The 57671-nt window shown below is 56.3% G+C and carries 48 protein-coding genes, 2 other RNA genes and 3 pseudogenes (2 of these 53 cut by a window edge); 11 read left to right on the top strand and 42 right to left on the bottom strand.

Annotated features, from left to right (window positions below):
* From rnpB to BQ5462_RS07325, 10 genes are all read right to left on the bottom strand, one after another.
* Nucleotides 1-259: RNase P RNA component class A (gene rnpB / locus BQ5462_RS07370), an RNA gene on the bottom strand (it extends 82 nt beyond the left edge of the window).
* Nucleotides 260-294: 35 nt separating this feature from the next.
* Complete coding sequence (locus tag BQ5462_RS07365) at nucleotides 295-1218, bottom strand: 3'-5' exoribonuclease YhaM family protein (protein WP_071142713.1); 924 nt, start codon at nucleotides 1216-1218, stop codon at nucleotides 295-297.
* 15 nt (nucleotides 1219-1233) lie between these two features.
* Nucleotides 1234-2055 carry a Nif3-like dinuclear metal center hexameric protein gene (locus tag BQ5462_RS07360; protein ID WP_071142712.1) on the bottom strand — a complete coding sequence of 274 codons (822 nt, stop codon included), beginning with the start codon at nucleotides 2053-2055 and terminating at the stop codon, nucleotides 1234-1236.
* Nucleotides 2042-2740 (bottom strand): tRNA (adenine(22)-N(1))-methyltransferase, encoded by a 699-nt coding sequence (locus BQ5462_RS07355; protein ID WP_071142711.1) that lies wholly within the window; start codon nucleotides 2738-2740, stop codon nucleotides 2042-2044. Before BQ5462_RS07355 ends, BQ5462_RS07360 begins: the two co-directional genes overlap by 14 nt.
* 4 nt (nucleotides 2741-2744) lie before the next feature.
* The gene (locus BQ5462_RS07350) at nucleotides 2745-3467 is read right to left on the bottom strand and encodes a BUD32 family EKC/KEOPS complex subunit (RefSeq protein ID WP_071142710.1); all 723 of its coding nucleotides are present in this window, start codon (nucleotides 3465-3467) and stop codon (nucleotides 2745-2747) included.
* A 16-nt stretch (nucleotides 3468-3483) separates the two neighbouring features.
* The gene (gene ptsP / locus BQ5462_RS07345) at nucleotides 3484-5118 is read right to left on the bottom strand and encodes a phosphoenolpyruvate--protein phosphotransferase (RefSeq protein ID WP_071142709.1); all 1635 of its coding nucleotides are present in this window, start codon (nucleotides 5116-5118) and stop codon (nucleotides 3484-3486) included.
* A 16-nt stretch (nucleotides 5119-5134) separates the two neighbouring features.
* Nucleotides 5135-5392, bottom strand: coding sequence for an HPr family phosphocarrier protein (locus BQ5462_RS07340; RefSeq protein ID WP_071142708.1), 258 nt, complete (start codon nucleotides 5390-5392; stop codon nucleotides 5135-5137).
* Nucleotides 5393-5537: 145 nt separating this feature from the next.
* Entirely contained in the window at nucleotides 5538-7451 is a 1914-nt protein-coding gene (locus tag BQ5462_RS07335) for a PTS fructose transporter subunit IIABC (RefSeq protein ID WP_071142707.1), read from the bottom strand.
* 1 nt (nucleotide 7452) lies between these two features.
* Entirely contained in the window at nucleotides 7453-8355 is a 903-nt protein-coding gene (pfkB, locus tag BQ5462_RS07330; RefSeq protein WP_071142706.1) for a 1-phosphofructokinase, read from the bottom strand.
* A 20-nt stretch (nucleotides 8356-8375) separates the two neighbouring features.
* Complete coding sequence (locus BQ5462_RS07325; RefSeq protein ID WP_071142705.1) at nucleotides 8376-9227, bottom strand: ChbG/HpnK family deacetylase; 852 nt, start codon at nucleotides 9225-9227, stop codon at nucleotides 8376-8378.
* A 163-nt stretch (nucleotides 9228-9390) separates the two neighbouring features.
* Between BQ5462_RS07325 and BQ5462_RS07320 the strand changes: the two genes are divergently transcribed.
* Both BQ5462_RS07320 and BQ5462_RS07315 read left to right on the top strand, forming a co-directional pair.
* Nucleotides 9391-9996, top strand: a complete 606-nt coding sequence (locus BQ5462_RS07320) for an ECF transporter S component (protein ID WP_071142704.1) — start codon at nucleotides 9391-9393, stop codon at nucleotides 9994-9996.
* A gap of 137 nt (nucleotides 9997-10133) precedes the next feature.
* Nucleotides 10134-11099, top strand: a complete 966-nt coding sequence (locus BQ5462_RS07315) for a lactate/malate family dehydrogenase (protein WP_071142703.1) — start codon at nucleotides 10134-10136, stop codon at nucleotides 11097-11099.
* A gap of 142 nt (nucleotides 11100-11241) precedes the next feature.
* On the opposite strand, the gene BQ5462_RS07310 is transcribed toward BQ5462_RS07315, so the two are convergent.
* The gene (locus tag BQ5462_RS07310) at nucleotides 11242-12525 is read right to left on the bottom strand and encodes a M18 family aminopeptidase (protein WP_071142702.1); all 1284 of its coding nucleotides are present in this window, start codon (nucleotides 12523-12525) and stop codon (nucleotides 11242-11244) included.
* Between the two features lie 126 nt (nucleotides 12526-12651).
* Between BQ5462_RS07310 and BQ5462_RS07305 the strand changes: the two are divergent.
* Nucleotides 12652-14093 (top strand): annotated as a pseudogene (locus tag BQ5462_RS07305) (amino acid permease).
* Nucleotides 14094-14201: 108 nt separating this feature from the next.
* On the opposite strand, the gene BQ5462_RS07300 reads toward BQ5462_RS07305, so the two are convergent.
* From BQ5462_RS07300 to BQ5462_RS07270, 7 genes are all read right to left on the bottom strand, one after another.
* Nucleotides 14202-14852: a YaaA family protein gene (locus tag BQ5462_RS07300; RefSeq protein WP_071142701.1), complete on the bottom strand. Its 651-nt coding sequence runs from the start codon at nucleotides 14850-14852 to the stop codon at nucleotides 14202-14204.
* On the bottom strand, nucleotides 14849-15304 hold the full coding sequence (locus BQ5462_RS07295; RefSeq protein WP_071142700.1) for a peroxiredoxin: 456 nt from the start codon (nucleotides 15302-15304) through the stop codon (nucleotides 14849-14851). Before BQ5462_RS07295 ends, BQ5462_RS07300 begins: the two co-directional genes overlap by 4 nt.
* Before the next feature lie 29 nt (nucleotides 15305-15333).
* Nucleotides 15334-15579 (bottom strand): hypothetical protein, encoded by a 246-nt coding sequence (locus BQ5462_RS07290; RefSeq protein WP_071142699.1) that lies wholly within the window; start codon nucleotides 15577-15579, stop codon nucleotides 15334-15336.
* 310 nt (nucleotides 15580-15889) lie between these two features.
* Entirely contained in the window at nucleotides 15890-17080 is a 1191-nt protein-coding gene (locus BQ5462_RS07285; RefSeq protein ID WP_071142698.1) for an oxygen-binding di-iron domain-containing protein, read from the bottom strand.
* A 235-nt stretch (nucleotides 17081-17315) separates the two neighbouring features.
* Nucleotides 17316-18512: a diaminopropionate ammonia-lyase gene (gene dpaL, locus BQ5462_RS07280; protein ID WP_071142697.1), complete on the bottom strand. Its 1197-nt coding sequence runs from the start codon at nucleotides 18510-18512 to the stop codon at nucleotides 17316-17318.
* A gap of 14 nt (nucleotides 18513-18526) precedes the next feature.
* Complete coding sequence (locus BQ5462_RS07275; RefSeq protein ID WP_071142696.1) at nucleotides 18527-19675, bottom strand: amidohydrolase; 1149 nt, start codon at nucleotides 19673-19675, stop codon at nucleotides 18527-18529.
* Between the two features lie 23 nt (nucleotides 19676-19698).
* Nucleotides 19699-21108, bottom strand: coding sequence for an alanine/glycine:cation symporter family protein (locus BQ5462_RS07270; RefSeq protein WP_071142695.1), 1410 nt, complete (start codon nucleotides 21106-21108; stop codon nucleotides 19699-19701).
* Nucleotides 21109-21369: 261 nt separating this feature from the next.
* Here BQ5462_RS07270 and BQ5462_RS07265 point away from each other — a divergent pair, with 261 nt between their 5' ends.
* Complete coding sequence (locus tag BQ5462_RS07265) at nucleotides 21370-22269, top strand: AraC family transcriptional regulator (protein ID WP_071142694.1); 900 nt, start codon at nucleotides 21370-21372, stop codon at nucleotides 22267-22269.
* 271 nt (nucleotides 22270-22540) lie between these two features.
* On the opposite strand, the gene BQ5462_RS07260 is transcribed toward BQ5462_RS07265, so the two are convergent.
* From BQ5462_RS07260 to BQ5462_RS07250, 3 genes are all read right to left on the bottom strand, one after another.
* Nucleotides 22541-23887 (bottom strand): MATE family efflux transporter, encoded by a 1347-nt coding sequence (locus BQ5462_RS07260; protein ID WP_071142693.1) that lies wholly within the window; start codon nucleotides 23885-23887, stop codon nucleotides 22541-22543.
* Entirely contained in the window at nucleotides 23884-24273 is a 390-nt protein-coding gene (locus BQ5462_RS07255; protein WP_071142692.1) for an ArsR/SmtB family transcription factor, read from the bottom strand. Before BQ5462_RS07255 ends, BQ5462_RS07260 begins: the two co-directional genes overlap by 4 nt.
* A gap of 61 nt (nucleotides 24274-24334) precedes the next feature.
* On the bottom strand, nucleotides 24335-25801 hold the full coding sequence (locus tag BQ5462_RS07250; protein WP_071142691.1) for a C69 family dipeptidase: 1467 nt from the start codon (nucleotides 25799-25801) through the stop codon (nucleotides 24335-24337).
* A 706-nt stretch (nucleotides 25802-26507) separates the two neighbouring features.
* On the opposite strand from BQ5462_RS07250, the gene BQ5462_RS07240 reads away from it, so the two are divergent.
* The 3 genes and pseudogenes from BQ5462_RS07240 to BQ5462_RS11705 all read left to right on the top strand — a co-directional run.
* Nucleotides 26508-27869, top strand: a complete 1362-nt coding sequence (locus tag BQ5462_RS07240) for an MATE family efflux transporter (RefSeq protein WP_071142689.1) — start codon at nucleotides 26508-26510, stop codon at nucleotides 27867-27869.
* Complete coding sequence (locus BQ5462_RS07235) at nucleotides 27869-29200, top strand: MATE family efflux transporter (protein ID WP_071142688.1); 1332 nt, start codon at nucleotides 27869-27871, stop codon at nucleotides 29198-29200. The genes BQ5462_RS07240 and BQ5462_RS07235 overlap by 1 nt, the downstream gene beginning before the upstream one ends.
* Before the next feature lie 180 nt (nucleotides 29201-29380).
* Nucleotides 29381-29731: pseudogene (locus BQ5462_RS11705) on the top strand (IS30 family transposase); the annotation flags it as partial.
* 14 nt (nucleotides 29732-29745) lie between these two features.
* Here BQ5462_RS11705 and BQ5462_RS10930 read toward each other — a convergent pair.
* From BQ5462_RS10930 to BQ5462_RS07215, 5 genes and pseudogenes are all read right to left on the bottom strand, one after another.
* A pseudogene (locus BQ5462_RS10930) lies at nucleotides 29746-29841 on the bottom strand (IS200/IS605 family transposase); the annotation flags it as partial.
* Between the two features lie 189 nt (nucleotides 29842-30030).
* The gene (locus tag BQ5462_RS07230; RefSeq protein WP_071142687.1) at nucleotides 30031-30813 is read right to left on the bottom strand and encodes an amino acid ABC transporter permease; all 783 of its coding nucleotides are present in this window, start codon (nucleotides 30811-30813) and stop codon (nucleotides 30031-30033) included.
* A gap of 14 nt (nucleotides 30814-30827) precedes the next feature.
* Nucleotides 30828-31523 (bottom strand): amino acid ABC transporter permease, encoded by a 696-nt coding sequence (locus tag BQ5462_RS07225; RefSeq protein WP_071142686.1) that lies wholly within the window; start codon nucleotides 31521-31523, stop codon nucleotides 30828-30830.
* An 84-nt stretch (nucleotides 31524-31607) separates the two neighbouring features.
* Nucleotides 31608-32486: a transporter substrate-binding domain-containing protein gene (locus BQ5462_RS07220; protein WP_071142685.1), complete on the bottom strand. Its 879-nt coding sequence runs from the start codon at nucleotides 32484-32486 to the stop codon at nucleotides 31608-31610.
* Nucleotides 32487-32547: 61 nt separating this feature from the next.
* The gene (locus tag BQ5462_RS07215; RefSeq protein ID WP_205407971.1) at nucleotides 32548-33273 is read right to left on the bottom strand and encodes an amino acid ABC transporter ATP-binding protein; all 726 of its coding nucleotides are present in this window, start codon (nucleotides 33271-33273) and stop codon (nucleotides 32548-32550) included.
* Nucleotides 33274-33671: 398 nt separating this feature from the next.
* Between BQ5462_RS07215 and BQ5462_RS07210 the strand changes: the two genes are divergently transcribed.
* On the top strand, nucleotides 33672-35135 hold the full coding sequence (locus tag BQ5462_RS07210) for an SGNH/GDSL hydrolase family protein (RefSeq protein ID WP_235819601.1): 1464 nt from the start codon (nucleotides 33672-33674) through the stop codon (nucleotides 35133-35135).
* Between the two features lie 804 nt (nucleotides 35136-35939).
* On the opposite strand, the gene thrS is transcribed toward BQ5462_RS07210, so the two are convergent.
* Complete coding sequence (gene thrS, locus BQ5462_RS07205) at nucleotides 35940-37850, bottom strand: threonine--tRNA ligase (protein WP_071142683.1); 1911 nt, start codon at nucleotides 37848-37850, stop codon at nucleotides 35940-35942.
* A 337-nt stretch (nucleotides 37851-38187) separates the two neighbouring features.
* Nucleotides 38188-38340 (bottom strand): hypothetical protein, encoded by a 153-nt coding sequence (locus BQ5462_RS11260; RefSeq protein WP_159429681.1) that lies wholly within the window; start codon nucleotides 38338-38340, stop codon nucleotides 38188-38190.
* Between the two features lie 180 nt (nucleotides 38341-38520).
* Between BQ5462_RS11260 and larA the strand changes: the two genes are divergently transcribed.
* The 3 genes from larA (at nucleotide 38521) to BQ5462_RS11695 (ending at nucleotide 41358) form a co-directional block, all read left to right on the top strand.
* Nucleotides 38521-39798 carry a nickel-dependent lactate racemase gene (gene larA, locus BQ5462_RS07200; RefSeq protein ID WP_071142682.1) on the top strand — a complete coding sequence of 426 codons (1278 nt, stop codon included), beginning with the start codon at nucleotides 38521-38523 and terminating at the stop codon, nucleotides 39796-39798.
* Nucleotides 39799-39937: 139 nt separating this feature from the next.
* The gene (locus tag BQ5462_RS11700) at nucleotides 39938-40516 is read left to right on the top strand and encodes a helix-turn-helix domain-containing protein (RefSeq protein ID WP_071141584.1); all 579 of its coding nucleotides are present in this window, start codon (nucleotides 39938-39940) and stop codon (nucleotides 40514-40516) included.
* Nucleotides 40483-41358 (top strand): IS3 family transposase, encoded by an 876-nt coding sequence (locus tag BQ5462_RS11695; protein ID WP_143037990.1) that lies wholly within the window; start codon nucleotides 40483-40485, stop codon nucleotides 41356-41358. Before BQ5462_RS11700 ends, BQ5462_RS11695 begins: the two co-directional genes overlap by 34 nt.
* Nucleotides 41359-41475: 117 nt before the next feature.
* On the opposite strand, the gene ssrA is transcribed toward BQ5462_RS11695, so the two are convergent.
* The 14 genes from ssrA to BQ5462_RS07120 all read right to left on the bottom strand — a co-directional run.
* Nucleotides 41476-41824: a transfer-messenger RNA gene (ssrA, locus tag BQ5462_RS07185) on the bottom strand.
* A 139-nt stretch (nucleotides 41825-41963) separates the two neighbouring features.
* Nucleotides 41964-44372, bottom strand: coding sequence for a ribonucleoside triphosphate reductase (locus BQ5462_RS07180; protein ID WP_071142681.1), 2409 nt, complete (start codon nucleotides 44370-44372; stop codon nucleotides 41964-41966).
* 120 nt (nucleotides 44373-44492) lie between these two features.
* Nucleotides 44493-45203 (bottom strand): anaerobic ribonucleoside-triphosphate reductase activating protein, encoded by a 711-nt coding sequence (locus BQ5462_RS07175; protein ID WP_071142680.1) that lies wholly within the window; start codon nucleotides 45201-45203, stop codon nucleotides 44493-44495.
* 120 nt (nucleotides 45204-45323) lie between these two features.
* Complete coding sequence (locus BQ5462_RS07170; protein WP_071142679.1) at nucleotides 45324-46565, bottom strand: sodium/glutamate symporter; 1242 nt, start codon at nucleotides 46563-46565, stop codon at nucleotides 45324-45326.
* 310 nt (nucleotides 46566-46875) lie between these two features.
* The gene (htpX, locus tag BQ5462_RS07165; protein WP_071142678.1) at nucleotides 46876-47736 is read right to left on the bottom strand and encodes a zinc metalloprotease HtpX; all 861 of its coding nucleotides are present in this window, start codon (nucleotides 47734-47736) and stop codon (nucleotides 46876-46878) included.
* Between the two features lie 13 nt (nucleotides 47737-47749).
* Nucleotides 47750-48655, bottom strand: coding sequence for a site-specific tyrosine recombinase XerD (gene xerD, locus BQ5462_RS07160; protein ID WP_071142677.1), 906 nt, complete (start codon nucleotides 48653-48655; stop codon nucleotides 47750-47752).
* Nucleotides 48630-48896 carry an RNA chaperone Hfq gene (gene hfq, locus BQ5462_RS07155; protein WP_071142676.1) on the bottom strand — a complete coding sequence of 89 codons (267 nt, stop codon included), beginning with the start codon at nucleotides 48894-48896 and terminating at the stop codon, nucleotides 48630-48632. Before hfq ends, xerD begins: the two co-directional genes overlap by 26 nt.
* Before the next feature lie 17 nt (nucleotides 48897-48913).
* Nucleotides 48914-49858 (bottom strand): tRNA (adenosine(37)-N6)-dimethylallyltransferase MiaA, encoded by a 945-nt coding sequence (gene miaA, locus BQ5462_RS07150; protein ID WP_235819600.1) that lies wholly within the window; start codon nucleotides 49856-49858, stop codon nucleotides 48914-48916.
* A complete protein-coding gene (locus BQ5462_RS07145) occupies nucleotides 49846-50649 on the bottom strand; it encodes a class I SAM-dependent methyltransferase (RefSeq protein WP_071142675.1) in 804 nt (267 codons plus the stop codon). The genes miaA and BQ5462_RS07145 overlap by 13 nt, the downstream gene beginning before the upstream one ends.
* Before the next feature lie 83 nt (nucleotides 50650-50732).
* On the bottom strand, nucleotides 50733-52685 hold the full coding sequence (gene mutL, locus BQ5462_RS07140; protein ID WP_071142674.1) for a DNA mismatch repair endonuclease MutL: 1953 nt from the start codon (nucleotides 52683-52685) through the stop codon (nucleotides 50733-50735).
* On the bottom strand, nucleotides 52682-55306 hold the full coding sequence (gene mutS, locus BQ5462_RS07135; RefSeq protein WP_071142673.1) for a DNA mismatch repair protein MutS: 2625 nt from the start codon (nucleotides 55304-55306) through the stop codon (nucleotides 52682-52684). The genes mutL and mutS overlap by 4 nt, the downstream gene beginning before the upstream one ends.
* A complete protein-coding gene (gene miaB / locus BQ5462_RS07130; protein WP_071142672.1) occupies nucleotides 55303-56631 on the bottom strand; it encodes a tRNA (N6-isopentenyl adenosine(37)-C2)-methylthiotransferase MiaB in 1329 nt (442 codons plus the stop codon). Before miaB ends, mutS begins: the two co-directional genes overlap by 4 nt.
* 136 nt (nucleotides 56632-56767) lie before the next feature.
* On the bottom strand, nucleotides 56768-57106 hold the full coding sequence (locus BQ5462_RS07125) for a 7(1) septoil knot domain-containing protein (protein WP_143038032.1): 339 nt from the start codon (nucleotides 57104-57106) through the stop codon (nucleotides 56768-56770).
* Nucleotides 57107-57133: 27 nt separating this feature from the next.
* On the bottom strand, nucleotides 57134-57671 hold the 3' end of the coding sequence (locus tag BQ5462_RS07120; protein ID WP_071142671.1) for a glycosyltransferase family 2 protein. 671 nt of this gene lie beyond the right edge of the window; the window shows 538 of its 1209 coding nt (coding positions 672-1209); the start codon falls outside the window, past its right edge; its stop codon occupies nucleotides 57134-57136.

The following is a 57671-nucleotide window of genomic DNA, read 5'->3' as shown; positions in this document are numbered from 1 at the left end:
TACCCGGAAGGATCAGCGGGCCGCTTCATCCCTTCCCTATTTGGTCTTGCTCCGGATGGGGTTTACCAAGCCGACCAATCACTTGGCCGCTGGTGCGCTCTTACCGCACCGTTTCATCCTTACCGGCAAAGCCGGCGGTTTGTTTTCTGTGGCACTTTCCTTAGGGTCGCCCCCACTGGACGTTATCCAGCATCCTGCCCTGCGGAGCTCGGACTTTCCTCATCAGCCAGAGGCTGCCGCGATTATCTTTCCGCACTCACGATATTGAATGATACCATAGGAGGGCCTGGTTCGTCAAACCTTCCACAGATACCGCTGTAACATTTTATCGTATTCCCAGCTTTCAGGCCGTTCTTTTTCGTGAAACTGATTCATGATGGAATCCACTTCGTCGGCATAATGGACGATGAAAGCTTCCCGGGTGGCGCACACCACCGGAGAACCCTTCTCCTGGTCCCCATGATGGCTCAGGATGATGTGGAGCAGCTGTTCCCGTTTGGCTGCCGGCAGTTCCGGGATGCGCCGGGCCATCCGGTCCACGGCCATGGCTCCGATAGAGATGTGCCCCATCAGGCGGCCTTCCGTGGTATAGGGAAAGCCCAGGTCAGCGGAAATCTCCCGCAGTTTGCCGATATCGTGGAGCAGGGCCCCGGCGATCACCAGATCCTGGTCCACGTTCCCGATGGCGCCGCACATGGCCACCGCCAGACGGGTCACGCACACCGTGTGGTGCAGCAGACCGCCCACATAGGCGTGGTGCAGCCGCATACCCGCCGGGTTCCGGATGAACCGCTTCCAGGTTTCCCCGGCAAACATGGCTTCCACCAGTTTCCGCAGGGCTTCATCGTGGATGCGCCCCACAAAAGTGTGGAATTCCTCCTGGTATTTTTCCAGGTCGATGTGGCCACTGGGCAGCAGACAGGAGAGGTCCGTCCCTTCCGGTACGGTCTGCACCTGGTGTACGATCACCTGGTAGGCCATGGTGCTGGAATACTTGTTCAGGTCCACCTTGCCCCCGATCAGGTAGGGAGAAGGCTGTTCCATGGCCCGCAGCCGGCCGATGGGACCGGCTTCGAAACAGATGAAGGGAATGCACCCGCTGTTGTCTTCCAGCAGGCCTTTGGCATACGGCTTGCCATTGGAGGACGTGCCCACCTTTTGGAGCCGCACCAGACAGGGCTGTTCCATGGCATTCCCCAACTGCAGATCCTTGATCATTGTCCAATCGCTCCCTTACACCGTTTGCAGGATCCGGGCCTCTTCGGCGCGTACCACTTCGAAATGACGGCCGGATTCTTCGCACCAGGCGTCCAGCACCGCTGCCAGCTTGTTCACCACCGGGGATTCCGTCAGCTGATGGGTGCCGTCCACCACGTTCAGCCCCAGGTCCAGGGCCTTCTGGGCCACATGGTACTTCAGATCGCCGGTCACCAGGGTATCGGCCCCGGCAGCCAGGGCATCTTCCATGAAGTCCGCACCGCTGCCACCGACCACGGCCACTTTGTACACCGGTTCTTCGCCGCCGGCATAGGTCAGATGGTCAGCCCCCAGATCTTCCTTCACTTTTTCCGCAAAATCTTTCAGGTCCATGGGCGCATCCAGCACCCCGATCCGGGCCAGGCCCTGTTCCGGGCAGTCCTTCCGGGGAATCTCCGTCACGTCTTCCAGGCCCAGCCGGGCAGCCAGGACGTCGTTGACGCCGCCTTTGGCCGCATCCAGGTTGGTGTGGGCCGCATACAGGGCGATGTCGTGCTTGATCAGTTCGTACAGCACTTCCATCTTGGTGTCGGTGACCGCCAGGGTCTTGGGCAGATTGAAATAGTAGGGATGGTGGGTGATGATGATGTCACATTCCTGCTGGATGGCCTGTTCTGCCACTTCCACAGAAAGGTCCAGGGCCACCATGATCTTGTGCACGTGCTGGCCCAGATGGCCCAGCAGAAGGCCCGGGTTGTCCCAGCTTTCCGCATATTCCACCGGAGCAATCTCGTTCATGAAAACGCAGATGTCTGTAACGGTGGTTTCTTTCAGTTCTTTTTCCTTATTTTCTTCCATTCTCCAATGCCTCCAGTTGTTCCAGAATGGTACGGTAGGTTGCATATCGTTCGCTGGCCCTGGCCCGGGGACTTTTGTCCATCTGTTCCAGCAGATGGCGGTATTTGGCACACCGTTCCGCCAGCAGGGCGGGCAGCAGGGGATGGTTCCGGCGCACCAGATCATCCCCCACTTCCCAGCAGCCTCCGGGGTATTTCCAGCCCGGGGAAGGGGTCAGGTGCAGCAGCTCGTACAGCCGCCCCCCCTCTTCCACCAGGTCTTCCCTGCAGATGGCCCAGCCGGCGTCCTCCGCCCAGTGGCGCAGTCGTTCGCTGTCGCTCATGGGCTGCAGGATCAGGTGACGGAAGCCGGGATGCTGCCAGATTTCCGGAGATTCTCTCAGGATCTGCAGCATGGTCTCAGCCCCCATGCCGGCCATGACGGCCGCTTCCACCTCGCCGGGCCGGACCACGGTCAGGCCGCTTCCCTGACGTACAGAAATCCGGTCTTCCAGGTGGAAAGACCGGACCGTATGCCGGGCAGCATCACAGGGCCCCGGCACCACATCCCCGGCAATGGCGCTTTGGATCCTGCCCTGCTGCAGCAGTAGCACCGGCAGGTAAGCGTGGTCGGTCCCCACATCCACCAGCCTGTGGCAGGGTGGCACCAGAGCCGCAACCGCTTCCAATCGAGGTCCGAAATTCATGGTTTCATTCCCTTTCCATAATATACCGTCGTGCATCGTCCAGGCTGTTCACATCCCGCCAGCCGAACCGCCGCAGCTTTTCGCAAAAGGCAAAGGCCGTCCCGTGCTCCCGGATCAGTTTCTGGGCCTGGCGCACCATCTCCCGTCCAATGGGACTGTTGCAGTAGGCTCCCATGGCCGCGTCCAAAAGCGTCCGGTCCTTCCACCGCTCCCGGAAGCAGCTGTGGACGAACAGGATCAGGTCAATGGCCCGGGGATCAGCCGTAACGAACCGTTTCTCGTTTTCCCAGTCCAGGAAGGTGATCCTGTCTTCCTCCTTGTCGTAGGCAATGTCCCGCAGAGCCGGGCGCCCGTGGTGCAGCCCCATCTGATGGAGCCGGGCCAGGGCTTCTCCCGTCCGGGCAAAGGCCTTGACCCGGCAGTCCGCCCAGGGTGCTTCCTTGGCCACGCCCTGCAGGGTCTTGCCCACCGCCTTCATGACGAAATACTCATCCTGCAGCAGCACGATTTCCGGTGCCAGGGGAAAATACTGGTTCACCGTACTGATTTTATACACCTCGCACCAGAACGCCGCCTCCACACTGTTTTTGGCAAAGGCGTTCCGGTGGTTGGAGATTTTCCGCTTGATGAACAGCGCCTGGTCCTGATACAGAAGGGGCAGCACCCGCTTCTGAGGCTGCAGGGCAATGGCTTTGTCCGCGGCCTGTTTCAAATCCAGATCGATCATATGTCCCTTCCCTTTCTCACAGGGCATGGGTGGTACTGATCAGTTTCCGGGCTCCCAGGATCTTGCCGGGGCTCATGCTCAGCTCGTCCACACCCATGGCGATGAAATAGGGGATCAGCTTGGGATCCGCGGCCGCTTCTCCGCAGATACCCACCCAGCAGCCACCGGCGTGACCGTTTTTGACGGTATTCTGGATCAGGCGCAGCACGGCCTTATGGCCGGCACTGGCCAGGTCTTCCAGTTCGGCGTTCTGCCGATCCACGGCCAGGGTGTACTGTACCAGGTCGTTGGTACCGATGCTGAAGAAATCCACTTCCTGGGCCAGATCATCGCTGATCAGGGCCGCCGCCGGGGTTTCAATCATAACGCCCACTTCCAGCGTTTCGTCAAAGGGGATGCCTTCTGCCCGCAGTTTCACCTTGGCGGCTTCCAGAAGCTCTTTGGCGGCTCGCACTTCCTCCACGCTGATGATCATGGGGAACATGACCGACACCTGGCCGTAGGCCGAAGCCCGCAGGATGGCCCGCAGCTGGGTATAGAAGATCTCCGGCCGTTTCAGACAGATCCGAATGGCCCGGAAGCCCAGGGCCGGGTTTTCTTCCGGCGGCAGTTTGAAGTAGTCCACCTTTTTGTCGGCGCCAATATCCAGAGTGCGGATGATCAGCTTCCGCCCCTCCAGTTCCTGGGCTGCAGTGCAGTAGGCTTCGAACAGCTCATCTTCCGTAGGATAGTCTTCCCGTCCCAGGTACAGGAATTCGCTGCGGAACAGGCCCACTCCTTCTCCGTCGTTCTGGAGCACCAGGTCGATGTCCTCCGGCTGACCGATATTCCCGTACAGGGCAATGGGCTTGCCGTCCGCCGTGATGGTGGGCTTGCCCCGGAAAGCCTCCAGGGCGTTCTGGGCCGCCAGATGCCGGTCCAGTTTCACCTTCAGGTCGTCCAGCACTTCTTCCCCCGGTTCCAGGTAGAAACGGCCGGCCGCCCCGTCCATGGCACCCATTTTGCCGTTCCAGCTTTCATCCAGCTGGACGTCGGTATGGACCACGGCCGGGATCTTCATGGTCCGGGCCAGGATGGCCGTATGGCTGGTGGCACTGCCGCCGCTGGTGACAAAGCCCAGGATCAGCTTTTTGTCCAGCTGCAGGGTTTCGCTGGGGGTCAGGTCATCGGCGCAGATGATGCTGGGACGGGTCAGCAGATCCGTCCAGCTGCCGCTGCCCCGGGACAGGGCGTCTTCCAGCTGGCCGCAGATGGCCCGCACATCAGCACCCCGGGCCTGCATGTATTCGTCGTCCATGGCTTCCAGCATGGCGGCGAACTGCCTGCCCGCTTCCTTCACGGCGGCTTCCGCAGTGAAATGTTCGCCGGTGATGAAGCCGGTGATGGCATCACAGAGATCCGGATCCTGGACCATCATCTGATGGACTTCAAAGATACCGGCTTCTTCTTCGCCCACCTGCTGACGGGCTTTTTCTTTCAGGATTTCCAGGCTTTCCACCACCTGTTCCTGGGCATCCCTGAACCGTTTCAGTTCCTGCTGGGGATCCAGGCTGGTGGTGAGATGGATTGCAGCGTCCTTCCCGGCCGGTTTTACCAGGATGGGCCCTACAGCCACGCCGGCGGAAGCTCCCTTGCCCTGAACTAGCTTCATGGGCAATCCTCCTCTCTTACAGATTGGCTTTCAGGAAGGCTTCCAGAGCCGCGGCGGCTTCTTTTTCGTCGGGGCCTTCCACCGTAACGGACAGTTCCATTCCCTGTTTGATGCCCATGCCCATCAGGGAGAAGATGCGTTTCAAATCGCCGGTCTTTCCGTTGCCGGCCACGGAGCATTTGGACTGGAATTTGGCAGCTTCCTTCACCAGCATGCCGGCAGGACGTGCATGGATGCCCTGGGGATCTTGAATCGTATACGTAAATTGAACCATAATGATTGCCTCCTTGGTTTTGACACTTTTACACTCTATTATACCAGATGGAGGGACGAGAAGAAAGAGAAGGACAAAAAATGAGCCGAAGGCGAATTTTTTCACCTTCGGCTGCGGACTAGTGACTAGAGACTCGTGACTGCCCTTATTTATTTTTCTTCAGCACACCCAGCAGCACGGCCCCTACGCCTGTGCCTACGGCCAGGCTCACCAGGTACATGGGCCAGTTGTGGACCACTCCGAACACGAAGATGCCGCCGTGGGGTGCGGGGATGGTGCATCCGAACACCATGGACAGAGCGCCGGCCACCGCTGCCCCGATGCAGCAGGCAGGGATCACCCGGCTGGGATCTTCTGCCGCAAAGGGAATGGCCCCTTCAGTAATGAAGCTCAGGCCCATGACAAAGTTGGTCAGGGAGGAGTTCCGCTGCTGCTCCGTGAATTTCTTCGGGAACATCCGGCAGGCCACGGCAATGGCCAGAGGCGGCACCATGCCACCGATCATCACAGAGGCCATGAAGGGCGAGCTGACAGCCTGTCCATCGGCCCCGGCCAGAGAAGCCGTACCGAATACATAGGCTGCCTTGTTCAGAGGGCCGCCAAAGTCGATGCTCATCATGCCCCCCAGCACCAGGCCCAGCAGCACCTTGCTGCCGCCGCTCATGGAGGTCAGCCCCCCGTTCACCCACTGGTTCACGGCGCCCATCACCGGGTTGATCACCAGCACCATCAGGGCGCCCATGATCATGAGACCCAGCACCGGGTACAGCAGGATGGGTTTCAGGTTTTCCAGGGAATCCGGCAGGAAGCCCAGGGCCTTTTTCAGTCCCAGGATCAGATACCCGGCCGCAAAACCGCCCACCAGGGCCCCGAAGAACCCGCTGCCGCCATTTGCGGCCATGGCTCCGGCCACGAATCCCACCAAAAGGCCCGGCCGGTCCGCAATACTGGCGGCGATGAACCCGGCCAGCATGGGCATCATGAAGCTGAAGGCCAGACCGCCCACATCCTTGAAGAACTTGGCCAGGGGCGTGCTGCTGCCGAAGTTCGCCGTACCGGCGGCCCCCATGTCGAACAGGAAGGCCAGGGCGATCAGGATGCCCCCACCGATGACGAAGGGCAGCATGTGGCTGACCCCGTTCATCAGGTGCTTATAGGCTTTGCGGGCCTGGCTCTCTTCCGCGGCTTCCGCTTCCGGGCCGGCCTCACCGCCTTCTTCGCCCTCGAATACGGGGGCATTGCCGCTCAGGGCCTCATCCAGCAGCTGGTCGGCCTTGTTGATGCCGTCCGCCACCTTCACGATGACCACCCGTTTGCCCTTGAACCGGTTCATGGGCACGTATTTGTCCGCCGCCACGATGATGCCCGTGGCGTTCGCGATATCGTCCGCCGTCAGGGCGTTCTTCACCCCGCTCTGGCCGTTGGTTTCCACCTTGATGGAAATGCCCCGTCTGGCAGCGTGCTGTTCCAGGCTTTCAGCGGCCATGTACGTATGGGCGATGCCCGTGGGGCAGGCCGTCACGGCGAGAACCTGGTACCCTTCCGGTTTCGCTTCCTCTGCCGCGGCCGGTGCTTCTTCCTGCGGCTCCTCTTCCGGGAACTTTTCCTTTTCCGCTTTGGCGATCATTTCGTACAGTGCATCCACGGTGTCCACGGCCATGAGCCCGTCGATGAAGTCCGGGTCCATCAGGAGGGTGGACAGCCGGCTCAGCACGTCCAGGTGCACATTGTCCTTCGTATCCGGTGCGGCGATCAGGAAGAACAGTTTGGCAGGCTGCCCGTCCAGGCTGTCGAATTCCACGCCGTCCTTACAGCGCATGAACGCCAGGCCGGGCTTCGTCACGGCCGCCGTCTTGGCGTGGGGAATGGCCACCCCTTCGCCCACGCCGGTACTGCCCTCTTCTTCCCGGGCGAATACCTTCTTCTTATAGGTCTCCGGGTCCGCAATGTTGCCCTGTTTCACCATCAGGGCGACCATCTTCTCCAGAGCGTCTTTTTTGTCCGTGGCGGAACCGTTCAGTTCCACGCTTTCCCGTTTCAGTAGATCCGTGATCTGCATATCAATTCCCCTTTACCAGTTCTTCAATCGCTTCCCCTGTAGCCAGATGCATGGAAAAAGCCGTGGCGCTGCCGGCGCAGATGCCCCAGTGCAGCGCTTCCGCATAATCGTGATGCTTCAGATAGCCCGCCAGGAAACCGGCCACCATGCTGTCACCGGCCCCCACCGTGTTCACCATCTGTCCGGCGGGTGCCGTATGGCGATGGACCCCGTCGAAGGCGTCCACCAGCAGGGCCCCGTCGCCCCCCAGGCTGATGAGTACGTTCCGGGCACCCCGTTTCCGCAGCTCCCGGGCCCCCTCCACCAGGTCGGCTTCCGTAGCCAGCTTCCGTCCCAGCAGGTCCTCCAGTTCCTCTTTGTTGGGCTTCACCAGGAAAGGACCCGCCTCCAGGGCGTTTGCCAGCAATTCCCCTGTGGCGTCCACCACACAGGGGATATCCCGCTGCTGCATCAGCCGGGCGATTCTCCCATACAGGGTGGACGCACAGCCGCTGGGGCCGCTGCCTGAAAGCACCAGCATATCCCCGGGCTCCAGGGTCTCCAGCTGTTTCAGCAGCCGTGCCAGGTCGGCTTCCCCGATGGACGGTCCCTGGCCGTTGATGGCCGTCTCTTCCCGGGACCGCACCTTCACATTGATCCGGGAAAAGCCCTTTTCCACCGGCAGCAGGTCGCAGGCAATGCCCTGTGCTTCCACCAGATGCTGGATCTCCTCTCCGGTAAAGCCGGCTTTGAAGCCCAGGATCCGGGTGGGGATGCCCAGGTTCCGGAGCACCCAGGACACGTTGATGCCCTTTCCCCCGGGGAAGATTTCCTCCCCTTTCGTACGGTTGATGGCCCCCACTTCCAGGTGCGGCACGGTGACCACATAATCCAGGGAGGGATTGAAGGTAACAGTATAGATCATGGTAACGTCCTTCCTATATCCTATAAATCACTGAAATTGCCCACGGTAATGCCCAGCTGGTGCACCAGCTCCACCAGGCCGGGATCGGTGACGGCGTCCAGTTCCGCTTCGAAATCGTGGTCCCAGGCTGTGGCCGGGATCAGCACCTGGTTGTTCGTACCCGGGTGGAGCATGATTTCCATGGTGCCTTCCTTCATCTGGAGCAGAATGGTGCGCAGGGCTTTTTTGTCCACGGCAGTGCCGGCTACAATGCCCCCGAAATGGTCCGGAGCCCGCAACCCGGCGGCCAGGGCCTTGTGTCTCGCCCGCTCCGCCAGTACATGGAGCCCCATCCGCCCCACCTGCTCTCCCAGGTTGCCCGGACGGGTCGCCAAAAGGCTCACCGGGATGGCCGGGATCCGCACGGCCGGGATGCCGTGATCCAGGCACAGGTCGATGACGATGTCCATGATCCCGGGCAGCACATGCATGTGCTGGTGGCTGTCGGCATGGGTGGGAACCAGGCCCGTGCTGAGGAATGCGTCCAGCTGGGCCCGGCATTCCCTGGCCACCTCCGGCAGTTTGATCCGGCCCGACAGGAACCGTTTCACGAAGGCATTATGGTCAGGCCACAGCCGGCCGGTGGCAGGATCGATCAGGCTGGGGATCTGGCGGGCAGGAAGCACGGGCCGGGCGTCCACCAGTGTAAAATGAATGCCCAGTCCCAGGGCGGGGGTACGGCGGGCCAGGGCCACCGCATCTGCAAAGGCCCCGCCGGTGACCATCACCGTGGCCGATCGAATCAGCCCCTTTTCCACGCCCAGTTCCACGGCCCGGTCGATCAGCACATGACGGCCGAAATCATCCGCATTGACGATCAAATGTTTTGCCAAATCCTGTCGGCTCCTTTCCTCCATCCAATGGTGCGATCCTCTGAAAGTATCCATGTTATTTTACAATAAATTTGCCAGTCTGTCACGGAATTTGACAGGGTTTCCGGGATTTGCTACACTGTCAGTGATTTTTCCTATCCAATATATAAAGGAGTGTTTTCCTGTGAATCGTGCACTGTCTCCCCGGGCGCTGGTGTTCATCGCCGTGCTGGGGGCGTTATCTTCCTTATTGATGGCCTTCGAGTTTCCCCTGCCCTTCGCACCGGCCTATATGAAGTTCGAGATTTCCGATCTGCCTGCCCTGTTTGCCGGGTTCTTTCTGGGCCCTCTGGCCGGAGCCTTTACAGAGGTCATCAAGATCCTGCTGAAACTGGTGCTGGTGGGCAGTTCTTCCGCCTTTGTGGGAGAAGGGATGAACCTCCTGTGTGCCCTGGCCTACGTGCTGCCGGCCACCATTTTCTACCACCTGCACCGGACCAAGTCCGGTGCCCTCACCGCCCTGCTGCTGAGCACCGTGGTGGCCAGCCTGTTTGCCGTGGTGGCCAACCGGTACCTGGCCATTCCCATGTATGTGCGGCTGTATAAGATCCCCCTGGGGGCTATTTTAAAAATGGCCAGCGCCACCAACCCCCTGGTCCATTCCCTGACCGACTTCCTGCTGCTCACCATTCTGCCCTTTAACCTGCTTAAATATACGGTGGTGTCCTTCCTGACCTACCTGGTGTATAAAAAAGCCAGCCTGGCCCTGCAGCGGTTGACCGAAGGATGAGCAAAAGAAGATGACAAGACATTTTTCTTGTATCTTGTATACTTGTTTTCCTGACCTGTTCCTTCCAATGAAACCATGTTACAATGAAAAAGACCGGAACACAATCGCTACACTTTTGAACCAGGAGGCACAAGAATATGGAAAAACGAATGGTGGGAATCGTCGGTGTGGGTCATGTAGGTGCCCATGTGGCTTATACCCTGGGCCTGATGGGCGTTGCTGATGAAATCCTGCTTTGCGATACCAACGAAAAGAAACTGGCCAGTGAATGCAACGACCTGAACGATGCAGCTCCCTTCATGCCCAACCGGACCGTATACAGGGCCGTGGACTACGCCGGACTGAAAGATTGCGACATCATCGTCAATGCAGTGGGCGACATCGAGCTTTGCAAAAACTTCAACCGGGATGACGAACTGAAAAACAGTGTGCTCCAGGTGGCCAGGATCATCCCGTCCATTATGGACGCCGGCTTTAACGGCATCTTCGTGAATATCACCAATCCCTGCGATCTGATCACCTGTGAGATTGCCAACCTGTCCGGCCTGCCCCGGAGCCAGGTGCTGGGCACGGGCACCCTGCTGGATTCTGCCCGGCTGCAGCACGCCCTCCGTGACATCACCGGCCTGGACAGCCGCAGCTTCAACGCCTATATGATCGGGCAGCACGGAGACCATCAGTTCATTCCCTGGTCCATGCTGAACTTTTCCGGGTTGACTGTGGAACAGTTCGAAGCCCTGCGGGGGGTCAAGTTCCACCGGGAGACCATCCAGAAGCAGGCCGTCAAGGGCGGCTGGATCACCGTGGCCGGGAAATGGTGCACGGAATACGGCATTGCAGGTGCCGCTGCCACCCTGGTGCGAACCATTCTCCACGACGAAAAGCGCATCCTCCCCTGCTCCGTGGAACTGGATGGAGAATATGGACAGCAGGATCTGTTTGTGGGAGTTCCCGCCATCATCGGTAAGGACGGCATGGAAAAAGTCATCGAACTGCCGCTGAATGACGAAGAAAAAGAAAAATTCGCAGAGGTGGTCAGGGCCCTGCGGACCAATATGGAAAAAGCCAGGAATATCATCCTGGAAAACAGAGAAAAGCTGTAAAAAAAAATAAAGGCGCTGTGAAAAAATCATCCATAGCGCCTTTATTTCGCCAGCGACAGCTGGCTTCCATCGGCTGGTGACTAGTGACTAGTGACTAGTGACGGGGTGTGAAAAAGCATTTTTTCACACCCCTTTTTGCATATTATTTCCCGAAGAACACCGTAATCAGATCCTGCAGGGCATCCTGATCAGCCGCCCCCATGGTTTCCCGGGCACTGTGCATGGCGAGCAGCGCCACGCCGATATCCATGGTCCGGATGGGCGTCAGGGCCGACGCCATGGAACCCAGGGTGGACCCGCCCTTGATGTCGCTGCGGTTTACGAACAGCTGGCAGGGAATGTGGTTGGCCTCACAGAGTCCCTTCACCACAGCCACTGCTTCCGCATCCCCTGCATAAGACTGGCTGCAGGCCTGTTTCAGTACCACGCCGCCGCCCAGAAGGGGCTTGTTGGTGATGTCGCATTTGTCCACATAGTTGGGATGCAGGGCATGGGCCACGTCCACGCTGAGCATAAAGCCGTTGGCCATGTCTTCGTACAGAGCTTCCTGGCTGAGACCCAGCTTGCCGTAGATCCGGTGGAGCAGGTTGTTCAGCACCAGGCTGTCGGCCCCCTGCTTCGTGTTGCTGCCCACTTCCTCGTTGTCGAACAGGCAGGCCACCTTCAGGCCCTCCGTATCCGTACAGTCCATGATGCCCTTCAGGCAGCCCATGACGGAAGTCAGGTTGTCCAGACGGCCGCAGGAGATGAATTCATCCTTCAGGCCGAAGGTGCAGCCCTCTTCCACCGGATAGGTACCCAGTTCAAAGGAGAGGATGTCCTCTGCCTTCACGCCCAGTTCCTGGGCCAGGAATTTCTGGAAGAACGTTTTGTCCTTGCTGTCCTGCCCCAGCATGGTGGCCAGGGGCAGCACATCCTTCTGTTTGTTCCATTTATACCCATCGTTCACTTCCCGGTTCATGTGGATGGCCAGGCTTGCCATGGTCAGCAGCGGACGCTTGAAATCCACCAGGTGGGTTTCCGGTTTGAAGAGATCCGCCGTGCGGGTCACCACCTTGCCGGCCAGGGACAGGGGACGGTCCATCCAGGTGGACACGATCATGCCGCCGTAGCCCTCCACGTTCAGGGTCCCATAGCCCTGGGTGCTGACTTCTGCTGCCGGTTTCAGGCGGAAGCAGGGGAAATCCGTGTGGGCCGCTGCAATCTTCAGGCCCCGGGTGCCCTTCCGGCCTGTGCGGAAAGCAAACAGAGAAGAATCGAATACGGTTACAAAATACTTGCTCTCTGGAGCCAGAGCCCAGTCGGACCCCGGCTTGAGCTCGGTGAAGCCATTTTCCAGCAGCAGCTTCTTGCTGGCTGCCACTGTATGGTACGGGGACGTACTGTTTTGGATCAGGTTCAGCAGTTCTTTTGTGGTTTGATTCATAATACACCTCCATGGCTCTTATTGTACCATAAGAAACAAAATAGTTCAAAAGTTTCCGCAATTTGCTGTTCCAGCCGTTCCATTCATGATATAATTGAATCATCTTTCAAAAGGAGGCTTTACCATATGGACAAACAAAACCCATCTACTGGAAGCAACAAAGTACTGACCTGGCCTGCCCTGGGGCTGATGACCTTCACCTCCGTCTGGGGGTTCGGGAACATCGTCAACGGGTATGCCAACCAGGGTCTGAAGGCCGTCGTGTCCTGGATCCTGATGTTCGCCCTCTATTTCATCCCCTATGTACTCATGGTCGGTGAAATGGGATCCACCTTCAAAGACAGCAAAGGCGGCGTATCCTCCTGGATCCGCTCCACCAGCGGAGCCAAACTGGCCTATTTCGCCGGCTGGACCTACTGGATTGTCCACATGCCCTACCTGGCCCAGAAACCCCAGAACATCGTCATCGCCTTTGGCTGGGCCGCACTGCAGAACGGTACCCTGACCAAGATGATGTCGCCCCTGGTGCTGCAGATCATCGCCCTTGTGATTTTCTTCTTCTTCCTGTGGTATGCCTCCAAGGGCGTGGGTGCCCTGAAACGGATCGGCGCCCTGGCCGGCTCCTTCATGTTCGTCATGAGCATCCTGTACATCCTGCTGGCCCTGGCCGCTCCCCATCTGACCACCGCAAAAACCTTCAGCTACAGCCTGAACTGGGATACCCTGATGCCCACCTTCGACTTCGACTACATGACCACCCTGGGCATCCTGGTATTCGCCGTGGGCGGCTGTGAACGGCTGAGCCCCTATGTCAACAACCTGAAGCATCCGGCTTCCGAATATCCCAAATCCATGATCTTCATGGCCACCATGGTGGCAGTGACCGCCCTGCTGGGCACCTTTGCCATGGGCCTGATGTTCGATCCCAACAACATCCCCAAGGACCTGATGATGAACGGTGCCTACTACAGCTTTGCCAAGCTGGGTGAATATTACGGCATCGGCAGCACCTTTGTGGTGATCTACGCCATCTGCACCGCCCTGGGACAGGCCGCCACCCTGGCCATTTCCATCGATGCCCCCATCAAGATCCTGCTGGCTGACGTGAACCCGGAATACGTTCCCAAAGTGTTCACCAAAATGAATGCCAAAGGCGTGCCCGTCACCGGCTACAAGCTGACCGCCGTGCTGGTCTCCATCCTGCTGATCGTACCCGCCCTGGGGATCGGGGACATGACCAGCCTGTACAACTGGCTGATCCGTCTGAACGCCGTGTGCATGCCCCTGCGGTACCTGTGGGTATTCTTCGCCTATATGATGCTGAAGAAGCATGCTGACAAGTACGTTTCTGAATACCATTTCGTAAAGAGCAGGGGCCTGGGCATGGTGGCCGGGTTCTGGTGCTTCGCCTTCACTGCTTTTGCCTGCATCATGGGCATGTTCCCAGAGGCGTACAGGCCGGTACCGACACCTGGTACTTCCAGTTCGCCATGAACATCATCACCCCGCTGGTGCTGATCGGTATCGGATTCATCCTGCCGGAACTGGCGAAAAAAGAGAGAGCATAAGAAAAGAAAAAAGCTGGCAGCTTCCGCTGCCAGCTTTTTTTAGATATCAGATATCAGTAGTTTAAGAAACCTTTTTCCGAAACTGGCGTATGACCATCCTCCCGGCAATCATCGTGCTGCTTTCCTTACGAACACCATCCGTCTCTCGTCCGACTCTTCCGCGCTGAAATGGTATCTGCTCCAGCAAAAGTCCTGGATATCTTCCGGTGCTTCAGCCTGTATGCCTGCCATATACCGTACCATTTCACCCCGGGCCATTTTGGCATAGACGCCCTTTTGCACGATTTTTTCTCCGACCCGTTCACCGAACACCACCGTGACGAACCGGTCACCAGGCTGCAGGTATTTTTCTACAGCCTTGCTGTATTCTTTGGAGGCCAGGTTCAAAATCACGCCGCTTTCATCCCGCACAGCCCTGTACAGCCGGTCGCCCCAGAACTGGTACAGGTCCTTGTATCCCTCCGGCGCTCCCTTGGCCTGCATCTCCAGCCGATAGGGAATCACCCCGTCCAGGGGCCGCAATGCCCCATACAGCCCCGACAGGATCCGCACCCGGTCCTGGGCATACTCCAGCTGGCCGTCCTCGAACACCGTGGGTGCCATATACTGGTATTGGATACCCACATAGGCCAGGAGAGCCGGTGTCACCGCCTGCTCCAGCCGGGCCCCCAGCAGCTGGTTGTGGTTCTCTTCCGCCAGGCTGCAACCGCTTTCCCGGTCGATCTGCATCTGCTTTGCAGGAGAAAGGATGATCTTCATGCCAGCGACTCCAGCATCTGGGTCGGATTCTCAGCTGGTTTCACCTTGCCCAGGGCCTTGACGATGATTCCGTTTTCATCGATGAGATACGTGCTGCGGACCACGCCCATGGAAACTTTTCCGTACAGTTTCTTTTCCTTCCATACGTCGTACGCTTGCAGGACTGTCTTTTCCGTATCGGACAGCAGTGTAAACGGCAAGTGGTATTTTTCCTGGAACTTCTTGTGCGAAGCAACAGAATCCTTGCTGACACCCAGGATCACAGCTCCCTTTTCCGTAAATTGCGGGTACAGTTCCCCAAATCCGCAGGCCTGCTTCGTGCAGCCGGCCGTGTTGTCCCGGGGATAAAAATATAAAATTACCTTTTTACCCAGGTACTCCGATAAGGAATGGAGCACTCCATCCTGATCCGGCAATGTAAAATCCGGTGCTTTCGTTCCAACCTCCAACATTCTGTATCCCTCCTTCTGTTTTGAGTCCATTATAACAGAAACGGAGGGGAGAGAGGTAGAAGGCAGCGATTCGGTGAACCGCCCGCCCGGGCCTGCTCCATTTTCTGTTCCTCAAAAGCATCCTTACCATAGGTGTAAGCAAGCCCCAGCACATCCTGATCCGCCGTTGTTGGAAAATGATACTTTTCTGCAATGGCTTTCATTTCCGCAACCGTCGGATTGGCCACCGGTTCCCCTGTCTTCTGCCCAATGTAGTAGAGCTCTGATTGTACCATTGTGTTCTTTTCAATTGGGGGGCAATTTTTTATGGCAAAACACAGCTATGAATTTAAGAAAAAAATAGTACTGGAATACTTGAACAGTGACAATAGGAATGAGAAAACCCCGCCCTCGATTTGAGGACAGGGTTTTGTGTATATAAGAGGCGTTCGGGCGAAGTCTCTGTGCGTTACGGTCGCACGATACGTTTCGGGGGCGGGCTTGCCGCTGGCAAGCCCCTACGGATGATTATGGACCATACATCACAATTCGATTGTCAGATTTTGTATCGAACATCCGATTCCAAATGGCTCATCTAACCACTAGTCACTTCCCCAGCAATGCCCGTACCAGCTCCGGCACCTTGTTGAAGTCTTCTTCGCCGGGGTTCCATTTGCTTCTTACGCTTTCGTCCACTACGTTGAAGCCGGCGGTCTTCAGGCGTTCCTGCAGCAGTTTCACGCTTTCGCCGCTCCAGCCATAGCAGCCGAAGGCAGCGGCTTTCTTGTTCCTGAACTTCAGGGTCTTCAGGAAGTTCAGCCAGCCGGCCACGCTGGTCAGCACTTCGTTGACGCAGGTGGGAGAACCTACGGCGATGGCCTTGGATTTGAACACTTCCAGCATCAGTTCGTTCTTGTCCGTATGGGCGATGTTGTACACCTTCACCTTCGTTTCAGGGGCCTGGCGATGGATTTCGTCGGCAATGGCGTGGGCCAGTTTCATGGTGCCGTTCCACATGGTGTCATAGGCCACGGTAATCTGGTCTTCCTGGTAGGCAGCCGCCCATTTGGCGTATTTTTCCACGATTTGTTCCGGATGGTCCCGCCAGATGACACCGTGGGCAGGAGCGATGATGTCGATGGGCAGGTTCAGCTTGCTGATTTCGGCCAGTTTGCGGGTGACGAACGGGGCAAACGGGTTCAGAATGTTGGCGAAGTATTTCATGGCTTCGTGATCCAGGATGGCCTGGTCGGCGGTGTCGTTGAACATCTCTTCCACGGCATAGTGCTGGCCGAAAGCATCCATGGAGAACAGGATGTTGTCACCGGTCAGGTAGGTGGCCATGGAATCAGGCCAGTGCAGCATGGTCATTTCCACGAAGATCAGCTTCTTGCCGTTGCCGATATCCAGGCTGTCACCGGTGTGGACCACGTGGAAGTTCCAGCCCCGTTTGCCGTACTGCCCTTCCAGGCTCTGGACGGCAGCCGCGGTGCAGTAGAGCGGGGTGCCGGGGATCTCTTCCAGCAGCCGGGCCAGGGAGCCGCTGTGGTCCTGTTCGCCATGGTTCACCACGATGGCGTCGATTTTCTTCAGGTCGATTTCCTTTTTCAGGTTTTCCACGAAGGTATCACGGTGGGGCAGCCAGACGGTGTCCACCAGTACGTTCTTTTCTTCCTGGATCAGATAGGCGTTCTGGCTGGAGCCGTGCAGCACGGAATATTCATCGCCGTGGAATTGTTCCAGTTCCCAGTCCAGATAGCCCACCCATTTCACATTGTTTTTCACCAGTTTACCCATGATATTTCAACCTCCTGTCGGAATGTTTTTTATCGTTGTTTCATGGGTATAGGATAACGCAGGTTGGCCATGGAATCCGTTGTTGCAGCAACGGAACGGAGAAAGAACCCACAAGGGCCACTAGCCGATGGAAAAAATCCGCCCCCAAAAGGGCGGATTTTGTTGAATGGAAAAACACGTTCGGACGGGTTTGTATCCGTTACGATCGCACACCCGGCGTCCGGGGGCGGGCGGTTCAGTCGCTGCTCCACGCTCCGTCCCAGACGATCCTCCGGTAATTGGCCCGGTCGGTGGCGCCTTCGGTGCTGAAGCACAGGATTCGGGATTCCTTTGTGAGGCCCAGTTGCGCCCGCAGCAGATCCAGGCTTTCGTTCTGCAGCAGTTCGCACACGAACCCTGTGGTGGCGGCGCCGCTTTCGCCGGAAATCACTCTGTCGTCCCCTTCCACCGGGTTGGCCAAAATCCGCATGCCCTTAGCCGCCACCCAGTCGGGTACGCTGGCGAAATGTTCTGCATGGGCATCCAATTCCTCCCAGCCGATGGTGCAGGGTTCCCCGCAGGCCAGGCCAGCCATGATGGTATGCAGGTCGCCGGTAACGTTATGCAGCTTGCCGTCATTCGCAGCTGCCGTATGGAAGATGCAGTCGGCTTTGTTGGGTTCCACGATGGTGATCACGGGCTTTTTATCGCCGTAATAATCCGCCAGGAACCCGGCCACGGCACCGCTCATGGCCCCTACCCCGGCCTGCAGGAACACGTGGGTGGGCGCTTCCGGCAGGGCTTCCACCGCTTCCAGAGCCATGGTAGTATACCCCTGCATGATCCAGGAGGGAATGGTTTCGTAGCCCGGCCAGGCCGTATCCTGCACCAGGGGCCAGCCGTTCTCCTCGGCCACCTTCGTGGCGTGGCGCACGGTGTCGTCGTAGTTATATTCCGTGATGCAGGCGTCGCTGCCCAGGGCCTGGATGTTGTGGAGCCGTTCCAGGCTGCTGCCTTTGGGCATGAACACCCTGCTCTTCACCCCCAGGCAGTGAGCGGTCCAGGCAATGCCCCGGCCATGGTTGCCGTCGGTGGCGGTGACGAAGCACAGGTCCTTGATCTTTTCGTGGACGGCCGGTTCCTGCAATTTGGCGAACGTCACGTCTTCGATGGCAAGGCCCAGCTTCCGGGCCAGATAGTTGGCGATGCAGAAACTGCCACCCAGGCCCTTGAAGGCGTTCAGACCGAACCGGTAGCTTTCGTCCTTCACGTACAGGGCGCCGATGCCCAGGGTGCCGGCCAGGCCCTTCAGATCGGCCAGGGGCGTGGGCGCATAGCCCGGGATGGTCTGATGGAAGTTCCGGGCGGTTTCTGCCACTTTTTTCGTAAACGTTCCGTCCCACCGGCTGTGGCCGGCAGGTTTGTGGGACACCATTTTGATGGTTTCCTGCATGATGGTTCCCTCCTTTATTTCGCCAGGCGCTGCTGGGCCAGTTTGGCCCAAAACCGGGCTCCCAGCTCCAGTACGTCGTCATTGTAGTCGAAAATGTTCTGGTGCAGGCTCACATTGCCTGTAGCCTGTCGGCCGCTGCCCAGCAGCAGGAAGCACCCGGGTACATGCTGCAGGAAGGCGGCGAAATCTTCCGAGGCCATCCAGGGTTCACAGCTGCCGTCCACATTGCCTTCGCCGAATACGGCCTGGGCCGCTTTTACCGCGGTCTTCACGCAGGCTTCCGTGTTCACTACCGGGAAGAATTCGTGGCTGTAGCTGAATTCACAGCCGGCGTGGTTCATGTTGCAGACTCCTTCCACAATGTCCCGCATCCTGGTTTCCACCAGCTGCTGATCCCGGGGTGTGGTGGTCCGGGCGTCCCCCCGCACTGTCACATGGGTGGGGATGGCATTGTGGGCGCCGTCCGTCTCGATTTCCGTGCAGGAAACCACCACCGGCCGCTGGGGAGCCGCATTCCGGCTGACGATGGTCTGCAGGGCCAGGTAGATTTCTGCAAAGCTGGCCAGCGGATCGTTCCCTTCGTGGGGAGAAGAAGCGTGGCCGCCCTTGCCGGTAATGGTGAAGGCAAAGTCATCCTCGCTGGCTGCCATGCCGCCTACCCTGGTAGCGATTTTTCCCGCCGGCAGGAACGGCGCATTGTGCAGGCCGTAGATCTCGTCCACCGGGAACCGCTCAAACAGGCCGTCGTCGATCATGGCCTGGGCGCCCCGCCCCGGTTCTTCTGCAGGCTGGAAGATGAAGCGTACGGTGCCGTTGAAGTTTTTCTCTTTGGCCAGCAGCAGGGCCGCTCCCAACAGGGTGATGGTATGACCGTCGTGGCCGCAGCCGTGCATTTTCCCCGGATTCAGGGATACATGGTCATGGGTGCTTTTTTCCGTGATGGGAAGGGCGTCCATATCCGCCCGGATGCCAATGCAGCCCTTGCCTTCGCCACAGCGCAGGGTGCCCACCACGCCGGTTTTGCCCACGCCTTCCACCACGTCGATACCGGCCTTGCGCATTTCGTCGGCCACCAGGCGCGGTGCCACGTGTTCCTCAAAGGCCGTTTCCGGGTGCTGATGCAGATAATGACGCCAGGTCGTCAGTTGTTCTTTGAAATCCATGGAAATCTCCTCCTTTTGTTCTTTCAATTCTGTTCTTTGAGATCATCAGGCCCGATCTGGTGGGTAAAATCCCAGACAGGACGGTTGTTGTCATTCTTTCTGTAGTTCCACTGCCTTGCGTAATCTTTCAGGGCGTAGACCACATAGCGGGACAGGCCCACCAGTGCGATGACATTGAAGAATACCATGAACGCGCTGGCAAAGTCCACCAGGTCCCACACCACCGGTACCGGAGCGATGGCGCCGGCGATGATGATAGCACAGCACAGCAGACGGTACACGGTCACCGCTTTCGGATGCTTCACCAGGATCATCAGGTTTACTTCGCCATAGTAGATATCGGCCAGCAGGGTGGTGAAACCGAACAGGAACATGGCCAGGAAGACAATCCACCGGCCGATACTGCCCAGGTTGCTTTCAAAGGCCATCTGGGTCAGGGCGATGCCCGTTTCCCCGCTGCCCAGCTGGTTGCTGAGCAGGATGCAGAAGGCGGTGCAGCTGCAGATGATGATGGTGGTGATGAATGTACCCAGCATGGCGGCAAAGCCCTGGTTTACAGGATGGGGCACCACTGCCGTGGCATGCATGCTGGGAGCCGTGCCGTTACCGGCGTCGTTGGAGAACAGCCCCCGGGCCACACCATAGCGGAAAGCCTGTTTCACGGTGTAGCCGGCCACACCGCCCACCGCCGCCTTCCCGGTGAATGCACAGGTAAAGATCTGTTCGAGCATGGCGGGGATCATGCCGGCGTGGGCGATCATTACGTAGATGGCCATCAGGAGATACCCCAAAGCCATGAACGGTACGATGTAGGACGCCACTTCAGACAGCCGTTTAATGCCACCGAAGATGACGAGAGCCACCAAAATCAGCAGCAGGATACCCGCAAACAGAGGCGACACCGGCGCTACACCCGTCAGGGCCACCGAGATGGAGTTGCTCTGGATCATGCAGTAGAAGAAGCCGATGCCCACCAGGATGCTGATGGAGTACAGGATAGCCAGGGGTTTGCAGTGCAGCCCCATTTCCATATAATAGGCCGGGCCGCCCCGATAGGTACCGTCCGGATTCTTCACCCGGAACAGCTGGGCCAGGACCGCTTCGGCGAAGCTGATGGGCATACCCAGGATGGCGGTCATCCACATCCAGAAAATGGCACCCGGACCGCCGGAAGCCAGAGCCGTGGCCACCCCCACCAGGGAACCGGTACCCACCTGGCCACCCACGGCCGCACACAGGGCACCGAAGCCCGATACACCACCCGGTTCCTTCGAATCGCTGCGCATGCTGCAGAGCAGGTTGCCGAACAACCGGGTGAAATAGCGGATCTGCGGAAAATGCAGGCGTAAGGTAAAGAACAGACCGGTGCACAGCAGGATGCCGGCCACCAGCCAGCCCCAGAAAATGCCGTTCAGTTGGCGTACGATTTCCATAATAGACTCCCCCTTATTGAAAATGGCGATACCAGTCATTCTGCAATTCCGGAATCTGCGCACTGTTCAGAATTGAGTGATATCTTGCGGTGTGAAAACTAAACCGATGTGGCGGGTGGAATACTGATCCGCCCTTGCGTTTTCATGGTTTTATTATAAGAAAATCTGAAATGGAATTCTATCGGGCCATTGTGAAAAAGTATAACACAATTGCGTTTTTATTTTTTATGGGTATAATTAGGAACAAAGGAGGTTATCTTCATGCAAATCCCTACAATCCCTGTGGATGCTTCCAACCGGGAATCCACCCGCCATGGGACCGTAGGCTTTCCCATGGCTGTCTATCATTCCATGCTGAGCCATAATGTGCTGGGCTACACCCGGCTGCACTGGCACGAGGAGCTGCAGTTCTGCTGCGTCACCCGGGGCGCCGTCACGTTTTCCGTGAACGAGAACACGTATGAACTCCATACCGGCGACGGGATCTTCATCAACAGCGGCTACCTGCATATGGCCCGTCCCCTTGCAGATCCGGACAGCACGTACATCTGCCTGGACATCCATCCCCGGCTGCTGTGCGGCTTCGCCGGCAGTGTGCTGGAACAGAAATACGTACTCCCCGCCCTGGACGATCCGGCCCTGGTGGAGGTGCCGCTCTACCGGAAAGAACCCTGGCAGGCCGCCCTGCTCCAGCGCATCCGGGAAATCTACCGGGAAAGCGAGCAGAAAAAACCGGGCTGGGAATTATTCATCACAGCCCGGCTGTATGAGATTTTTGGGGAAGTACTGCGGCACCGGCCCGATGTACCTGTGGTGCGGCACCGTTCCCAGGCCAACGCCGTGGCCCAGCGGATTCTGGGCTACCTGACGGCCCATTACAGCGAAAAGATCACCCTGGCCCAGGTGGCCGGAGCAGCGGCCTATACCGAGGGTGAATGCTGCCGGATCTTCAAGCGGTTCACCGGCGAGACCATCTTCAATTACCTGCGGGAGCTGCGGCTGGAGCAGAGCATCCGGCTGCTGACCACCACGGACCAGAGTATCAGCGAAATCGCGTACAACTGCGGATTCCAGAGCGCCAGTTATTATATAGAAGCGTTTGGCAGGCAGTTCGGGTGTACGCCGAGGGCATATAGGAAACAGGGACCTTCACATCCGTGAGGGTCCCTGTTTTCTGCTAAGCGGGCCTTGCGGCCGGTACGGTTCACTAGCCGAATGTACGATGTAAAAACCCATCCACCAGCCATTCGGCTGGTCCCCCTTCCCTTTTCCCCAGGACTAGGCTGTTCCTGTTCGTCACAGCCGTCGCGTGAAGGACTGTTTGTTAGCAATGTTTTCCTTATTCAACAAAATCCGCCCCCAAAAGGGCAGATTTTCTTCTTCGGCTCGAAACTCGAGACTTCCATTGTCTGGTCCCCCTTGCGCAGGCGGGTCACCGACCCGCCCCTACAAACCGCGGCTTCAACACCCTGTAGGCCACCAGGCAGATGGCCACGCTGACCAGGGAACCGCTGGCAGTGGCCAGGCCCATGGGCAGCAGGGTATGGGGAAAAGTCCGGGAAGCCAGGTAGGCCAGGGGGATCCTGGCGCACACAGTGGATGTGATGTTATGCAAAAAGGAGATCTCGGACCTTCCGTTGGCAGTGAAATAGCCGCTGAAGCAGAAATGGATGCCGGCGAAAAGGGTGTCCAGGATGTACCCCTTCAAATAGGGTCCCCCGGCGGCAATCACCGCAGGTTCGGTGGTAAAGAGACCCACCACCCCATAGGCGCAGAACTGGATGAGCAGGGCCAGCACCACCCCGTAGATCACCACAGTCTCCAGCCCGGCATGCAGGATCTCCACAGCCTGCTGAGGCTTTCCGGCGCCGATGCGGATGGCTCCCAGGGCCGACACGGTGGCCAGCATGGCACTGGGCACCATGAACACGAAGCTGATGAACTTTTCCACGATGCCCACAGCCGCGGCATCCACCACCCCACGGGCGTTGACGATGACGGTGATCACCAAGAAGGAAATCTGGATGAACCCGTCCTGGACGGAAATGGGCACCCCCACCCGCAGGATCTTTTTAAGGATGTCCCCGCAGGGCTTCAAGTCCGCCCGGGTAAGCGGGATCTCCAGATTATGCTTCCGCACCATCCACACCGAGATGATGACGCTGATGGCCTGGCTGAGCACTGTGCCCAGAGCCGCCCCGGCGGGCCCCATATGGAACGCCCCCATGAACAGGTAGTCCAGGAGGATGTTCGCCACACAGGCCACGGCCACGAAATACATGGGGGTGCGGGAATTCCCCATGCCCCGGAAAATGGAGCTGATGACGTTGTAAGCCGTAATGAACGGGATACCCAGGTAGCAGAGGGTCAGGTAATCCCGGGTCCCCTGCACGGCCTCCAGCGGTGTATCCATCCAGCCCACCACGTGGTCCACCAATCCCACCAGCAGCGCCGCCAGCACCAGGGACCCGCCCAAAAACAGGGTGATGGTATTGCCGGTGAATTTCGCCGCCAGGTCCCGCCGGGCCGCACCGATGCTGCGCCCGATGTGCACAGTGGTGCCCATGGCCAGGCCCACGATCATCACGGTGACCATGTGCATCACCTGGCTGCCAATGGAAACGGCGGTGATGCTGCCGGCCCCTTCGAACTGGCCGATGATGAACAGGTCGGCCATGCCGTATAAGGTCTGTAAGAAGCAGGAACATAAATAAGGAAGGCAGAAGGCACCGATCTGTTGCCACAGACTGCCTTCCTTTTTTGCAGCCGTACGGGTCATGGTTCCGCTTTCTCCCCCTGTTCCTTTTCCGGACAGGTGATGTCGATCAGGAGTTCGATCATATGGTGCAGCAACCGCACTTCTTCCGTATTGGCAGCTTTATAGTACATTTCTTTCCCGGCCCGGCGGCTGGTGATCAGCCCCTTTTCCCGCAGGATCTTCAGATGGTGGCTCAAGGCCGGGCTGCTCATCTGCATCAGGGCGGACAGGTTGATCACACACTCTTCCATATGGCACAGGAACCAGAACAGTTTGATCCGGTTGGCATCGGCCAGGCTGCTGAACAGGGTGGAAACCGCCGAAAAATCGGCATTCTTCGGCAGATCCTGTAAGACGACGTTGATATTTTCTCCGTGGTTGTGGGGTAAAACAGGTTCCACAGACATGGAAATCCCTCCCGTATGGTGGTTTGTTTGTACCCTTTATTATACCATAGATTACGCAGATTTATGCATCGGACCGGGCAAAGCCGTTTTTCATGCCATTGCTGGCTTCGTACAGCACCTGGCCCAGCACCTTCCGGGTCTCTTCCTGGAGCATGGCCGCCATTTTTTCGTTGCACCCTTCCAGATAGGCGGTCACAGGGCCTTCCGCCTTTCCGTCATCCCCGGCTTTCACAAGGGCATGGGCCCTGCCGCCCACAGCGTTCTGGTACCGTTCGATACTATTAGAAGTTTTGGCAAAATGGGCGTCCGCCAGGGCCCCGATGAGCCGGTTGGCCCAATAGAACTGACTGGTGTCGGGCAGCTCGCCGGTTTCCGCCAGGTAGGCCGGGGTCCTGTCCACGTTGGTGTAGAAGGGCGCCATCACGTTGAACACATTGCAGCCTTCCGCCACCCACATGAGGGCACGCCGGTCCTCGGGCACATAGGGCCGGATCTGGGTCAGACCCAGGAAGTTGGTCCGGTTGATGCCGATGGGACGGTACTTGCCCCGCAGGCTGGGATCCCCCTTGTGGCCGTAGGGATCGTAGGGCGTGCCCTGGTAATGGCTGCTGAGGATGTATTTCACATCTTCCACAGTCACCTTCCGGTCAGGGGGCAGGGACCAGGGCAGGTCGTCATCTTCCGGCTTGAAGGGTGCGTCTGGAGCATCCCAGTGGAACGTGAACGGTGCCAGGCATTTCAGCATGTACCAGGCCCGGGGTGTGTTGTAGGTATGGTCCGCATCGTCGTGGCTGCCGAAGGCACTGCGGCAGTCAAAACTCCGGTCTTCTTCCAGGCCCCCTTCCCGGTCATCGTCTGGGGTCAGGTCCAGGTGGTTATTCCGGATGAAGTCCAGCAGGTCGGCGGAGCACAGGTGTTCCTTCTTGGAGCCGAAGGCATCCACCAGGTCGAAGAAGTCGATGCCCTGCTGGTTGGGCATGACCACCACTTCGTCGTCGGGGACCTTTTTAGCAATCCAGTGGTGGCCGCCGATGCTTTCCAGCCACCAGATCTCGTTCACATCCTGGAAGCCGATGCCGTTCATTTCGTAGGTGCCGTACTGTTCCAAAAGTGCCCCCAGCCGCAGTACCCCTTCCCGGGCAGAGCGGATATAAGGCAGGACGATGGTCAGCAGATCCTCTTCTCCGATGCCCCCGGGCACCAGCGGGTCGGCGCCCAGCACCCGGTGGTTGGTGGTGATGGTTTCCGTTTCCGTCATGGCCACGTTAGCCGCGTTGATGCCGCATTCGCCCCAGATGCCCTCGTTATTCTGGGCATTGGGCATGGCCGTGTAGCGCAGCGGGTTGTCCGGCAGGTCGATTTCCACCTTGGAAAGGACGCTTTTGTAGTGCCGGGGCTGGTCCTCAGGCTTCACCACGATGAATTTCTTCGGGGTGAACTGGCCGGAGGGAGAATCCTCGTTCCGGGCCATCAGGGTAGAGCCATCGTAGGATGCATTTTTTCCCACAAGCAAGGTTGTGCAAGGCATGATTTTTTCTTCCTTTCTTTCCAAATAAAAAAGGAGCTGTGAAACTGTTGTTTTCACACCCCCTGTGCTTATTTCCGTTTCATACCGGTGAACATGGTCATGGCAAAGGCAAAGACGGTTGCCCAGGCCCAGAATTTGTGCTGTTTCATGGTGGTAAGCCCTCCCTTGCAGGCCCTTTCCTGCTGTATGATTGTTTACTCATATTATACCAAGCTAACCGGAGGAATGCAATGAAAACAGAATTTGGCAAAGATTTTACAAATCTGACAGGAATTTACAAATCTGTACGAATTCTTACATAAACTTTACTAGAGTTTCGTGAATAAGGCAGCGAAAACTCAAGAAGATTGATGCTTGACAGACTCCTTCAAGTTCGCTATAATAATAAACGTAAAATTTTAGTGGGCTTTTCCGGATTCGATCATCTTTTTGCCACACAGCTATCTTGTGATAGTTGTGTGGCTTTTTTGTTGCCTGTATCTCGGAAGTATTAGCAGAATGGAGGACTATATCTGTATGGGAAAAAATTTTTTGTCTCTTATCAAGACGTGCCGTAGTGTACGGGCTTATAAATCGGAATCTGTCCCTTCCAAGGCTTTGGACGCTGTACTGGAAGCAGGGATTTATCCGGCCCAGGAAGCCGGTCAGCCCGCAGCACGCAAACAAAACTATATTGTTCGGACAATTTATGGAGAAGAGGGAAAGTATGCAGACCAATAACAAAATGGCGGTTGCGCCCGTTGGAAAACTCATCTGGCAAATGTCGATACCGCCGCTGATTTCCATGTTTCTGCAATATTCCTATAATCTGATAGACAGCGCGTTTGTAGCGCGTCTGAGTGAAAATGCTTTGACGGCGGTTTCCCTGTCGTTTCCCATTACAACTTTGATGAATGCGACATCTATCTGGATCGGCGTTGGCGTGAATGTACTGATTGCAGGGTATCTTGGACAGGGAAAGCAGAATGAGGCAAATACTACCGTCACACATGGATTGTTACTGGCCTTTGGAATTGGTGCTTTGCTCAATCTTCTGTCATTACTGATTATGAAACCCTACTTTGGGGCATTCACCAATAACGAAGAAATTTATCAGTTGAGTCTTGACTATATGAGCGTATGTTCGTTCATGCAAATTCCAAACATGGTGCATATCGCAATCCAGAAGATGATACAGGCTACTGGGAACATGGTTGCGCCTATGTGGTTCCAGATTGCAGGAGTGGTCGTTAATTTTGTATTCGATCCACTCCTAATTTTTGGTATTGGTGGTTTTCCGGCTATGGGAATCCGTGGCGCTGCGGTGGCTACTGTTGCGGGCTATTTGTTATCCATGATTTTAGCATTTGCCTTGCTGCTGGGCAAAAAGCAGAAAGTGCGGATAAAGATCAAAGGATTTCATTTGCAAAAGTGGCTGATTGGCCGTATTTTCACCCTTGGACTGCCGTCTTTTATTATGAATGCCCTTAGTTCTTTTATGGTGACTTTTGTAAACTTTTTTCTGGTCGCCTATTCCGATACGGCAATCGCTTTCTTCGGTGCGTATTTTAAGGTGCAGCAGTTGATTGTCATGACGGTCAACGGGCTGATCCAGGGCTGTCTTCCTATTATGCGGTTTAACTACGGTGCGGGAAACAGAGATAGGCTGCACTCTGCTTTCCGCTACGGAACCGCTTTGGTCTCCGGTATGATGATACTGGGAACATTGGCCGTCATCCTCTTTCCGGCGCAGCTTTTGGGATTATTTACGGCGTCGGAAGCCATGCGCTCCTTTGGAATATCCGCTATGCGGATGATGGCGGCAAGCTATCTGTTTTGCGGCCTTTCCACCATGATTTCCACCTATTTTCAGGCCACAGAAAAAGTAGGCTTCAGCATGACAATCCAATTATGCAGGCAGATGCTTTTCCTTGTTCCCGCCTTGTGGTGTCTGGACAGATTGTTCCATCTGAACGGGATCTGGCTTGCATTTCCGGTTGCTGAAACCGCCACTTTGCTCGTTGCGCTTGTGATGATGGCATGGCATCGCCGCAAAATATCTCACAAGGTATTCCAAGGAGGAAAATGATGAATGACACTTTCATGAAAGAAAAACCGATATTACCACTGATTTTATCCATGACCCTGCCTATGGTTTTATCCATGCTGGTTAATTCTCTATACAACATTATCGACAGCTTTTTCGTCGCACAGATTAGCGAGGAAGCTATCACGGCGTTATCACTGGTTTACCCGGTTCAAAATTTTATCAATGCTGTTGGAATTGGATTTGGCGTTGGAATCAACGCCGTAATCGCCTTTCATTTGGGCGCTGGGGATCATGAAAAAGCGGATCAGGCCGCCACACAGGGACTTGTGCTTGCCGTGATTCATGGCGTTGTTATGACAGTCTGCTGTATTACGATCATGCCGGTTTTCCTGCAGATGTTCACTTCATCCGAAGCGGTCATTGAACTTGGCGTCCGCTATTCTGTCGTTGCGTTCGCCTTTACATTCATTGTTACCGTCAGCATGGCGTTTGAGAAATTGTTCCAGGCAGTAGGAAACATGAAAACGACCATGATAAGCCTGATATGCGGGTGCATCACAAACATTGTCTTAGATCCCGTTCTGATTTTTGGCTATGGCCTATTCCCGGAAATGGGAATCGAAGGCGCTGCACTGGCAACCGGCATCGGGCAGACTCTGACGCTTGCGATTTACCTTGTAGTCTATCTTGTGTGGCCAATTCGCGTGCATATCCGCAGGCAGTACATTCTGCCCAGCAAAAAGATGGTAATAAAGCTATACTCCATCGGCATTCCCGCAACCCTGAATCTTGCGCTTCCGTCTCTTTTGATTTCGGCGCTCAATGCGATTTTGGCGGCATATTCCGAAGTGTATATTCTGGTTTTAGGAATCTATTACAAATTGCAGACCTTTATCTATCTGCCAGCGAATGGCATTGTGCAGGGGATGCGCCCCCTGATTGGCTATAACTACGGCGCGAGGGAGCACAAACGGGTCAGCCAGATTTATCAGATCGTTTTGTGCATGAGTGGCATCATTATGGTGTTTGGGACAGTAATATGTCTGCTGATCCCCGGACAGTTGATGGGGCTGTTTACCCACACAAAAGCGACGATTCAGGCCGGGGAAACCGCCTTACGCATCATCGGGGCCGGGTTTATCGTCTCGGCGATTTCTGTTACATCTTCCGGCGCATTGGAGGGACTTGGGAAAGGAACTCCCTCCTTACTGATTTCCCTTTGCCGGTATGTAGTGGTCATCATCCCGGCTGCATTTTTACTCAGCAGGTTTTTCGGAGCGGTTGGCGTCTGGAATGCGTTTTGGATCACGGAAGCGATTACTGCGATCATTTCCCTTGTCATTTACCGCAAGGTAATCACAGGCCCGTGACGGCGGCCCGAAAGCCATGTACACCGTCCTTACTCCACCGCGCCGGATAAATTCCTTCTTCTCTAAGATGAGCAGCTATCGTGATGGATTTACAATCTAAGTGCAACAGCTCCTAGACAACCAAATTAAAATGACACATAGACTTCTTTGCTATAATGGTGTTTGAAAAGAACTACCTATAACAAAAGGAGAGCCTATGCGCCACTGCACGCTTACATCCAAACCTGTATCGTGGAGTACCACTGGTCGCCAGAGGAGATTGTCGGACGGATCCAGTTGGAGCATGGTTGCCGTCTCGTCAGCATTCCGACGATCTACCGCGCTATCCACGCAGGACTGCTGAACCCGCCAGAAGCTTCAGCGAAGTTCGTACTTCGGAAACTACGGCATCACGGGAAACGGCATCACAAGAAAGGCAGCGAAGAACATCGTGGCAAGTTCGTCATATCGCACCCCATCGAAGAGCGTCCTGCCAGTGCAGCGAACCGTTCCGTCCGTGGCCACTGGGAAGCGGATACTGTGGTGGGCAAGATATGGACTTGACTTTTTCTCCGATACTTTGGAGCAAACACAATATGATACTTACAATTCCATCTTGTGTGTGCTAAACTATGGTTAACATTGCTTTGCCCACTTGGCATTGTAGTGCACCTCCTAATGTTTTACTTTGCATGACTGACAGGTCAATTGCAGCGTACTACATTGGGAGTTTTTTTCATAGCTATAAGCTTTCCGGAGCCACGCCACTATGGCGTGGTTTTCAAAAGAACACAAAAAACGGGCCGGCACTCACGCCGACCCGTTTTTCTTTTTACTCTTCACTGGTTCTTTCACACTTCGCTGGTCGCCACTTCCGGTACCACAACCGGTTCTGCCTCCCGCTGGAGATTGGCCTGCATGTGGCGGACCACACAGCTCAGGGTGTAGTTGATCACGAAGTACACCAGGGCTGCGAATCCGAACAGGACGAATACATCGGAGACGTTGATGGTGCCGGTGCCGTTGTACATGGCGGCGCCGCCCAGCACCTTGTTGACCCTGGCCATAAGTTCGATGGTGGCCACATTGGCCATGAAGGAGGTATCCTTGATGATGGTGATCACCTGGCTCATCAGGGTGGGAACAATCTTCCGGAAGGCCTGGGGCAGGATGATGTACCACATCACCTGGACCATGTTGAAGCCCTGGGCATACCCCGCTTCGAACTGGCCTTTGCTGATGGCGTTCAGCCCGCCGCGGATGATTTCCGCGATGATGGCGCTTTCAAAAATGGTCAGGGCAATGGTGCATTTGAACAGCAGCTTGGTCTCCACGCTGCTGAGCCCGAACAGCCGGCCCAGATGGGGTGCCGGGAAGAACACGGTGCCGATGAAGATCCAGAACAGCAGCGGAGTGTTCCGGAACAGTTCGATGTAGGCCGTGGCAGCCCACCGCAGCAGCCGTTCTGCCGGTTTGGTGCAGTAATTCCGTACCAGGGCCAGCACCGAGGCCACCCCCAGGCTGGCGCTGACGGCAACCACGGCCAGCACCACGGTAAACAGGACGCCCTTCAGCATGAAGGACATGATCGCAGGATTTTTCAGTAAGGCAAAACTGCCAGCCAGTGTATTCATAAGTCATTCCCTCCTCAGGCATTCATCATTTCATCCTGGGCCTTCAATTTGGCTTCCCATTTGCCGGCCAGGGTGGACAGCGGGAAACACATCACGAAGAACAGGACCCCGCATACGATATAGGCCGGTGCATAAGCGCCGCCGGTGGTGGCCCCGGTCACGAAGTTGTAGGTGGAAGAAATCAGGTCGGCGCCGCCGATGATGTACAGCACCGCCGTGTTCTTGATCAGGTTGCCCACCTGGTTCACACTGGGGGGCAGGATGATCTTGATGGTCTGGGGCAGGATGATGTACGCCATTTTCTGGGTGTAATCAAAGCCCTGTGCATCGGCCGCTTCGAACTGGCCTCTGGGCACGGCTTCGATGCCCGCCCGGATCACTTCTGCCATGTAGGCGCCGTGGTAGATCCCCAGGGCAACGATGCCGGCTGTCAGGATCCCGATTTTATGACCGGAGAAGGAACATGCATAATACAGAAGACACAGCTGCAGGATGAGCGGCGTATTCTGGATGGCTTCTACGTAAATCCGGTTGATGGTACGGGGCAGCTTCCTGGTGCTGACTCCCATGAGCCCCAGCAGGACGCCCAGGACCAGCGCGATCAGGATGCCCCCGATGGCACTTTCCAGTGTTACCCCAAAGCCCTGGATGAAGTTTGCTTTGTGAGCCAGGACAATGGCCCACGCCTTTTCTGAAAATAACCCGCCCATAATATTGCCTCCTATGAAAGGGAAGGGCAATCGCTTCATCGTCGCTGTCGGATGGAGGATTGCCGCTTCCTTCGAACCAATCTGTTATTTATCAAGCCCGTACTTGGCTTCCAGTTTCTTGATGGTGCCATCTTTCAGCCAGCCCTGGACGGCTTCTTCGGCAACCTTGCTCATGCCGGAACCCTTCTTGGTGGCCAGGCCGTATTCCTGGGGTGCGAACTGTTCCTTCAGGAAGGTCCGATCATCCGTGCAGTAGATGGCCAGGATGGATTTATCGACGCAGAACGCCTGGACTTCGCCGGAGGTCAGTGCCGTGGAAATGGCCGGGTAATCAGCGTATTGCTTGAAGCTAACGCCTTTGTTCCAGGTGGCTGCATCGAAGGTCTTGGGATCGAACCCTTCGCCGTCGATGATCTTCGCATCGATCATGGCCTTGACCAGAGCTTTGGCGGAGGTGGATCCGGAGGATACGCCCACCACTTTGCCTTTCAGGTCGGCCAGGGTCTTCAGGCCGCTGGCCTTTTCAACCAGGACCCCGACATGGTCCGTATAATAGGGAGTGGTGAAATCCCAGGAATTTTTCCGTTCCGGGGTGATGGTGAAGGTTGCGGCCACCATGTCGATATCACCGCTGTCCAGAAGTGCCGTACGGGTGGCAGCCGTAACCGGCGTATATTCCACATCCACGCCCAATTTCTTGGCCAGGGCTTCGCTCAGGTCCACTTCCAGGCCGCTGAACTTGCCGGTGGCAGGATCCTGGTAGCCGAACCCTTTGGTGACGTTCTTGACGCCTACTCTCAATACCCCACGTTTCTTGATGGCGGCTACATCTTCCGCCACGTTGGAGGATTTACCACTGTCGGCGCTCTTCTTCTCATCTCCGCAGCCTGCAAAGATGGAAGCGGCCATCAGGACCGTTACGCCCAAAGTCAGGATCTTGCTCAGTTTGCTCCATTTTTTCATGATAATTCCTCCCTCATTTGCTGCCTTGCTTCCTTGCTCTATGATTATCGCTGGCTGGTTTTCAGCGGATAATCTTGCTTAAGAACTTCTTCACCCGTTCGTTGGTGGGGTTCACGAAGAAGTGATCCGGGGTCCCCTCGTCGATGATCTGGCCATCTTCCATGAAGATGATCCGGTCGGCCACCTGCCGGGCGAACCCCATTTCGTGGGTGACCACCACCATGGTGATGTTTCCCTCTTTGGCCAGCTTGATCATCACATCCAGCACTTCCTGGATGGTCTCCGGGTCCAGTGCGGAAGTGGGTTCATCGAAAAGGATGATCTTGCTTTCGTCGCACAGGGCTCTGGCAATGGCGATCCGCTGCTGCTGCCCGCCGGATAAGGTGGTGGGATATACATTGGCTTTGTGCCGCAGCCCAACCACTTCCAGATAATGGTAGGCGGTCTTTTCCGCGTCTTCCTTACTCTTGTGACGGAGTTTCATGGGTGCCAGCGTCAGGTTCTGCAACACCGTCATATGCGGGTACAGATTGAACTGCTGGAATACCATGGACAGATTGTCACGGATCACCTGGGTCCGATTCTTTCGGGTCAATTCCGTACCATTGATGTACACATGCCCGTCCGTAGGTTCCTCCAGGAAATTCATGCACCGTACGGTGGTGGATTTCCCTGAACCCGATGGCCCGATGATGACCAGCTTCTCTCCTTCTTTCACTTCCAGGTTGACGTCTTTCAATACGTGGTTGTTGCCAAAGTATTTGTTGACGTGTTCCAGTTTAATCATCATAGCCATCCCTGCTTTCGTTTGATTTGCAATCATTATAACGATTTTTGTTTATACAGTTCGTATTACTTCGAACAAATACGATTATACTCGAAATGCAGTCCAGGTAAATCGGTTCACAGATAGTTCACAATTTAATGTTTAAATTGTAGCTGATTTGTAACAAATTGAACTGTACAGACTGGATTATACTGTATACAATATGGTGTGCAGTTCGGTATGATATGGATAATATAATTTATTAACTTTATTATGTTCGGAATCAGCACTTCCAGAATCCCCTGGCAGCTCCTTTTCTCCCGTCCAACGTCCCTGCCCCCGGTGCCCTGTAACGTTTCTCCTCATTCTGTGTTACAATAGGAAGACAACGATCTTAGATAAAGAAGGAATCCATTACCATGAAATTGCTTGTTTCCCATACCATCCGTCTTTCCCTGCTCCTCACTCTGGCCGCTTCTTCGGCTGCCTGGGCCGCTGCTCCCCTGCCTGCACCCAAACCGGTACCGACCGTTTCGGGGGCAGGCACCGTACCGGTTGCTGCCTCTCCGGCTATGAAAACTTCGAACAATGCCCGGACAAAATCGCCCATTCTTCACCGCCTGCCGGTACCCCAGTTCACCACCCACTACACCCGGTCCAACCCGGCCACCTGCACCTCCACCCTGCGCTGGAAACCCATCCTGGGCACCGTGTACTACAATGTAACGGTCACCCTGCCCAATGGGACGGCCCTGCCCGCCGAACGGACCTACGTAGCCGGATATAACCTGGGTCTGCCCCGGGACACCCGGGGAGATGTGAAGGTCCGGATCCAGTCCTTCAACCTGGAGGAACAACCCATCTCCGCTCCCTCTGCTGTGGAAACCGTATATGTGGACCCGGATCACAAGCAGGCCCTGTACCCGGAGCCCATCAGCAAATTCAACAGCGGAAACGGCACCACCCTGCTGTATCCGGTGTACAACTGGGTGCCCCTCCACGGCATCCGCAATTATGAGGTGGAAGTGCTGAACACCAACAAGGTCTCCCCTGTAAAGGAAGCAGAAGAGGACCAGCTGCTGGAGCGGGGCAAATCCACCGGTTTTGACTGGTACGATAATGAATCCCACACCGCTCCCTATACCATGTACTGGCGGGTGCGGGCCATGGACGACAAGGGCAATCCGGTGGGCCAGTTCTGCCCGCCCCAGCCCATGCGTTGCAACCCGGAAGACAACTGGCAGGTGGCCACCCTGGGAGACAGCATCTCCCATGGTGGCGGCGATCTTTCCTATTCTCCCAGCGATTTTTCCTACAGCTACCAGTATTACCTGCCCTTTGACAGCGTAAACCTGGCAGAAAGCGGCGACACCAGCGAAGCCACCCTGGCCCGATTCGACAAGGATGTGGTACCCTTCCATCCCACCTATCTGATCATCATGACCGGCAGCAACAGTCTCCGGGGCTGGACCAGCGGCGAAAGTGTGATCAGCGACCTCAAGGGCATCCAGCAGAAGTGTGAAGATAACGGCATCATCCCCATTTTCATGACCCTGCCGCCGGTAAACCCGGCCAACATCAAAAAAGCCTTCGACGAACCCACCGCCGAAGGCTGGAAAGAAGAACTGGCCAAGGTCAACCAATGGATTCGCAGTCTGCCCTGGTACATCGACCTGGGGACCCAGTTCGATGAAACCCGGGACCTGCCCACCCGGTACGCCCTGGACGGGCTCCATCTGAACTTCCGGGGCAAACGCCTGATGGCAGCAGCCATCAGCAGCCAGTGGAACGGCATCCTGCAAAAGATCCAGGAAGCGGCCAGTGAGGCGAACCAGGAACCGAATGAAGGGAGCACGGGTACGGACGACATCGACGACGATTAAATCGGACAGTCCTGTCGCCTGCACAAAGATTTTACAAACAGTGCTCCATTTTTTACATGCCTCCTATCCCTCTTTTACATTTTCTTTCTACAATGAATAGAAAGAACAATGCAAATGGGGATAGGAGATTTTTTATGATCATCGTCATGCGGAAAGGGTCCATTGAACAGATCGGAACCCCCCGGGAAATCTACCTCCATCCCCGGACCCGGGGAACTGTACCAGCCGGGAGAACAGGTGCAGCTGGTGTATTATGCCCAACAGCAGGCCCAATGAGCCTGGAAAAGTTTTCCCTGACGGGCAGGCTCTGGAGGAATCGTACAGTACGAACTCTGGACAGGGTGCAGTACGGAACCCACCACCATGCATCCGCATGGTCCCCCGCCCTTATAAAGGGCGGATACTCCTGTTGTCGTTTGACCCGCGTTGCTGATTGTCTGTTTTCTTGGGTTCGCAGGACTTCTTGCTTAACCATCCCCCTTTTCAAGAGCGGATATTCCTGTTGTCGTTTGCACGCGTTGCTGATTGTCTGTGTTCTTGGGTTCGCAGGGCTTCTTGCTTACCTATCCGCCCTTTTCAAGGGCGGGGGACCGTTGCGCCCCGGCGCAACGGTGGTGGGTTCGCTCCCCCCCTCTGCAGACTGGGCCCGGATTGCTGTACCGACCACGAAAAAAGGGGTTGTGAAAAAATGCTTTTTCACAACCCCGTCACTAGTCTCTAGTCACTAGCCGATGGAAGCCAGCTGACGCTGGCGAAATAAAGGCGCTGTGGATGATTTTTTCACAGCGCCTCCTGTCTGGAACCTTATTTCCGGTTCTTGATTTCATCCTGCAGTTTGGCAATGAAGTCAGCAACAGGCATGGCACCCTGTTCCCCATTGTCCCGGCTGCGGACGGAAACCGTACCGCTTTCCACTTCTTTTTCGCCCACAACCAGCATGTACGGAACTTTCTTGACCTGGGCTTCACGGATCTTGTAGCCGATCTTTTCGTTCCGGTCATCCAGATGAGCACGGATTTTCACGGCTTCCAGCTGATCCACGATCTTCTTGGCGTAGTCGTTGAACTTGTCCGTGATGGGCATTACCCGGACCTGTTCAGGAGCCAGCCAGGCCGGGAAAGCACCGGCATAGTTTTCGATCAAGATCCCGATGAACCGTTCAATGGATCCGTACACCACGCGATGGATCATCACAGGACGATGTTTCTGGCCATCTTCCCCGGTGTAGGTCAGGTTGAATTTCTCCGGCAGCAGCATATCCAGCTGGATGGTGCCGCACTGCCAGGTCCGGCCGATGGAATCCTTCAGATGGAAGTCGATCTTCGGGCCGTAGAAGGCGCCGTCGCCTTCGTTGATGCTGTATTTCAGGCCGAAATCGTCCATGGCCTTGCGCAGGGCGTTGGTGGTCATTTCCCACGTAGCATCATCGCCCATGGAGTTGTCCGGACGGGTGGACAGTTCTGCATGGTAGGTCAGGCCGAAGGTGGCGTATACTTCGTCGAACAGACGGATGGTTTCCTGGATCACATCTTCGATCTGGTTGGGCATCATGAAGATGTGGGCATCATCCTGGGTGAAGCAGCGGACACGGAACAGGCCATGCAGGGCGCCGGACAGTTCATGACGATGGACCAGGCCCAGTTCGCCCACCCGCAGAGGCAGTTCCTTGTAGGAGTGAGGTTCGTTGGCGTAAACCAGCATACCGCCGGGGCAGTTCATGGGTTTGATGGCGTAATCTTCACCGTCGATTTTGGTGAAGTACATGTTTTCCTTGTAGTGATCCCAGTGGCCGGAGGTTTCCCACAGCTGCCGGTTCATGATCATGGGGGTCATGACTTCCTGGTAGCCGTATTTGCGATGGACTTCTCTCCAGTAATCGATCAGGGTATTCCGGATGATCATGCCGTTGGGCAGGAAGAAGGGGAAGCCAGGGCCATAATCGCTGAGCATGAACAGGCCCAGCTGTTTGCCCAGTTTCCGGTGATCCCGTTTTTCAGCTTCTTCCATCATGTGCAGGTATGCTTCCAGGTCTTCTTTGCTGGCGAAAGCCGTACCATAGATCCGCTGCAGCATCTTGTTGTGTTCATCACCCCGCCAGTAGGCACCGGCAATGCTCATCAGTTTGAAGGCTTTCACACGGCCGGTGGACGGGCAGTGCGGACCGGCGCACAGGTCGGTGAAATCGCCCTGGGTGTAGGTGCTGATCACAGCATCTTCCGGCAGGTCTTCAATCAGTTCCACCTTGTAGGGCTGATCAGCAGCTTTGAATTCGGCCAGAGCCTCTGCCCGGGACAGTTCCTTGCGGACCAGCGGATAGTTGGCTTTGATGATCTTGTTCATTTCTTTTTCAATGGCCCGCAGATCTTCCGGCGTGAACACGTGGTCGCTGTCCAGGTCATAGTAGAAGCCTTTTTCAATGGCCGGTCCGATGGCGAATTTGGTGCCGGGGAACAGGTGCTGGATGGCCTGGGCCATCACATGGGAAGCGGTATGACGGATGGCATGCAGGCCTTCCTCGCTGTCCGGGGTGATGAATTCCACCTTGGCATCATGATCCAGGGTATCCACCAGATCCTTGTTTTCGCCGTCCACTTTGGCCAGCAGGGCTTGTTTGCCCAGCTTCTGGTTCAGGCTCTTGGCAATGTCGTGCAGGCTGATGCCGGCTTCGAATTCTCTGACGCTGCCATCAGGCAGGCTGACTTTGATGTTGCTCATAACTATTTCCTCCTTAAAGTTCCAACAAGATCAGGACGGCATAAAAAAAGACCCGTCCCTCACAGGGACGGGCCATAAGCTCGCGGTTCCACCCTTATTGATCCGGCTGTACCGGATCCTCTCGGTTCCCTTTAACGCAGGGGTTACGATCTTGCCTACTTGATTCAGCAGATGGCTCAAAGGTGGTTGACTGCCATTTGTTTCCACGCCCTTCTCAGCTACCGGGCTTCTCTGTATCGTGACCCTGACAGGTTGTCCTTGTCATCACCATTGGTTTTTGAAATTGTTTTCATTATAGCACTGCAGGGAAATCTGTCAAGGGTTCCCTGAAAAAAAATCAATATTCTTCCTGGGCCTCCATGTGCTCGTACCGCTGCTGTTCTTCCTCAATCAGCTGATACAGGTCAGCCGCATAGGATTCCCGGTCCTTATACCCTTTTTCCTTCCAGTCCACGGCCATGTCCCAGGCCAGTTGTTCCATATCGTTCATGAGCGGACGCTCCTTTCGTGCAGTTGTTTTAGTCATTATATAACAAGTATAAGAATTCTGGCAAGAGTCGAGGGGCAGATACCTGGGCAGGCCTCCCCGTTTGCCACGCCCCTTCTCCTATGGTAGAATAATAAGAAAGTTTGCAATAGCCTGTATTTATTGAAAAGGAAGGGATCGTTTATGAAGACCGTGAAGTTTTTCTACGCCCGGACCACTCTGGACCTGGAGGTACCGGACGCTACGCCCGTGCTCACCAGCCGCATCGGCGAATTAAAGAGCAGCGGCGACGGCCGGGATATCGTCCGCCGGGCCCTGGAACACCCCATCGACTCTCCCCGGCTCAGTGAACTGGCCCAGGGTAAACCGGACTGCGTCATCATCATCTCCGACCACACCCGCCCTGTGCCCAGCCGGGATATCCTGCCGGCCATGATCGAGGAGCTGCGCCGGGGCAACCCAAGTATCGACATCAAGCTGCTGGTGGCCACCGGGTTCCACCGTCCCACCAGTGTCAGCGAACTGAAAGAAAAACTGGGCGACGCCCTGTATGACGAATTCAAGGACAAGATCATCATCCACGACGCCCACAATCCGGCTACGAACATGAAGATCGGCGTGCTGCCCTCCGGCCCGGACTGCATCATCGACAAGGCGGCCGTACATACGTCCCTTCTGGTGGCCGAAGGCTTCATCGAACCCCATTTCTTCGCCGGTTTCTCCGGCGGGCGGAAATCCGTGCTGCCCGGGGTGGCGGACGCCGTTACCGTTATGGGCAACCACTGCTCCAAATTCATCGACGACCCCCACGCCCGCTCCGGCATCCTGGACGGCAATCCCCTGCACAGGGATATGGTGGCCGCTGCGGAAATGGCTCACCTGGCGTTTATCTGTAACGTGGTCATCGACGAAAACAAGAAGACCGTGGCGGCCTTTGCCGGGAACTTCCTGACGGCCCACCGGGCCGGCTGTGATTTCATCGCCGATTACGTGTGCGTGAAACCGGCCTGGGCGGACATCGTAATTTCCACCAACGGGGGCTATCCCCTGGACCAGAACGCCTACCAGGCCGTGAAGGGCATGACGGCAGCGGAAGCCACGGTGAAGGAAGGCGGCGTGATCATCATGCTGGCCAGCTGCAGTGACGGCAGCGGCGGGGAGGCGTTCTACCACACCATTGCCGATGCCCCCACCATCGAGGACGCCTACCAGAAGTGCCTGGCCACGCCCCAGGAAAAGACCGTCCCCGACCAGTGGGAATCCCAGATCCTGGCCCGGATCGTCCGCAAGCACCGGGTGATCTTCGTGGCGGAACCGGAACAGAAGACCCTGATTGAAGGGCTGAAGATGACGTACGCCCCAGACCTCACGACGGCCTACAAGCTGGCCCGGGAGATCAAAGGCGAAGACGCATCGCTCACCTGCATCCCCAACGGGATCAGCGTGGTGGTGAGAGAGTAAGGGCGGGTCGGTGACCCGCCTGCTTTGAGGGCCTGACGGCCCGTCACGGGTCACGAGACGCATGACAAAAGAGGCTGTGAAACTGAGCTGACCCCCAATTGTTAGACCAAAAATCTAACAATTGGGGGTTAGTTTTTTTATGGCAAGACACAGCTATGAATTTAAGAAAAAAATAGTACTGGAATACTTGAACAGTGACAAAGGGTGTATTTCTATTTCACGTAAATATGGGATGGCAAGTAGCAGCCAGCTGCTAAAGTGGGCTGCTGCTTACAAGGCATTTGGAGATAATGGTCTGAAGAGATCTCGCTCTCAAAAAATATACTCTTTCAAAGAAAAACTTTCTGTGGTAGAGTCTTACTTAACAAATGAAATCTCATATCAGGAATTGGCAATTCGTGTAGGAATCAACAATCCGTCATTGATTTCCAGATGGGTCAATGAATTTAAAATTGCGGGGCCGGATGCGTTACGGTCACATAAAAAAGGTAGGAAAAAGACTTTGAGCCAATCAAAACCCAAAAAAACAGATACCCAGGTTCAACAACCGATGGTCAACATCAGTGTGGAACATGTCCAGGAGTTAGAGAATGAAAACCTTAAACTCCGAATAGAGAATGCTTTTTTAAAAGAACTGAGGAGACTGCGTTTAGAGGACGAAGCAAAAATGAGAGAGTTGCGAAAATCATCTCCAGTCTCCGAGGATCATTCAAGTTGAAAGACATTCTCTCCTATACGCAAATGCCCAAAGCAACCTATATGTACTGGCAGAAACGGTTTGACCGCGAGAATCCAGACCAGGAAGTAGAGGAGAAAATACAGGAAATCCGCAGCCAGCATAAAGATTATGGATACCGTCGCATGACCGGTGAGCTAAAGAACCAAGGGATTTGCGTGAACAAGAAGAAAGTTCAACGTATCATGCAGAAACTGAGCCTTCAGGTAACATCTTTTACCCGGAAGAGCCGTAAATACAGCTCCTATAAGGGTAAGGTAGGAACCATTGCTCCAAATAGGATACATCGTCGTTTTGAGACGAATATCCCTCACCAGAAGATTACGACCGACACTTCAGAATTCAAATACTATGAAGCAGATTCACAGGGACATTTGACTCTGCGCAAGCTTTATCTGGATCCTTTCCTGGACATGTTCAATAATGAAATCATCAGCTATGGAATAGCCAAATATCCTTCGGCTAACAGCATACTGGAAGCTCAAGCCAAAGCAATCAAAATTACTGCTGATTGTCCGTATCGAAGAACATTTCACTCCGATCAGGGCTGGGCATACCAAATGAAATTCTATACCAAAAGACTAAAAAACGAACGAATTTTTCAGAGCATGTCTCGAAAAGGCAACTGTCATGATAACGCTGTAATGGAAAACTTCTTCGGCTTACTGAAGCAGGAAATATATTACGGAGTGACCTACTACAGCTACAAAGAATTAAAAGGCGCTATCGAACGATACATCAAATACTATAACGAGCAAAGAATCAAGGAAAAACTGGGCTGGAAAAGTCCTGTTCAATACAGGCTTTCCTTGCAGGCAGCATAAAAAAGTAACGAGACGGTAAAAACCATCTCGTTACTAAGGTCTAACTTTTTGGGGTCACATCAAAACATCTGTTTCACAGCCTCTTTCTTTAAAGTGTTCTCCACTGGAATTCCTACATGGTGGAGATGAGGGGAGTCGAACCCCTGTCCGAAAGCATTGCCATGCGAACTTCTCCGAGCGCAGACTGCATATTTTATTTCGCAGCCGATATGCCTGCAGACGGGCTTACCGACGTGCTATCTCGATGGATTTCCCTGTCCCCCTCCGAGAATTGGAGCACAGGTATCCTGCAAGTGTCGTCTCAGCTTCTCCTGCAGGAAGGGAGAGGCGAGACGTTAGCAATTTAAGCTGCTAAAGCGTAAGAATCGTCTGCGTTTATAACGCGTTTCCACCGTTTTATGGGGTTGGCGGGATCCCAGCTCGCTTATCGCACACCATCTACCCCCGTCGAAACCGGTACATCCCCGGGTTGGTGTGTAATATGTATTATAGCATGGGCTGGAAACGGCTGTCAAATGCCGGCCGCTTCCAGCTGTCACTAGTCACTAGTCACTAGCCGAATGAAAAAACAGGCCGCCCTTATGGGCAGCCTGTTTTGCTTGAAATCACATCTGTTCCTTAATAAACGCCCGGATGGGGCCAAAGCCTTCGATTTTGTTCAGGGTATCCCCTTCCCCTACCAGCAGGGTGGGTGCACTCTGGACCTGGTATTTTTCGGCCAGTTCCGGATGCTCCTCGGCAAAGATTTCCTTGAAGTCCACTCCGGATTTCTCCAGTTCCCGCACCGCCATCCTGCAGTTGGGACAGGTATGGGTGCCAAACAGGATCCAGGCCGGTTCCTTTCCCTGGGTCCTGGCCACGTTCCGGGTCCCGGCGTCAGCCGTCTTCAGACGGGGCTTCTGGAACACCGGGCGCTCCTTTTGCGGGGCTCCGTGGGTCAGATGGGAATCTTCCAGGTTGTACACCTTCCGATCCTTGAATTCCTGCACCTTGCCGTCATTCCAGTTCTGCACCGGACGATAGTACCCGGTAATCCGGCTGTACACTTCGGTCTTTTTGCCACAATAGGGGCAGGTGTACTGTTCGCCGTCCAGATACCCGTGTTCCCGGCAGATGCTGTAGGTGGGAGACAGGGTGAAATACGGCAGTTTGTAGTTGGAGGCGATCTTCTTCACCAGGCCGGCGGCACTCTTCCAGTCGGGCAGCTTTTCGCCCAGGAAGGCATGGAACACCGTGCCGGACGTATACAGAGTCTGCAGGTCGTCCTCCTTGTCCAGGGCAGTGAACAGATCGTCCGTATACCCCACGGGCAGGTGGGACGAATTGGTATAGTACGGGGTGCCATGTTCATTGGCGGTGATGATGTCCGGATACAGTTCCTTGTCGTGCTTGGCCAGACGATAGGTGGTGGATTCCGCCGGAGTAGCTTCCAGGTTGTACAGATCCCCGTACTCCTCCTGGTAATCCTTCAGCCGTTCCCGCATGTGCACCAGCACTTCATGGGTGAACTGCAGGGTTTCCGGATGGGTCAGGTCCTTCCGCAGCCAGTTGGCGTTCAGGCCCACTTCGTTCATGCCGATCAGGCCGATGGTGCTGAAGTGGTTCTTGAAGGTGCCCAGATACCGTTTGGTGTAGGGATACAGTCCCGCATCCAACAGCTTGGTGATCACGGTCCGCTTGGTCTTCAAGCTGCGGGCGGCAATGTCCATCATATGGTCCAGACGGTCGTAGAAGTCTTTTTCATCTTTGGCCAGATAGGCGATCCGGGGCATGTTGATGGTCACCACGCCTACGCTGCCTGTGGATTCTCCGGATCCGAAGAACCCGCCGGATTTTTTCCGCAGTTCCCGCAGATCCAGGCGCAGCCGGCAGCACATGCTCCGCACGTCACTGGGCTTCATGTCGGAGTTGATGTAGTTGGAGAAGTAGGGAGTCCCGTATTTGGCCGTCATTTCAAACAGCAGCCGGTTGTTCTCCGTATCGCTCCAGTCAAAGTCCTTCGTAATGGAATAGGTGGGGATCGGGTACTGGAAGCCCCGGCCGTTGGCATCGCCTTCGATCATGTTTTCGATGAAGGCCTTGTTCACCATGTCCATTTCCTTCTTGCAGTCCCCATAGGTGAAGTCCTGTTCCTTACCGCCCACAATGGCCGGTACGTCCTTCAGATCCTCCGGGCAGGTCCAGTCCAGGGTGATGTTGGAGAAGGGTGCCTGGGTACCCCACCGGCTGGGGGTATTGACCCCGTAGATGAAGCTCTGGACACACTGTTTCACTTCTTTATAGCTCAGGTTGTCCTTTTTCACAAAAGGTGCCAGATAGGTATCGAAAGAGGAAAAGGCCTGTGCCCCGGCCCATTCGTTCTGCATGATCCCCAGGAAGTTCACCATCTGGTTGCACAGGGTGGACAGATGGCTGGCCGGCGAAGAAGTGATCTTTCCGGGAATGCCCCCCAGCCCTTCCTGGATCAGCTGTTTCAGGCTCCAGCCGGCACAGTAGCCGGTGAGCATGCTCAGGTCGTGGATGTGCATGGCAGCGCTCTTGTGGGCGTCGGCCACTTCCTTGTCGTAGATTTCGTTCAGCCAGTAGTTGGCAGTAATGGCGCCGCTGTTGGACAGGATCAGGCCTCCCACGGAATAGGTGACCGTGGAGTTTTCCTTTACCCGCCAGTCGTTCACCTTCAGGTAATTGTCCACCAGCTCCTTGTAGTTCAGCAGGGAGGAGTTCACGTTGCGGACCTGCTCCCGCTGTTTCCGGTACAGGATGTAGGCTTTGGCCACATCGGCATAGCCGGAGTCGGACAGGATCTTTTCCACACTGTCCTGGATGCTTTCCACACTGATCAGATCGTTCTTGATCTTGGGATCGAAGTCAGCCGTCACCTGTAACGCCAGCATGTTGATGATGCTGGGATGATAGTTCTTCTTGAGTGCTTTGAATGCTTTGGTAATGGCGTTGCTGATCTTGGTCACGTCAAAATCAACGATCTTGCCATCGCGTTTGACCACGGAATACATGGCTTCATTCCCTCTTTCTTTCCAATTTGCAATTTCATGATGCTCTTTCATTCTAGCCCGTCATTCATGAAATGTCAATATGTAGTGGGTCTATACAACGTTGTATACTAAATGTTGTATCTATACCCCTCTCAAGTGGACATTGTTGGCAACCGTTGCAAGCAGGGACCCGTAGGCTTCCAGGGTATTACGGTCAGGGGCCGAAAAGCCTGCAAAGGGAACGGTCTCCCGATCCTTGAAGGCCTGGAGATAGAAATCGGGAATCTTTTTTCCAGTTTTGGCAACCAGCGGCAGGAGAAAATCCCTCATTCTTTCGAACGAATGTTTACTATGTAATTGTACCACAACCGTGGTCCGTAGTTCAAATGGGATTTTTTGGGTCAGCAGCTGTTCCACGCTTTCCCGGATCTTTTCCAGGGGCACGGAATCGGTGCCGGTGGTAAGGGCGTATTCCTCCGGGCTGTTTTTCAGATCCATGGCCACATAATCCACCAGGCCCCGCTCCAGGGCCTGCTGCAGCACATCCGGATAGCATCCGTTGGTATCCAGCTTCACAAGAAGGTCCCTGTCCTTCAATACCGCCAGGAATTCCAGCAGGCCGGGCTGCATACAGGGTTCTCCCCCACTGACCACCACGCCGTCCAGGATCCCCTGACGCTTGTCCAGATAGTCCAGTACCTCCTGCAGTTCCACCTGGGGTATATCCCCCTCCAGAAGCTCGCTGTTGTGGCAATAGGGGCACCGCAGGTTGCAGCCTCCGGTGAACAGGGTACAGGCCACCCGTCCCGGGAAATCCACCAGGGAAAGTTTCTGCCAGCCGGCAAGATACATGGGTAACGCCTCCTTCTTTATAACAACGTTCCCTATTATAGCACGTTTTTCCGGGGAAATTCAGCGCAAAAAAATACGGCCTGCTGGAGTCAGACCGTATTTTCTCAGACAGCTTCCTGGTTAGAGGCCCATGGCCATCTGCATGGCATGTGCAATATCCAGGAATTTGGAAATGATGATGGCGTTGGTGATGTTGCTCAGGAACCCGCCGATCACCGGTACCACGAAGAAGGCCAGTTTGGAATACCGGTACTTCTTGCACACCGCCGTCATGGTCACCATGGATACAGGCACGGCGCCCAGACCGAATCCGGTGTGGCCAACGGCGATGACCGCCGCGTCGTAGTTCTTGCCCATTCCGAAGAAGTCCACGAAATAGGAGTAGAAGATGATGAAAATGGCCTGGGCCATGCAGAGGATGAACAGCTGGAGGCCCATGCCGGCCAGGGTCCACAGTTTCATGGAAATGATGGACATGGACACGAACAGACCCAGGGAGAAGTCCCCAACGGTATCGATGCCTTCATACAGGGCCGTATGATCTGCGCCCTTCTTGGCGTCGAAGAACAGACGGATCAGGATGCCGGCAAACATGCAGCATACGTGGATCGGGAAGGAGATGTGCAGGGCTTTCAGCACGGTGAACACGGCACCGCCAACCCCCAGGGCAAAACACATCAGGTACATGGCCTGGACCACATCGCCCTTGTGCATCAGGTTGCCCATGGTGGACTTCCCGGATTCTTCTTCCATTTCACCCTTCCCATCCAGGGCAGGATCTTCCAGGTGATGTCTCCGGACGATGAATCGGCCAAAAGGCCCGCCGATGATGGCGCCGGAGATCAGACCAAAGGTGGCTGCAGCGATGGCGGCTTCCATGGCATTGCTCTGGCCGAACTGTACGGCGATGGGAGCAAAGGCTGCGGCGTTGCCGTGGCCCCCGGTCATGGGAATGGAACCGGTCATCATGGACAGCAGAGGCGGAACCTTCAGTACAGAGCCCAGGCCCAGTGCGATACCGTTCTGAAGAGCGGCCAGGACGGCAGCGGAAATGCAGAACAGGATCACATATTTCCCGCCGGTCTTCAGCAGACTCAGGCTGGCTGCCGCACCGCTGGCGGCAAAGAAGATGCAGTAGAACAGGCTGTTGGCTACCTTGTAGTCAAATTGCAGTTCGCAGATGCCCGCGTTGTAAAGCAATAAACTGATAATGGCAAAAATCGTACCGCCGACAACTGCACCAGGCAGGCAGTACTTCTTCAGGAACGGGAATTTGGCTCTCAGCCAGTCACCGAACCAGATGGAAAGTACACCCAATGCCAATGTGTGGAACATGGATAATTTAATAATCATCCTCTCCATTTTTTGAAACCCCCTCTAAATAAAAAATGATGAAACCATGCAGCGCGTCAGCCGGCTCCAGCCCGGCTGACCTTCGTTACGGGAACATTGTAGCACAATAAAGTCACAAATTCAAGGGAATAGTCTGAATATTAATAACTATAACCGTTATCTTATTAGTTACACAACGAAGATTGTTCGTATACAGAACACATTGACCTGCAGGATGGTATAAATAAGGCATCCTATATGGCAGATCGTGGACATTGTAACGATTTATAAAAAAAGGGGGGTGTTGCACAGGACGTGCAACACCCCCCTTTTTTCCCCCTTACACCACCGGGTCGATCATGCCCCGGCTGCGCATTTCCTGGGCTTCCTGTCGCAGGCGTTCGATCCGCTTTTCGGTAGGCGGATGGGTACTGAAAAGGGCCTGGGCGTCTTTGGCGGAGAACGGCGAAATGATGAACATATGGGCCGTTGCCTCCGTAGCATTGGGCATGGTCCGGTACCGGGCATAGCCCTCGATCTTTTCCAGAGCGTCCGCCAGGGCATCGGGATCCCCGCTGAGCTCGCCGCCGGAATAGTCAGCCATGTATTCCCGGGTCCGGGAAATGGCCAGCTGGATGATGGCAGCGGCAATGGGGGTCAGTACCAGCATCAGCACACCGGCCAGAGGATTGTTGCGCCGATCATCCCGGCTGCCCCCGAACCAGAAGGCAAATCGGGCCATCACAGAGATGACACCGGCCATGCCGGCGGCAATGGTGCTGATCAGGATATCATTATGGAGCACATGGCTCATTTCGTGGCCCAGTACGCCGGCGATTTCCCGGGGTTCCAGCAGCTCCATGAGGCCGGTGGTCACACACACGGCGGCATGGGACGGATTCCGCCCGGTGGCGAAGGCATTGGGCAGGGCCGTATCGATCACATAGACTTTCGGCATGGGCAGCCCCGCACGTTGTGCCAGGCCTTCCACGATGCCGTACAGCTGGGGGGCGCTTCCGGCGTCCACCGGCTGGGCGTTGTACTGGCTGATGACCAGCTTGTCACTGTACCAGTACATCAGCACATTGGACAGGATGGAAAAGGCCAGCATGAACGTCATACCGCTGCTGCCTCCGATGTAGTCCCCGATGACCATCAGAAGGGCGGTCATCAGGCCCATGAGAAGGGTTGTCTTGAACATATGCTTCACCTCTCTATGCTCTCGGGTGGGTTTTGTCAAAGACCGCTTTCAGGCGGTTGTCAGTCAGGTGGGTATAAATCTGGGTGGTGGAAATATCCGCATGGCCCAGCAGTTCCTGCACCGTGCGCAGATCGGCTCCGTTGTTCAGCATGTGGGTGGCAAAGGAGTGGCGCAGGATATGGGGAGTCAGGGGTTTGGTAATGCCCGCCTTCACTCCGTAGGCTTTGATGATCTGCCAGAACCGCTGGCGGGTCATGCCGGCACCCCGGATGGTCAAAAACAGGCTGCCGTCATCCTTTCCGGCCTTGATGAACAGGGGCCGCACCTTCTCCAGATATTTCTTCAAAAACTGGATGGCATACTGGCCCAGAGGGATCAGCCGTTCTTTGGACCCCTTGCCGTAGGCAATCACGTACCGGGTCTCCAGGTTCACGTTCACCCGTTTCAGGCTCAAAAGTTCCGATACCCGCATGCCGGTGGCATACATCACCTCCAGCATGGTCCGGTCCCGGAAGCCTTCGGGGGTGGAAAGATCCGGCGCCGCCAGCAGGCGTTTCACCTCCTCCTGGCTCATGACCTTGGGCAGGGTCAGCCCCTTGGTGCTGGCCTCCACCACTTCCGACGGATCTTCCTGCAGGAAGCCTTCCGCCGTCATGAACCGGAAGAAGGATTTCAGGGCCGCCAGTTTCCGGGAGGAGGAACTGGGGGCATAGTTGTGCATTTTCAGCATTTTCATATACCGCAGGATATCCTCCCGGGTCACCTGCTCCAGGGGCTTTTTGATCCACCCGGCGAACAGTCGCAGATCCCGCCCGTAAGATTCGCGGGTATTGCTCGCCAGGCCCATTTCTACTGTCAGATACTCCAGGAAAATGCTGATTTCTTTTTCCAGATTATTCGTGAGAGACACCCTGATCATTTCCTTTTTTTAGGACTAAGATGGCCTCGTTTTCCACAGGCGCGATGGTGGAGATGGCATGCTTGTAGATCAGCTGCTGCTTCCCCTCACTTTCCAGGATCACGGTAAAGTTGTCGAACCCCCACACCTTGCCCCGGACCTGGAAGCCGTTCATCAGGTAAATCACAATGGTCTTTTTTTCGCTGCGAACTTTGTTCAGAAAACTGTCTTGTAGATTCAATGGTCTGTTGCCGGTCGTCATAATGATTCCCTCTCTTTTCAGTTTGGAATGAACTGCATCTCCTCCAGCTTCTGGAGCATCGCAGCCACACAGGCTGCGTAATCAGGAGGATCATCCAGGGATAGCCACTGGATGTAGGGCATTTTCTTGTACCAGGTGATCTGCCGTTTGGCAAAGTTCCGGGTAGCCTGTTTCAGTTTGGCGATGCTTTCTTCCCGTGTCCACTCTCCGCGGAAATACTGCACCACCTGCCGATAGCCGATGCTCTTCATGGACTGTGCCGTAAGGGGCACCCCCATATGGAGAAGCTTCCGGGTTTCTTCGAAAAGGCCCTGTTCCACCATCAGATCAACCCGCCGGTTGATCCGGTCATACAAAGAAGCACGAGGCATCTGCAAACCAAAGACAACCGCATCGTAGGGGCTTTCTGCGGCTTTTTCCGCCGATACCCGGTCCCCACCCAGGGTTGTCTCTATGGCTCTTATTATACGCCTTCTGTCGTTAATCTTCAATTCCCCTGCTTTGGCCGGATCCAGTTTTTCCAGTTTGGCGTGAAGGGCCCCGTTCCCCTCCCGGTCTGCAAAAGCGTTCAATTTTTCGCGCAATGCCGACGATTCGTCCACACTGGAGAAATCGTAATGCTCCAGCAGGGCCTTGATGTACAGGCCCGTCCCTCCTACCAGAAGGGGCATTTTTCCCCGGGCGTTGCAGTCCCGGATCCAGGCGTCGGCCTGCTGCTGGAAATCCACCACAGAATATTTCTCAGCCGGTTCCAGGATATCCACCAGATGATGGGGTACCAGGGCCAGTTCCTCTGCCGTGGGCTTGGCGGTGGCAATGTCCATATGGCGGAATACCAGCATGGAATCTCCGGATATGATCTCCCCGCCCAGCTTCCGGGCCAGGGCGATGCCGCAGTGGCTCTTGCCTGTGGCCGTGGGGCCCAGGATGACGATGACTTTCGGTTTTTTCAGTTCCCCCACCGGGCTCCCTCCTCTCTGTGGATGACGCCGTAGCGCACCCTGCTGTATTTTCCTCCCAGCACCTCCCGGGCTCCCAGGCTGCGGAGCAGATCCTCATCCCGTTCCTTGACCACCACTTTGGGGGCAAGGCGCAGGGCCTCCTCCACCATGGACCGGTCCAGGGGCCTGTGATAGGTGGCAGGCCGCAGGGGCTGCATGCTGGACGAGTTGCCGATGGGCCGGCGGAACATGGGGTCGAAGTAAACCACGTCGAAAGAATCCGCCGGAAATGTGGGCATCAGCTCCTCAGCCCTGCCGTAGCGGGTCTGGATCCGCCGCAGGGCAGCGGTGATGTCCGGGTCATCGATGGCATATTCCTGCAGCCCCTGGGTCACCAGCTGGTACAAGACCGGAGAGGCCTCCAGGCCCACCACCTTGCCAGTGGGACCTGTCACAAAAGAAGCCACCGCAGAATCGGCGGCCAGGCCCAGGGTGCAGTCCAGGAACCGCATGCCGGGCTGCAGGCCGCAGGCCTCCATCAGGTGGTCGCTGCCGCCCCGTTTCAGGGTACGGATGCGGGGCACGCTCATGTTGGGATGGTAACGCAGCAGCCCCTCTTCCGTCATCACCTGCGGCCCCAGATGGGAGGCGATGAGCACGGCCTTCAGTCCTTTTTTTGCCAGGAACGTCTCCATGCTGCCATGGAGGGGCCGGGGAATCAGGGGAAGGTGCAGGTCCCGGGCCCAGACGCGGGCCTGCTGCAGCAGGTCCCCTCCCGGGTTGCGAATGGTGGTGACAGCATAAATGGACATAGCGTTCCTCCTGTATACGTGTAGTGGATTGTGGAGGAAGAACCCACCACCATCCCACAGGGCTGGTAGTGGGTTCTTCCCTGTCACGTTCTCTTGAACATATGGAACAGTTCGTCACTGTTCAACTGGATCATGCAGGGCCGGCCGTGGGGACAGGTGAAGGGATGCTCGGTGTTCAGAAGCTCCAGGATCACCTGGCGCATCTGCCGGATGTTCAGCACTTCCCCGGCCCGGATGGCACTGTGGCAGGCGGCGTAATGGAGCACGCTCTCCCGCAGATCGCTGGTCCTGATGTTCTTGTTCTCGGACAAAAGCTTCAATATATCATCGATGAACCCTTCCGCCTGGCCGTTGGCCACGTCGGCGGGCAGGGCCGAAACCCGCAGGGTGCTCTCCCCCGCCGGTTCCACATCCACCCCCAGCTTCAGAAACTGGTCCCGGTATTCCTCGATGGCGTCCACGTCGGGCTTGGTCACATTCAGGAACAGAGGGAGCAGCAGCTGCTGGGAGGGGATCTCCTGCTGCTGGCGCACGAACTTGTCGTACATGATCCGTTCGTGGGCCGCATGCTGGTCGATCAGGTACAGAGCCGTCTCCGACTGGGCGATGATGAAGGTCCTGTCCACCTGGCCCAGGGGCCAGATCATATCCACCCCGCTGTTGCAGGCGTTTTCCAGTGAAGCCTCCGTCACCTCCGCATCCCCTGCGGCAGGAGCGCTCTGGGGCGCAACTTCCCCGGTTACCGGATCCACCTCCGGCTCCTGCCGGGCGCCCACGGCCCGCTGGGCTTCGAAAAACTTTTCTCCGGCCTCTTCGGACACCTGGTCCGGCACCTTCCACACGGGCTGACCATAGCTGCCGCCGGGGCTGGAGGCAAAGCTGCGTCCGAAGGTCTGGCTGCGGGGCTGGAACCCCCGGTCACCTCCGGTAAACAGGGGCTTCTGCTCCGGAGGCGCCGCCTGGGGCCGCAGGAAGGGTTTTTCCTCCCTCTGGGGACCCGGCTGGGCCAACTCCACAGAACCATCCTTCGTTTCCCGTCCGGCCATGGGCTGGGTCAGGGCATTGCACAGGCCATGGTACACTGCCCGGTATACAGCGCTTTCATCCCCGAACTTGATTTCGCTTTTCTGGGGATGCACATTGATGTCGATGAGATGGGTGTCGATGCCGATGTTCAGCACCGCAAAGGGAAATCCGGCCTTGGGGATCTGGCTCTGGTAGGCGTGGTCGATGGCCTTGCTCACCATCCGGTTGTTGATGCACCGGCCGTTCACAAACAGGGTCTGCCACTGGCGGGTGCCCTTCAGCAGGGTGGGCCGGCTGATGTAGCCGGTGATTTTGATCCCGTCCTGCTCATACTCCACCGTCAGCAGTTCTCGGGTCACCGCCTTGCCGTACAGGGCTTCAATGGTGTCCAGGATATCTCCGCTCCCCGGAGTATTGATCACTTCTTTGTCATCCCGGGTCAATGTCAGGTGCACATCGGGCCGGGAAAGGGCAATCTTGCCCAGGATCTCGCTGATGTAGCGGCCTTCCGTATTCACCGTCCGCAGGAACTTCCGCCGGGCCGGCACGTTATAGAACAGGTCCTTCACCGTAATGGTGGTGCCTACATCGCCGCCCATGGTCTCCACGTCCATATCTTCGCCCCCGTCGATGGTGATGCGGGTGGCAAAATCCGAGTCGGCTTCCCTTGTCAGCAGGGTAAAATGGCTGACAGAGGCAATGCTGGGCAGGGCCTCCCCCCGGAACCCCAGGGTGTGCAGGGTCAGCAGGTCGTCCGCCTTTACGATCTTGCTGGTGGCGTGGCGCAGGATGGCCATGCGGGCGTTCTCTTCATCCATGCCGGAACCGTTGTCCCGCACCCGGATGAACTCCGTGCCCCCGGCGAAGATGCTCACATCGATCTGGGTGGCACCGGCATCCAGGGAATTCTCCACCAGTTCCTTCACCACGGAAGCAGGTTTTTCCACCACTTCCCCGGCTGCGATCTGGTTGCTGGTATTCTGATCCAGCAGTTGGACCTTGGCGCTCATTCAGCCTGCCCCCTTTCCCGCTTGGCCTCTTCCTGGAGTTTATACAGGGTATTCAGGGCCTCCAGGGGGGTCATGGTCATCACATCCAGGCTGCGCAGGGTGTCGCCGATCACGTCCCCGAACAGGCTGGGCTGCAAATCCTCCTGTCCTTTCTTCGGTGCAGGGGCCGCCTTGGCAGCCGGTGCCGGAGCCGCTCCCTGGCTGGTGTATTCCTCCAGCAGCTCATCCGCCCGTTTCACCACTTTTTCCGGCAGCCCGGCCAGTCTGGCCACATGGATGCCATAGCTCCTGTCGGTGCCCCCGGGTACGATCCGTCGCAGGAACACCACATCATGGCCTTTTTCCTTCACAGCTACAGAATAGTTCCTGATCCCCGGATCCAGCTTCTCCAGCTCGATCAGTTCGTGGTAGTGGGTGGCAAACAGGGTCTTGGCCCTGATCTTGTCATTGATGTATTCCACCACAGCCCGGGCGATGCTCATGCCGTCATAGGTACTGGTCCCCCGGCCCACTTCGTCCAGGATGATCAGGCTGCGGCTGGTGGCGTATTTCAAAATGTTGGCCACTTCGTTCATTTCCACCATGAAGGTGCTCTGGCCCGTAGCCAGATCGTCACTGGCCCCCACCCGGGTGAAGATCCGGTCCACCGGGCAGATGTCCGCCTCCCGGGCCGGGATGAAGCTGCCCATCTGAGCCATCAGGGTCAGCAGCGCCACCTGGCGCATGTAGGTGGATTTGCCGGCCATATTGGGGCCGGTGAGGATGATCAGCCGTTCATCGGTGCAGTTCAGGTGCACGTCGTTGGGCACGAACAGCTCCCGTTCCAGCAGCTTTTCCACCACCGGATGCTTGCCGTCTTTGATGGTGATCTCCTGGCGGTTGTTCAGCCGGGGGCATACGTAGCTGCCCTTGAAGGCCGCCATGGCCAGGGAATACAGCACGTCCAGTTCCCCCAGGGCCCGGGCCGTCTCCTGCACTTCCACCAGATGGTCCCGCACATCCTGGCGGATCTGGTTGAACAGGTAGTATTCCAGCTGCTGGATCTTTTCCCTGGCGCTGAGGATCTTGTTTTCAAAAGCCTTCAGCTCGGGGACGATATACCGTTCTCCGTTCACCAGGGTCTGCTTGCGGATGAAAGAATCAGGCACCTGGGAAATCTGGCCTTTGGAAACTTCAATATAATACCCGAAGACCTTGTTGTAGCCCACCTTCAGGTTCTTGATGCCGGTCTGGTCCTTGATCCGCTGTTCAAAGTCGGCCATCCACTGGTTGTTGTTTTCGGCAATGTCGTGGACTTCGTCCAGCTCGGCGTTGAAGCCTTTGCGGATCATGCCCCCCTCCCGTACGGTAAAGGGCGGATCATCTACGATTCCCCGTTCCAGTTCCTCCAGCAGATCCTGGTGGAGGGCGATGCGGGTATCCAGGGTGTGGAGCAGGCCCTCGCTGCACTCACTGAGCAGCTGCTTCACCTGGGGCAGAGCCCGCAGGGCCGTCCGGAGAGCCGCCAGGTCACGGGCATTGGCAGAGCCCACTTCGATCCGGGATAAAATCCGTTCCAGGTCGGTGATCTCTCCCAGGGCCTCCCCCAGACGGGTACGGAACTGGGTGGCATTGTGGGTTTGGCTTTCCAGCACCATATATCCGATAGCCTGCTGGCGCAGGGTGATCCGGGCGGTGTCCAGAAGGGGTGCCTCCACCCACTGCCGCAGCTGCCGGGCCCCCATGGCCGTGCGGGTGTAGTCCAGCACATCCAGCAGGGTGCCGTGGCGGGTGCCGTCCTTCATGTTCTTCACCAGTTCCAGATTGCGGATGGCGGTGGCATCCAGGTTCATCACCGCGTCCGTGGTGATTTCCCGCAGATGGTTGATCTGGGCCAGATCGCTTTTCACATTCTCATGGATATAGCCCAGCATGGCTTCCACAGTTTCGTGCACCAGAGGGATCCGACCCGCCGGATCCGCCCCGAAATGCTGGCTGAAATAATCCAGGCCCGGGATGGGATCGTACTGGTTCACCATGCAGTCGGGCAGTTTCTGCTGCATTTTGTCCAGCAGGTCCTGGAACGCTTCCGTACCCGTGGTGAGCACCAGTTCCGCCGGCGAAATCCGGTACAGCTGGTCCAGCACCGCTTCTTGCCGGTCTTTGCCCCCGGCCAGATACCAGGCGCATTCCCCGGTGGAAACATCGGCATAGGAAAGGCACAGCTGGTCCCCCTCCTGCTCCAGGCAGGCCAGGTACTGGTTGTGGCTCTCATCCAGGACCGCGTCACTTAAAATGGTGCCCGGGGTCAGGATCTTGGTCACTTCCCGCTTCACAATGCCCACAGCCTTTTTGGGATCCTCCATCTGGTCACAGATGGCGATCTTGTACCCTTTCCGGATCAGCTTGGCCAGATACCCGTCCACGCTGTGGAAGGGCACCCCGCACATGGGCATGGTGCTGGAGGCCCCGGCCTTGCCCCCGGCCCGTTTCGTCAGGGTCAGGTTCAGCTCCCGGCTGGCGGTGATGGCATCGTCGTTGAACAGTTCATAAAAGTCTCCCAGTCGGAAGAACAGCAATTCATCCTTATGCTGTTCCTTGATCTCCAGGTATTGCTGGAGCATGGGAGTCAACGTCGTCATAAGGCAGCACTTCCTTTAAGCAGCCAGGTCTGGGCGGTTTCGATCTTCACAGGCACCACTTCCCCTGCATCGAAGAACCGTTCCCCCACAGGCCACAGGACCAGCTTGTTGCCGTCGGTCCGGCCGCTCCACATGGTTTTGTTGTTGTGGCTCAGGCCCTCCACCATCACAGGAAGGGTCTGCCCCACCAGTTTCTGGTTGTGTTTCAGGCTGTGGCGGTTCTGGAGTTCCATGAGCCGGTTCAGGCGGTCTTTCTTCACCGCCAGAGGCACCTGGTCCCCCATTTTGGCCGCCGGAGTCCCGGAACGCCGGGAATAGATAAAGGTATACGCCGCATCGTAGCTCACTTCATCAAACAGGCTCAGGGTCTGCTGGAAATCCTCTTCCGTCTCCCCCGGGAACCCCACGATGATGTCGGTGGTCAGGGTGGCATCCGGCACGTACTTCCGGATGGTCTCCACCAGCTTCAGATAGGATTCCCGCGTATATCCCCGGTTCATGGCCTGCATGATCCGGGTGCTGCCACTCTGCACCGGGATGTGGAAATGATGGCACACGTGTTTGCTGTCCGCCACGGTGCGGATCAGTTCCTCGCTCATGTCACGAGGATGGCTGGTCATGTAGCGCACCCGTTCCACCCCGGGGATGGCATCCACCTGGCGCAGCAGGGCGGCAAAGGCATGGGTGTCCCCCCGGTCCTTGCCGTAGGAGTTCACGTTCTGCCCCAGCAGGGTGAATTCCCGGTAGCCCTGGGATACGGCACTGCGGATTTCGCTGCAGATGGCCTCGGCGCTGCGGCTCCGTTCCCGTCCCCGCACATAGGGCACGATGCAGTAGGTGCAGAAGTTGTTGCACCCGTACATGATGGGCACCCAGGCCGCATAACTGCTCTTGCGTACAAAATGGCCCTCGAACTCCCGGGGCATGACGGTCAGGTCATTGAACATCCCCGATTTCCGGTGGGTCTGGGCCAGGTACTCCTGCAGGATGGCGCTGAAGTTGTTCACATGGGCCGTGCCGATGAGCAGGTCCACCTGGGGATACTTCTTCAGGAACGCCTCCCCGTCCTTCTGGGCCATGCAGCCGGTGACACACAGGACTTTATGGGGATCTTCCCGTTTCACCTGTTTCATTTCCCCAATTTTGCCCAGGATCTTCTTTTCCGCACTTTCCCGGACACAGCAGGTGTTGATCAGGATCACGTCCGCATCGTGATAATTTTCCGTATAGTGATAGCCCAGATCGGAAAGCTGGCCGGCATAATGTTCCGAGTCGCTTTCGTTCATCTGGCAGCCATAGTTCAAAATGGTGTAATGCTTGGTCATAGGGTTCTTGGTTCCTCTCCATTTGAAAATATGTTCGTTTATCGTCAATACTTCATTTTACTATGTTGGTGGGGGTAAATCAAGGGGACACCACGTCAAAAGCGGCTGCCGCATCCAGCGACAGCCGCCTGCTCTGCTAGCCCAGTCCCGGGAAACTGGTCACGTACTTGATCCGGATATCCGGGAAACTGGTTACAAACTGTACGGTGAAATCTTCCCCGTACTCCACGAACTGCCATTCCCCGATTTCATCCGGGAAATGATCCACCACTTTGACCTTCAGATCCGGAAAGCTGGTCACCACCTGCACCCGGATGTCAGGATTGTATTCCACCACTCGTACCTTGCCACACAGACGGATGCCCTTGAAGGTTCCATCGGAACTGACGGCACCGGAGGCCAGCACAGTGGTTCCCGCCACCAGCGTCAACAGGCACAGGAGAAGGGCCAGAAGGCCCCCACGCAGGATTTTCATGTCGTTTCCCTCCTTGGCAAAACAGGTTCACACTTCCGGACCGCCCCTATGCACATGGGCGATGGGAATCCATTTCCGCTGGGGCCGGAACAGGGAGTAGACGGCGATCAGCGACAGGAAGATGCAGAAGAACCCTCCGGTCAGGATGCCGGGCAGCATTTTCTTCACGCTCAGATCCCCGCCCCGCACAGCGTTTGTCCCCATGATGAGGCTGAGCACATACAGCAGGCACCACCACAGGATATCCTTCAGATGCATCATGGGCAGACCGTTCAGCACCCGTTCCACCCACCAGGCCACATTGCCCAGGAAATAGAACCCGAACACCACGCACATGAGCATGGGCACGAAGTTGTCGATGAGCCGCACGTCCGGTCTGGCCAGGAAATGCTGCAGCCACCGGTGCCAGTAAGTCCGGGCGATTTCGTAATTTCCGGTCATCCACCGCCGGAGCTGGCTCACCATGGCCCGGAGAGTCACTGGCTGCTCGTCGTAGAACCGGGCTCTGTCCTGGTACTCGGAGAACACCCCTTTGAAGTTCTGCTGCATGGAAAATTCCAGGTCC

This window comes from Acidaminococcus timonensis (assembly GCF_900106585.1).
Classification (GTDB): Bacteria; Bacillota; Negativicutes; order Acidaminococcales; family Acidaminococcaceae; genus Acidaminococcus; species Acidaminococcus timonensis.
This window is presented reverse-complemented; position numbering and strand designations above follow the sequence as displayed.

Excerpts from the sequence above, each read along its gene's own strand:
- BQ5462_RS07365 (WP_071142713.1), bottom strand. The coding sequence starts at position 1,218 with ATGATCAAGGATCTGCAGTTGGGGAATGCCATGGAACAGCCCTGTCTG.
- BQ5462_RS07360 (WP_071142712.1), bottom strand. The coding sequence starts at position 2,055 with ATGGAAGAAAATAAGGAAAAAGAACTGAAAGAAACCACCGTTACAGAC.
- BQ5462_RS07355 (WP_071142711.1), bottom strand. The coding sequence starts at position 2,740 with ATGAATTTCGGACCTCGATTGGAAGCGGTTGCGGCTCTGGTGCCACCC.
- BQ5462_RS07350 (WP_071142710.1), bottom strand. The coding sequence starts at position 3,467 with ATGATCGATCTGGATTTGAAACAGGCCGCGGACAAAGCCATTGCCCTG.
- ptsP (WP_071142709.1), bottom strand. The coding sequence starts at position 5,118 with ATGAAGCTAGTTCAGGGCAAGGGAGCTTCCGCCGGCGTGGCTGTAGGG.
- BQ5462_RS07340 (WP_071142708.1), bottom strand. The coding sequence starts at position 5,392 with ATGGTTCAATTTACGTATACGATTCAAGATCCCCAGGGCATCCATGCA.
- BQ5462_RS07335 (WP_071142707.1), bottom strand. The coding sequence starts at position 7,451 with ATGCAGATCACGGATCTACTGAAACGGGAAAGCGTGGAACTGAACGGT.
- pfkB (WP_071142706.1), bottom strand. The coding sequence starts at position 8,355 with ATGATCTATACTGTTACCTTCAATCCCTCCCTGGATTATGTGGTCACC.
- BQ5462_RS07315 (WP_071142703.1), top strand. The coding sequence starts at position 10,134 with ATGGAAAAACGAATGGTGGGAATCGTCGGTGTGGGTCATGTAGGTGCC.
- BQ5462_RS07310 (WP_071142702.1), bottom strand. The coding sequence starts at position 12,525 with ATGAATCAAACCACAAAAGAACTGCTGAACCTGATCCAAAACAGTACG.
- BQ5462_RS07300 (WP_071142701.1), bottom strand. The coding sequence starts at position 14,852 with ATGAAGATCATCCTTTCTCCTGCAAAGCAGATGCAGATCGACCGGGAA.
- BQ5462_RS07295 (WP_071142700.1), bottom strand. The coding sequence starts at position 15,304 with ATGTTGGAGGTTGGAACGAAAGCACCGGATTTTACATTGCCGGATCAG.
- BQ5462_RS07290 (WP_071142699.1), bottom strand. The coding sequence starts at position 15,579 with ATGGTACAATCAGAGCTCTACTACATTGGGCAGAAGACAGGGGAACCG.
- BQ5462_RS07285 (WP_071142698.1), bottom strand. The coding sequence starts at position 17,080 with ATGGGTAAACTGGTGAAAAACAATGTGAAATGGGTGGGCTATCTGGAC.
- dpaL (WP_071142697.1), bottom strand. The coding sequence starts at position 18,512 with ATGCAGGAAACCATCAAAATGGTGTCCCACAAACCTGCCGGCCACAGC.
- BQ5462_RS07275 (WP_071142696.1), bottom strand. The coding sequence starts at position 19,675 with ATGGATTTCAAAGAACAACTGACGACCTGGCGTCATTATCTGCATCAG.
- BQ5462_RS07270 (WP_071142695.1), bottom strand. The coding sequence starts at position 21,108 with ATGGAAATCGTACGCCAACTGAACGGCATTTTCTGGGGCTGGCTGGTG.
- BQ5462_RS07265 (WP_071142694.1), top strand. The coding sequence starts at position 21,370 with ATGCAAATCCCTACAATCCCTGTGGATGCTTCCAACCGGGAATCCACC.
- BQ5462_RS07260 (WP_071142693.1), bottom strand. The coding sequence starts at position 23,887 with ATGACCCGTACGGCTGCAAAAAAGGAAGGCAGTCTGTGGCAACAGATC.
- BQ5462_RS07255 (WP_071142692.1), bottom strand. The coding sequence starts at position 24,273 with ATGTCTGTGGAACCTGTTTTACCCCACAACCACGGAGAAAATATCAAC.
- BQ5462_RS07250 (WP_071142691.1), bottom strand. The coding sequence starts at position 25,801 with ATGCCTTGCACAACCTTGCTTGTGGGAAAAAATGCATCCTACGATGGC.
- BQ5462_RS07240 (WP_071142689.1), top strand. The coding sequence starts at position 26,508 with ATGCAGACCAATAACAAAATGGCGGTTGCGCCCGTTGGAAAACTCATC.
- BQ5462_RS07235 (WP_071142688.1), top strand. The coding sequence starts at position 27,869 with ATGAATGACACTTTCATGAAAGAAAAACCGATATTACCACTGATTTTA.
- BQ5462_RS07230 (WP_071142687.1), bottom strand. The coding sequence starts at position 30,813 with ATGAATACACTGGCTGGCAGTTTTGCCTTACTGAAAAATCCTGCGATC.
- BQ5462_RS07225 (WP_071142686.1), bottom strand. The coding sequence starts at position 31,523 with ATGGGCGGGTTATTTTCAGAAAAGGCGTGGGCCATTGTCCTGGCTCAC.
- BQ5462_RS07220 (WP_071142685.1), bottom strand. The coding sequence starts at position 32,486 with ATGAAAAAATGGAGCAAACTGAGCAAGATCCTGACTTTGGGCGTAACG.
- BQ5462_RS07215 (WP_205407971.1), bottom strand. The coding sequence starts at position 33,273 with ATGATTAAACTGGAACACGTCAACAAATACTTTGGCAACAACCACGTA.
- BQ5462_RS07210 (WP_235819601.1), top strand. The coding sequence starts at position 33,672 with ATGAAATTGCTTGTTTCCCATACCATCCGTCTTTCCCTGCTCCTCACT.
- thrS (WP_071142683.1), bottom strand. The coding sequence starts at position 37,850 with ATGAGCAACATCAAAGTCAGCCTGCCTGATGGCAGCGTCAGAGAATTC.
- BQ5462_RS11260 (WP_159429681.1), bottom strand. The coding sequence starts at position 38,340 with ATGAACGATATGGAACAACTGGCCTGGGACATGGCCGTGGACTGGAAG.
- larA (WP_071142682.1), top strand. The coding sequence starts at position 38,521 with ATGAAGACCGTGAAGTTTTTCTACGCCCGGACCACTCTGGACCTGGAG.
- BQ5462_RS11700 (WP_071141584.1), top strand. The coding sequence starts at position 39,938 with ATGGCAAGACACAGCTATGAATTTAAGAAAAAAATAGTACTGGAATAC.
- BQ5462_RS07180 (WP_071142681.1), bottom strand. The coding sequence starts at position 44,372 with ATGTATTCCGTGGTCAAACGCGATGGCAAGATCGTTGATTTTGACGTG.
- BQ5462_RS07175 (WP_071142680.1), bottom strand. The coding sequence starts at position 45,203 with ATGTATCTTGCCGGCTGGCAGAAACTTTCCCTGGTGGATTTCCCGGGA.
- BQ5462_RS07170 (WP_071142679.1), bottom strand. The coding sequence starts at position 46,565 with ATGGAGAGGATGATTATTAAATTATCCATGTTCCACACATTGGCATTG.
- htpX (WP_071142678.1), bottom strand. The coding sequence starts at position 47,736 with ATGTTCAAGACAACCCTTCTCATGGGCCTGATGACCGCCCTTCTGATG.
- xerD (WP_071142677.1), bottom strand. The coding sequence starts at position 48,655 with ATGATCAGGGTGTCTCTCACGAATAATCTGGAAAAAGAAATCAGCATT.
- hfq (WP_071142676.1), bottom strand. The coding sequence starts at position 48,896 with ATGACGACCGGCAACAGACCATTGAATCTACAAGACAGTTTTCTGAAC.
- BQ5462_RS07145 (WP_071142675.1), bottom strand. The coding sequence starts at position 50,649 with ATGTCCATTTATGCTGTCACCACCATTCGCAACCCGGGAGGGGACCTG.
- mutL (WP_071142674.1), bottom strand. The coding sequence starts at position 52,685 with ATGAGCGCCAAGGTCCAACTGCTGGATCAGAATACCAGCAACCAGATC.
- mutS (WP_071142673.1), bottom strand. The coding sequence starts at position 55,306 with ATGACGACGTTGACTCCCATGCTCCAGCAATACCTGGAGATCAAGGAA.
- miaB (WP_071142672.1), bottom strand. The coding sequence starts at position 56,631 with ATGACCAAGCATTACACCATTTTGAACTATGGCTGCCAGATGAACGAA.
- BQ5462_RS07125 (WP_143038032.1), bottom strand. The coding sequence starts at position 57,106 with ATGAAAATCCTGCGTGGGGGCCTTCTGGCCCTTCTCCTGTGCCTGTTG.